This is a genomic window from Blautia sp. SF-50 (assembly GCF_900101315.1).
GTDB classification, from domain to species: Bacteria; Bacillota; Clostridia; order Lachnospirales; family Lachnospiraceae; genus Blautia_A; species Blautia_A fusiformis.
Genome location: NZ_FMUW01000024.1, coordinates 1 through 44324, shown reverse-complemented (window position 1 = coordinate 44324; position 44324 = coordinate 1). Strand labels below are relative to the sequence as shown.

At 43.5% G+C, this 44324-nt stretch carries 35 protein-coding genes, 1 tRNA gene and 2 pseudogenes; 26 read left to right on the top strand and 12 right to left on the bottom strand.

What is annotated here, in order from left to right:
* Nucleotides 1-619 precede the first annotated feature (619 nt).
* The 7 genes from BLP57_RS13460 to dnaA form a co-directional block, all read right to left on the bottom strand.
* Nucleotides 620-1087 (bottom strand): DUF1002 domain-containing protein, encoded by a 468-nt coding sequence (locus BLP57_RS13460; RefSeq protein WP_015526559.1) that lies wholly within the window; start codon nucleotides 1085-1087, stop codon nucleotides 620-622.
* Between the two features lie 425 nt (nucleotides 1088-1512).
* Complete coding sequence (gene rsmA, locus BLP57_RS13455; RefSeq protein ID WP_015526558.1) at nucleotides 1513-2388, bottom strand: 16S rRNA (adenine(1518)-N(6)/adenine(1519)-N(6))-dimethyltransferase RsmA; 876 nt, start codon at nucleotides 2386-2388, stop codon at nucleotides 1513-1515.
* Nucleotides 2389-2415: 27 nt separating this feature from the next.
* The gene (locus BLP57_RS13450; RefSeq protein WP_092072386.1) at nucleotides 2416-5325 is read right to left on the bottom strand and encodes a hypothetical protein; all 2910 of its coding nucleotides are present in this window, start codon (nucleotides 5323-5325) and stop codon (nucleotides 2416-2418) included.
* Nucleotides 5326-5371: 46 nt separating this feature from the next.
* Nucleotides 5372-6463, bottom strand: coding sequence for a DNA replication/repair protein RecF (gene recF / locus BLP57_RS13445; RefSeq protein WP_021650165.1), 1092 nt, complete (start codon nucleotides 6461-6463; stop codon nucleotides 5372-5374).
* A gap of 4 nt (nucleotides 6464-6467) precedes the next feature.
* Entirely contained in the window at nucleotides 6468-6674 is a 207-nt protein-coding gene (locus BLP57_RS13440; protein WP_021650164.1) for an RNA-binding S4 domain-containing protein, read from the bottom strand.
* A 210-nt stretch (nucleotides 6675-6884) separates the two neighbouring features.
* Nucleotides 6885-8000 (bottom strand): DNA polymerase III subunit beta, encoded by a 1116-nt coding sequence (gene dnaN / locus BLP57_RS13435; RefSeq protein WP_092072383.1) that lies wholly within the window; start codon nucleotides 7998-8000, stop codon nucleotides 6885-6887.
* Between the two features lie 277 nt (nucleotides 8001-8277).
* A complete protein-coding gene (gene dnaA / locus BLP57_RS13430) occupies nucleotides 8278-9645 on the bottom strand; it encodes a chromosomal replication initiator protein DnaA (RefSeq protein WP_015526555.1) in 1368 nt (455 codons plus the stop codon).
* Nucleotides 9646-9754: 109 nt separating this feature from the next.
* Between dnaA and BLP57_RS13425 the strand changes: the two genes are divergently transcribed.
* The 6 genes from BLP57_RS13425 (at nucleotide 9755) to jag (ending at nucleotide 13473) form a co-directional block, all read left to right on the top strand.
* Nucleotides 9755-10012, top strand: coding sequence for a hypothetical protein (locus BLP57_RS13425; RefSeq protein WP_173734299.1), 258 nt, complete (start codon nucleotides 9755-9757; stop codon nucleotides 10010-10012).
* 205 nt (nucleotides 10013-10217) lie between these two features.
* On the top strand, nucleotides 10218-10352 hold the full coding sequence (gene rpmH / locus BLP57_RS13420) for a 50S ribosomal protein L34 (RefSeq protein WP_005423866.1): 135 nt from the start codon (nucleotides 10218-10220) through the stop codon (nucleotides 10350-10352).
* A gap of 82 nt (nucleotides 10353-10434) precedes the next feature.
* The gene (rnpA, locus tag BLP57_RS13415; RefSeq protein WP_021650160.1) at nucleotides 10435-10797 is read left to right on the top strand and encodes a ribonuclease P protein component; all 363 of its coding nucleotides are present in this window, start codon (nucleotides 10435-10437) and stop codon (nucleotides 10795-10797) included.
* On the top strand, nucleotides 10775-10987 hold the full coding sequence (gene yidD / locus BLP57_RS13410; protein WP_092072376.1) for a membrane protein insertion efficiency factor YidD: 213 nt from the start codon (nucleotides 10775-10777) through the stop codon (nucleotides 10985-10987). Before rnpA ends, yidD begins: the two co-directional genes overlap by 23 nt.
* A 134-nt stretch (nucleotides 10988-11121) precedes the next feature.
* Nucleotides 11122-12444 (top strand): membrane protein insertase YidC, encoded by a 1323-nt coding sequence (gene yidC / locus BLP57_RS13405; protein ID WP_015526552.1) that lies wholly within the window; start codon nucleotides 11122-11124, stop codon nucleotides 12442-12444.
* Between the two features lie 21 nt (nucleotides 12445-12465).
* Nucleotides 12466-13473 (top strand): RNA-binding cell elongation regulator Jag/EloR, encoded by a 1008-nt coding sequence (gene jag, locus BLP57_RS13400; RefSeq protein ID WP_015526551.1) that lies wholly within the window; start codon nucleotides 12466-12468, stop codon nucleotides 13471-13473.
* An 88-nt stretch (nucleotides 13474-13561) separates the two neighbouring features.
* Here jag and BLP57_RS18765 read toward each other — a convergent pair.
* Nucleotides 13562-13783 (bottom strand): annotated as a pseudogene (locus tag BLP57_RS18765) (DUF6783 domain-containing protein).
* Between BLP57_RS18765 and BLP57_RS18760 the strand changes: the two are divergent.
* The 8 genes and pseudogenes from BLP57_RS18760 to BLP57_RS13360 form a co-directional block, all read left to right on the top strand.
* Nucleotides 13721-13858: pseudogene (locus BLP57_RS18760) on the top strand (DUF6783 domain-containing protein); the annotation flags it as partial. The pseudogenes BLP57_RS18765 and BLP57_RS18760 overlap by 63 nt on opposite strands.
* 117 nt (nucleotides 13859-13975) lie before the next feature.
* The gene (mnmE, locus tag BLP57_RS13390; RefSeq protein ID WP_022427294.1) at nucleotides 13976-15352 is read left to right on the top strand and encodes a tRNA uridine-5-carboxymethylaminomethyl(34) synthesis GTPase MnmE; all 1377 of its coding nucleotides are present in this window, start codon (nucleotides 13976-13978) and stop codon (nucleotides 15350-15352) included.
* A gap of 1110 nt (nucleotides 15353-16462) precedes the next feature.
* Complete coding sequence (gene mnmG / locus BLP57_RS13385; protein ID WP_092072373.1) at nucleotides 16463-18352, top strand: tRNA uridine-5-carboxymethylaminomethyl(34) synthesis enzyme MnmG; 1890 nt, start codon at nucleotides 16463-16465, stop codon at nucleotides 18350-18352.
* 45 nt (nucleotides 18353-18397) lie between these two features.
* On the top strand, nucleotides 18398-19117 hold the full coding sequence (rsmG, locus tag BLP57_RS13380; protein ID WP_092072370.1) for a 16S rRNA (guanine(527)-N(7))-methyltransferase RsmG: 720 nt from the start codon (nucleotides 18398-18400) through the stop codon (nucleotides 19115-19117).
* A gap of 302 nt (nucleotides 19118-19419) precedes the next feature.
* Nucleotides 19420-20490, top strand: a complete 1071-nt coding sequence (locus BLP57_RS13375; RefSeq protein ID WP_021651032.1) for an ABC transporter ATP-binding protein — start codon at nucleotides 19420-19422, stop codon at nucleotides 20488-20490.
* Nucleotides 20487-21350 carry an ABC transporter permease gene (locus BLP57_RS13370; protein ID WP_015526545.1) on the top strand — a complete coding sequence of 288 codons (864 nt, stop codon included), beginning with the start codon at nucleotides 20487-20489 and terminating at the stop codon, nucleotides 21348-21350. The genes BLP57_RS13375 and BLP57_RS13370 overlap by 4 nt, the downstream gene beginning before the upstream one ends.
* Nucleotides 21351-21363: 13 nt before the next feature.
* Nucleotides 21364-22893 carry a GldG family protein gene (locus tag BLP57_RS13365; protein ID WP_044961237.1) on the top strand — a complete coding sequence of 510 codons (1530 nt, stop codon included), beginning with the start codon at nucleotides 21364-21366 and terminating at the stop codon, nucleotides 22891-22893.
* Nucleotides 22893-24449 (top strand): DUF4340 domain-containing protein, encoded by a 1557-nt coding sequence (locus BLP57_RS13360; RefSeq protein ID WP_092072367.1) that lies wholly within the window; start codon nucleotides 22893-22895, stop codon nucleotides 24447-24449. The genes BLP57_RS13365 and BLP57_RS13360 overlap by 1 nt, the downstream gene beginning before the upstream one ends.
* Before the next feature lie 147 nt (nucleotides 24450-24596).
* On the opposite strand, the gene BLP57_RS13355 is transcribed toward BLP57_RS13360, so the two are convergent.
* Together BLP57_RS13355 and BLP57_RS13350 are read right to left on the bottom strand one after the other, a co-directional pair.
* Entirely contained in the window at nucleotides 24597-24884 is a 288-nt protein-coding gene (locus BLP57_RS13355; RefSeq protein WP_021651035.1) for a hypothetical protein, read from the bottom strand.
* 232 nt (nucleotides 24885-25116) lie between these two features.
* Nucleotides 25117-28782 carry a YhgE/Pip domain-containing protein gene (locus BLP57_RS13350; RefSeq protein WP_092072364.1) on the bottom strand — a complete coding sequence of 1222 codons (3666 nt, stop codon included), beginning with the start codon at nucleotides 28780-28782 and terminating at the stop codon, nucleotides 25117-25119.
* Nucleotides 28783-29364: 582 nt separating this feature from the next.
* Here BLP57_RS13350 and BLP57_RS13345 point away from each other — a divergent pair.
* Complete coding sequence (locus BLP57_RS13345) at nucleotides 29365-29955, top strand: TetR-like C-terminal domain-containing protein (protein WP_015526541.1); 591 nt, start codon at nucleotides 29365-29367, stop codon at nucleotides 29953-29955.
* Nucleotides 29956-30202: 247 nt separating this feature from the next.
* On the opposite strand, the gene BLP57_RS13340 is transcribed toward BLP57_RS13345, so the two are convergent.
* Together BLP57_RS13340 and BLP57_RS13335 are read right to left on the bottom strand one after the other, a co-directional pair.
* Nucleotides 30203-31156: an alpha/beta fold hydrolase gene (locus tag BLP57_RS13340; protein WP_015526540.1), complete on the bottom strand. Its 954-nt coding sequence runs from the start codon at nucleotides 31154-31156 to the stop codon at nucleotides 30203-30205.
* A gap of 613 nt (nucleotides 31157-31769) precedes the next feature.
* Entirely contained in the window at nucleotides 31770-32219 is a 450-nt protein-coding gene (locus tag BLP57_RS13335) for an SseB family protein (RefSeq protein ID WP_092072361.1), read from the bottom strand.
* Between the two features lie 1164 nt (nucleotides 32220-33383).
* Here BLP57_RS13335 and BLP57_RS17880 point away from each other — a divergent pair.
* The 11 genes from BLP57_RS17880 to BLP57_RS13280 form a co-directional block, all read left to right on the top strand.
* Nucleotides 33384-33557: a hypothetical protein gene (locus BLP57_RS17880; protein ID WP_207646713.1), complete on the top strand. Its 174-nt coding sequence runs from the start codon at nucleotides 33384-33386 to the stop codon at nucleotides 33555-33557.
* 2152 nt (nucleotides 33558-35709) lie between these two features.
* Complete coding sequence (locus BLP57_RS13330) at nucleotides 35710-36477, top strand: ParA family protein (protein WP_092072358.1); 768 nt, start codon at nucleotides 35710-35712, stop codon at nucleotides 36475-36477.
* Complete coding sequence (locus tag BLP57_RS13325) at nucleotides 36477-37409, top strand: ParB/RepB/Spo0J family partition protein (protein WP_092072353.1); 933 nt, start codon at nucleotides 36477-36479, stop codon at nucleotides 37407-37409. The genes BLP57_RS13330 and BLP57_RS13325 overlap by 1 nt, the downstream gene beginning before the upstream one ends.
* Nucleotides 37410-37417: 8 nt before the next feature.
* Nucleotides 37418-37939 (top strand): DUF4446 family protein, encoded by a 522-nt coding sequence (locus BLP57_RS13320; protein WP_015526535.1) that lies wholly within the window; start codon nucleotides 37418-37420, stop codon nucleotides 37937-37939.
* Between the two features lie 44 nt (nucleotides 37940-37983).
* Nucleotides 37984-39279 (top strand): serine--tRNA ligase, encoded by a 1296-nt coding sequence (serS, locus tag BLP57_RS13315; protein ID WP_015526534.1) that lies wholly within the window; start codon nucleotides 37984-37986, stop codon nucleotides 39277-39279.
* A gap of 33 nt (nucleotides 39280-39312) precedes the next feature.
* Complete coding sequence (locus BLP57_RS13310; protein ID WP_021650156.1) at nucleotides 39313-40188, top strand: DUF3881 family protein; 876 nt, start codon at nucleotides 39313-39315, stop codon at nucleotides 40186-40188.
* 374 nt (nucleotides 40189-40562) lie between these two features.
* Nucleotides 40563-40636: transfer RNA gene (locus tag BLP57_RS13305), tRNA-Arg, on the top strand.
* A gap of 326 nt (nucleotides 40637-40962) precedes the next feature.
* Nucleotides 40963-41928: a ParB/RepB/Spo0J family partition protein gene (locus BLP57_RS13295; protein ID WP_092072350.1), complete on the top strand. Its 966-nt coding sequence runs from the start codon at nucleotides 40963-40965 to the stop codon at nucleotides 41926-41928.
* 14 nt (nucleotides 41929-41942) lie between these two features.
* On the top strand, nucleotides 41943-42728 hold the full coding sequence (locus tag BLP57_RS13290; RefSeq protein WP_055171506.1) for a ParA family protein: 786 nt from the start codon (nucleotides 41943-41945) through the stop codon (nucleotides 42726-42728).
* Nucleotides 42718-43620, top strand: coding sequence for a ParB/RepB/Spo0J family partition protein (locus BLP57_RS13285; protein WP_005334867.1), 903 nt, complete (start codon nucleotides 42718-42720; stop codon nucleotides 43618-43620). Before BLP57_RS13290 ends, BLP57_RS13285 begins: the two co-directional genes overlap by 11 nt.
* A gap of 78 nt (nucleotides 43621-43698) precedes the next feature.
* Nucleotides 43699-44324, top strand: a 626-nt coding sequence (locus BLP57_RS13280) for a replication initiator protein A (protein ID WP_139148848.1), incomplete at its 3' end; no start/stop codon positions are given.

Genomic DNA, 44324 nt, shown 5'->3' with positions numbered 1-44324 from the left:
GGCTTCTGACGGGAAGGTACTCTGCGGCCACAAGCCGCAGAGTAAGCCCCATCTGTCTGAGCCAGGTACGCATCAGCGTACATGGCGAGTTATGGGGCGCCCTGCACGGCAGAAGACTCAGACGCTTAGTATGACCCGGCGAAACGACCGCACCAGGCACGACCATGCAGCCGCCCCTCCGGCAGTCCGTCCGTCCCTCCCTCCATCCCCCCACAAAAAAAAGAGCCCCAAAAAAGGCCCAAAAACGAGGAGTGCCCCGGTAGTGGCTTACCGGGGCGATTATTATGAAAAAAATTGTATGTGTAATGATACAGATACACACCATTACAGCGTCTTTCGTAACGTTCTTTCGAACTATCCCTATACTACCAGACAAATATGAACAAACAATGAACATCTCGTAAACAATTAGCGCATTTGCACAATTTTTTTCAAAACACCCTCCCCCAATTTATAAAAACACCACATTCACAAACAAAACCAAAACCCTAAACATTGTACATATTGTACATCTCAACCAAACAAACCAACAACAACCCCAACAAAAGAGCCACAACCCTCACCCTCTAACTCAAACTCCATCTAAAACATCATCAAAAACACCAGCCATCACAAACCATCACCGCCGTGAAAGCATCCCCTTAATAAACTCAATCGCCTTCTCAAAAATATTCTTCACATCAGACTTCGTAACACCCATATCCTTCAAAGTACTATAAGCATCACTCACATACCCCTTGATCTGATCATCACTCATCTCAATCCCACGGAACTTACTGATGATATTAACCAGCGAACTCTTATCATCCTCATTAAGACTCACCCCAAAATGATCCGCAGCCTCATCGATCCCCTGAGAAATCTCATCATCCGTGATCTGGTTAGAATCAAAAAGCCCCTTCACATAAACAATGATATCCCCAACCTTATCCGGATCAGAAGCAAGAGACCCAACCTCATTATCCTTCAGGATCTCCTCCGCCTGACTCATAACAGAACCGGAATCAGACGCCATAACCATCATCGGAGATGTACATGAAATAACACCCGCAATAACCAAAGCTGTAACCTTGTTCAATCTTCTCATAATATTCAACCTCCATACGGGCACCAGCCCTTATCAAAAATTGCCTTTTACTATTTTTAACTATCCTTTACTGCCTTTTTATTACCTCATCATTACCTTTTCGACGCCCCTCAGTATACCACACACCCCCACCCCTCTGTAAACCTCAATTTTCCCCATTCCCACCCACACCATTCAGACTTTATGTATATCGCCAAAAATATATTCACAATATTTTCATATTTTAAACAAACTTTCCTAACATCTCATCAGTAAAATAAAAAATGTAAATTTTTCATTACTTACTTATGTCTGACACCTCAGACATAACCTCCTTTCTATAACAAATATATAGGTCCGGACAGGAAACCTCTCCAACATTCCCGTCCGGAAACGCAAAAAGAACCCGGAACAGCTGCCCGGGCTCTTTTTGCGTTTATCATATATTAATTTTTCTCATCATAAATACAGTTGGCAAGCATCGCAAACTGCTCCAGTGTCAGCGCCTCACCCCTGATATTCAGCGGAAGATCACACCTGTTGAACACATCCTCGATCTCCTCCTTACTCAGGGAAAAATCTCCGGAATTTCTGATCCCGTTCACAAGTGTCTTTCTCCTCTGGTTAAAAGATGCACGGATCAGACGGAACATAAGCCCCTCATCCTTCACATCCACCGGCGGCTTCTCATAACGCGTCAGCTTGATCACCGCACTTCCAACCTTCGGCCGCGGCATAAAACAGTTCGGCGGTACATTCGCAACGATCTCCGGCTTCGCATAATACTGCACAGCCAGGGAAAGCGCACCGTAATCCTTGGTACCGGGACCAACCTGCATACGGTCTGCAACCTCCTTCTGCACCATGACAGTGATCGAATCCACAGGAACATTCTTCTCAAAAAGCCCCATGATGATCGGAGTCGTAATGTAATACGGCAGATTCGCAACCACCTTCACAGGCTTACCGCCGTTTTTCTCATCTGCGATCTTTTTGATATCCGTTTTCAGGATATCGTTATTGATCACGGAAACATTATCCCAGTCCTTCAACGTATCCTTAAGGATCGGGATCAGCGAACTGTCGATCTCCACAGCAGCCACCTCTCTGGCAGCCTCCGCAAGATACTGGGTCATAGTTCCGATCCCCGGACCGATCTCCAGTATAAAATCATCCTTCGTGATACCCGAAGACTCAATGATCTTTTCCAGAACATGCTCGTCGATCAGAAAATTCTGACCAAACCTTTTCTGGAAAACAAAATGATACTTTTGAAGGACTTCAATGGTATATTTCGGGTTACCAAGATAAGGTCTGGCCATATTTTTTACCTCTGCTTTTTCTTATTTTCAGCTGAAATCCTTTTCAAAAAGTACCGTGTAGCCATCACGGTCCACACGCTTCTTGGAACGCTTGAACAATCCGCTCTGAGCTCTCTCCATAGCCTTATCCAGCATGGTCTTCACAGTACCGATACACATCGGCTGATCCTCCTTCTGGTTGATCCCGATCAGATTATACAGAGCAAGCATGCCCATCTGGTCGATACGGAATCCATTCTCCATGGTATAGACCTTGGCGAAATTAACAAGTTCATCGTTTGTAAATACAGGAATGTTGATCATGGATGTAAACTTCTTCGCAAGCTTCGGATATCTTGCGATCAGCTTACGCATACCGATCTTTTCATCCTCCAGGATCACGATCATTCCCTTTGTGTTTCCGGTCATAGCTTCCTCAAGCTCATCTGCTGTTTCCTGGGAAAGCTGGTTTGCATCCTCGATAACAAGGAAACCGCCGGCAAGCTTGGATACGATCTCCGGAATATCCTTTCCGTTGAGATCATCCGCAAATATATAGGCAACCTTGGAAGCCTCGATATTCAGCTCTTTACAGATTGCCGGGATCAGACTTGAGATCAGTCTCGTCTTACCTGTTTCTCTGCCGCCCATAACGATCACATTTCCAGTCTGGGAGGTCTTGTCTGCTGCGCCCATCTGCACATCGCAGAGTACATCAAGCAGCTGTTCCTTCATTCCGGGAACTGTAACAAAATAGGTGAAAAGCTGTTTCTCTTCATCTGTGAGCTCTTTCTTTCTGGAAACGATCTTTGTAGGATCCTTTTCCGGATGGATCGTAGCGATAAATTTCTCAAGCTGCTCTTCCTCGCTAAGCTCCTCTTCCTCATCGTCCTCTTCCATGGCTTCATCAGAATCATCACCGATGAGACTGCTGATAAAGTCATCATCGTCGTCCTCCTCAGCCTGGAAGTCAAATGCGTCATCACTGTATTCTTCTTCCTCATCAAGAAGATTTTCCTCTTCCGCTGCAGCCACCGGTTCCTCATGATGAAGCTTCGTTGAAGGCTCTGCTGCCGCCTTCTGCATCTGCTCCTCAGATTCCAGTGAAGGAATCTCCGGAAGCACATCCTCTTCTTCCACCGGTTTCTGTACTCCTGACGGACCATTCAGAAACTCTGCTTCTGCAGCCTGAAGATCCTCCTCAGTAACCGGCTCCTCATCTTCATCAAATACGATATCCGGAAGTCTGGTATCGGAAGTCTCCGTTACCTCTTCCTCCTGCTGAGCGGAGATCTGCGCCATGATATCCTCGATATCTGCCGCATCCGGCTCCTCCGGAACAAATTCATCAGCCGCAATATCCAGATCCTCAATACCTGCCGGCTCTTCCGTTACATCGGACTGCTGGACATCCGGAGATTTCTCTTCCTCCGGGATATCGATTCCCTGCTGTGTAGCTGCTGCCAGAATAGTATCCTCCAGGTTGAAGTCCTTATCTTTATCCTTCTCGGACCTGTCACCTACAGATGCCGCAATATCCTCGATATTTCCGAAAATTCCGGACGCGTCCGGGATCTCTGCGGAACTGCTTGCATTCTCCGGGTCCACATTGATCATGGACTTCGGGATCTTCAGCTCCGGCATACGGATCGTTGCGGAAAAATCAGGCTTGCCTTCCTCATTGAGCGGAACCCCTGCAGGCTTCTCCTCACTTTCCTCATTTCCGGCAGCCTTCTCCTTCATGATCTCTGCAACACTCTGGGACAAAGACATCTCTGTAGCTTTCTCAGCCTCAGCTTCTTCCGCTTCCTGATAAGTCTCTTCTTCCTCTTTATCCTGCTGTTCCTGAGCCTGCAGCTTCATACTTCCGGATGACAGGTTCTCAACACCGGATGCCAGCGGGATCTCATCCGCTTCCTGTCCGGAAAACTCTTCCTGCTCTTCAGAAGGCTCATCCGAAGCTTCCTCACTTCCTTCTGCTGCTTCGATCTCCTCAGAATCTGTAAACTCCTCTGACGGTTCTGCTGCCGCAGCAGTCTCAGCCTCCGGCGCTTCCGCCTGTTCCGTCACATCCTCAGAGCCTGTGGAAACCTCATCCTGCTCTTCATCCTGCGCAGCTTCTTTTTCCTCCATATCCTCTTCCGCAGATTTCTTATGTCCGCCAAAGATATCACGGAATCCCTTGGAAAGCTTCTCCTGGAATGTCTCCGCACTGTTCAGATCCCGCTCATCATCTACCTGGATGGTATCTGTGACCGGTTTTGCCTCCTCATACTCGCCGGATGCTTCCTTGCTCTCCCTGATCTCCTGCGCCTTTTCCGGCGGGATCAGCTTCGGGATAAAACGCTGTTCGTATTTCTCTTTCTCTTCGCCAGTGAGAACACCCATCCGCTGTTTCAGGTCAAGGGCCTTCATCACATAAGTTCCGTCATTGAACCAAAGGATCATCTCATTGCAGAGATCCAGGCACTTCTGCTTGTCTCCTGCCTTGTAATAGAGCTTGGCCAGCTCATAGGACCAGCGCTCCGTAAATTCCTTCTCCTTATATTCCTCAAGAATACGGATCTGTTCATTCAGAGATGCATTCTTCGCTCTGGCGATCTTATATTTCAGTATATACTGGCTGTTATCATTACCTGCCACTTCTCTGTATTCATCAAAGAATTCTGTGGCTTCACTGATCTGTCCCATTTTCAGAGAAACCTCGATCAGACGGTAAAGTATGTTCTTGCCGATCGGCGCTCTGTGGTAGGCAAGAAGAAAAATTTCCTTGCTCTCTTCATAGCGCTTGTTGGCCGCGTAGATCTCGCCCACTACACAAAGGGTACGGACGTTTTTCACACGACGCCAGTCAATGCTGTCAACAATCTGCATGGCGCCTTTGTAATCCTGGGTCTCGACCAGCTTATTGATCTGTCCCAGCTTAACGCGAAACTCCTCTTTATCCAAAATATTCACCAACTTTCCATAATCAGAATCAGTTTACCATATGCATACGGGCTTGTCAAAACCCTTTAGGCATATAAACATGCCCCTTTACCACCTGAAAAACCCTGTTGATCTTGAACTGATGGCTGACAAAATCATCCAGTCCTGTACAGGTGATCAGAGTCTGTATATCGTGGATGCTTTCCAGCAGATATGTCTGCCTGCTGCTATCCAGCTCCGAAAGAACATCATCCAGCAGAAGAACCGGTGTATCCCGGATCTTTTTTTTCACCAGATAGATCTCCGAAAGCTTCAGGGAAAGGGCCGCAGTCCTCTGCTGCCCCTGGGAACCATACCTCCGGATGTCGATCCCGTTGACCTTTACGCAGAAATCATCTCTGTGCGGTCCCACGGAGGTCAGCTTCATCCGAAGATCCCGCTCCCGGTTCCTGGAAAGCTTATCCTCAAACTCCGCCGCCGTCACACTTGGCTCGTACAGGATCTCCAGCTCCTCGATCCCGCCGGTAAGGCCTTTATGAAGCCCCCTTGCGATCTCGTTAAGCTCCTCCACAAAGGCTTCCCGCTTCCCGATGATCTTCTTTCCGTAATCGACCATCTGCATATCCCAGACATCCAGGGTACTTTTCAGCCCGGGGTTCATATAACAGTCTTTGAGAAGACGGTTTCTCTGGTTCACGATGTGATTGTAGCCGGCCAGCTCCGTGATATAAACACCATCCAGCTGACAAAGCTCCGAATCCAGAAAACGTCTTCTCTCTCCCGGTCCATTCTTGATAATATTAAGATCCTCCGGAGAAAAAAACACCAGATTCACCACCCCCAGCAGCTCCCTTGCCTTGCGGATCGGCAGCCCGTTGATGGCAACTCCCTTTGCTTTGTTTTTCCGGAGGTGCATGTCTATTTTGTATGAAAGATCGCCCTTCTTCACCATCATTCGGATATGGGATTCCTCATTCTCAAAGCGGATCATCTCCCGGTCCTTGCTTCCCTTGTGGGATTTGCTAGTACCTGCCAGATAAACCGCCTCCAGGATATTGGTCTTTCCCTGGGCATTGTCACCGTAGAGAATATTGGTGCCCTGATCAAAATTCATCTCCAGCGACTCATAATTCCTGAAATTATTCAGTCTGATGGATTCAATGTACATTCCTTCACCCGATCACATAAATATCTTTTCCATCGTAGGAAATGGTATCTCCAGGATGGATCTTGCGGCCACGGCGGTTCTCCACCTCACCGTTCACCAGTACCAGACCATCATTGATGGCATATTTCGCCTCAACGCCGTCCTCCACAACACCGGCCAGCTTCAGCGCCTGACCAAGCTTGATAAATTCGTCTTTAATTCTGATCTCCAATTTTTTCTCCTCTTATCTCCGGGGTATTTTCTCCGTCAGATCAGTCTTTTCTGATCTCCTGGCGGTATTTAAAATCCCCCAAAATACAAATTTCACCGGAAGGCGGTAATTTAAATACCCCCTTCCAGCAGTTTACGCATGAAACAATTCTCAGAACACGATCGCATTCCCATGCACAATCGGTCAAAAACGGTCACATTACCCCAGGTCTTATCTGGCCTGATTCTGGTTGATGTTTACAGGAAGGATCAGGTAAGTATAGTTCTCCTCATCGTCACGGATAAAGCATGGTGCCTTCGGATTTACAAGATAGATCGTCACGGTTTCATCATCAATAACACGAAGCGCATCGATCAGGAATTTCGGGTTGAAGCCGATCATGATATCCTTACCCTCTTTTTCAATATCGATCTCTTCATTCATGGAACCCATTGCAGAATCAATGCGCAGCTCCATATCATCGTCTGTGATGTTGATGATGATCGGTTTTTTATCAACCTCACGTACCAGAAGTGTGGCACGGTCGATACAATCCAGGAACTCTTTTTTGTTGATCTTCAGTTTTGTCTCATAATCACTGGAAAGCATCTGGTCAATTCTGAAATATTCTCCCTCGATCAGTCTGGAAACTACCATAGTCTGATCAAATTCAAATAAAATATGGTTTTTTGTAAAGTAAATGCTGACCTGATCATCCACTTCTCCGGAAAGGATCTTGCTGACCTCGCTTAAAGTTTTGCCCGGAACTACCACCTTACGGTCAGAATAATCTTTCTTAAGGGGCATTTTTCGGATAGAGATACGATGTCCGTCCAGAGAAACTACCTTCAGACAGTTATTTTTGATCTCAAAAAGTTCACCGGTCATAAGCTTATTGTTTTCATTTACAGCAATCGAAAAAATAGTCTGGCGGATCATTTCTTTCAGTGTGTACTGAGAGATCGTCAGCGGTTCATCCTTCTCGATCATCGGTAAATAAGCAAAATCTTCTCCTGATTTTCCAGGGATATTGAATTTTGCTTTTTCACAGGTAATGGTTGCTGCATATTTATCATCGGTCTTAATGGTAACATCATTATCCGGAAGTCGTCTGATGATTTCATAGAAGATTTTTGCATCAAGAGCAACTTTACCTTTTTCTTCAATAGTACCCTCAACGATGGTTTCAATTCCCAGCTCCATATCGTTGGTGGTAAATTTGATCTGGTTTGTGGTTGCATCCATGAGAATACATTCCAGGATTGGCATTGTGGTTTTTGATGGAACTGCTTTGAGTGCGATACTTACACTTTTTAACAGACTTGATTTGGAGCAGATGATTTTCATAGTGTGTATAACTCCCTTTCTGAACAATTTGTGGTTTTTATAAATATATTTATAGAAAAAATCCGCAGTAACCGCCGTAGGGGGCCAGATTTTGTGAAAAACTCCCGCAGGCCTGATGTTTTCAGGGGTTTTCCGTTGGGATAACTTTGTGTAAAAGTGGTATTTTCGCATGTGAATAACCCGGGGATAAAATTACCGCCGCGTTTTGGCAAAAAAGTTGTACACATCTCTCCACATACAATCAACACGTTATACACCAGTAATGTGGAAAACTTCCCTAACCTTGTGGATTAATCTTCTTTTTCAATATATCAATGGTATTTTTTAAGTTATCGTCGTTCTGCAATTCGTTTTCGATCTTTTCAATACCGTGCATAACGGTGGTATGGTCACGGTTTCCGAGCGCTTTTCCGATATTTTTCAAAGGTGTGGATATGATCTCACGGCAGAGATACATGGAAACCTGGCGGGGCATGACGATCTTGGAGTTTCGTTTATTTCCGCTTAAGTCCGCAGGTGTGACTCCGTAATGCTCTGCAACAACGGAGATGATGTATTCCGGTGTGATCACTTTTTTCTCATCCGGAGAAATAATATCCTTCAGTGCCTGCTCTGCCAGCTCCAGAGTTACTTCCTTTTTCTCAAGCTTGGCTCCGGCCATGACCTTGTTGAAGGCACCTTCCAGCTCACGGATATTGGATTTGATATTGGTAGCGATATATTTGATAACATCTTCACTGATGTTGTAGCCGTTCATTTCTTCATTTTTATGAAGGATCGCCATTCGGGTTTCGTAATCAGGCAGCGTGATATCTGCGATCAGACCCCACTCGAACCGGGAACGGAAGCGCTCTTCCAGGATTTCCATATCCTTCGGTGGTTTATCAGAGGATATGATGATCTGCTTTTTGGCACTGTGAAGACTGTTAAATGTATGGAAAAATTCCTCCTGTGTGGATTCTTTTCCTATAATAAACTGAATATCATCGACAAGAAGAACGTCGATATTTCTGTATTTTTCACGGAATTTGCTCATTGCCGTGTTATTTCCGTTTCGGATGGTTTCGATCAGCTCGTTGGTAAATTCCTCACTGGTTACATACAAAACACGGCTGTTTTCGTCGTGTTCCAGAATGAAATGAGCGATGGAATGCATAAGATGCGTCTTACCAAGACCGGCTCCGCCATAGATAAACAGTGGATTGTAGGTATCTCCCGGTGATTCGGCAACTGCAAGAGCTGCGGCCTGGGCGAATTTGTTATTACTTCCTACAACGAAGGTGTCGAAGGTGTATTTTGGATTTAAATGCGCCTCTTCGTAACGTGTATCCTGAACCTGTTTATCATAAGAAGTGTTTTTTTCTGTTTTTTTGGGGAGATCTTTTTCCAGAACGAAGCGAACCTCGCATTCTTCCATGCCTGTCAGTACACAGATAGTAACCTGGAGGGGTATTTTGTAGCGTTTACTGATGTAATTGACTCCGATCGCTGCCTGTTCAGAGGGAACAACCACTGTTATCAGCTTTCCGTCAACCTCATAAACTTTCAGCGGCTTGAGCCAGGTATTAAAAGGGACATCAGTCACCTCATATTCAGATTTGACAGTTTGCAGGATCTCCTCCCATTTTTCAATAACAGCGTCCATTTTTTCCTCCCATGAGTATTATAATAACCCCAGTCTGCGACTGGAGATAGATATCCTTTTATATATTACAATGAAAATGGGGTTTTCGCAATGGAAAATCCTTGAGATTTTGGGGAAAAGAATGTGGATAATGTGGGGAAATTACTGTGGATTAGGGTGGATTATTGTGGATAAGAGTCCTGGAGGTTTCCATAAGTCGAGAATTGGTGGAAAATGTGGAAGAATTATGTGTATAAAAAAATCCACCTTAAAAATACCGCAAATAAAGGGTTTTTTTGAAAACGATGTGAACAAACCCTCCGAAAAAGTGGATAGATTTCCGGTCAATCCACAAGTTATCCACAAGTTATCCACAAAATGTGGATAATGTTACGTAAACCATAAGCGCTTTCCACATAAGAGAAAAAAATAAATACCGTAAGGTGGGGGTATTTTATAGAACCCTTGATTTTATCGGGTTTTTTGCAATTTTTACTTGACGAAAAGGAGGTTTATTTATATAATTGAAACGATGTTCTGAATGATAAGTTATTTCATAACAATTAAAAATAGATAAAGGAGGTGCTTTACCTATGAAGATGACATTTCAGCCAAAAAAGAGATCCAGAGCTAAAGTTCACGGCTTCAGAGCTCGCATGAGCACAAAGGGCGGACGTAAAGTATTAGCTGCAAGAAGATTAAAAGGAAGAAAACAGTTATCAGCATAAGCTGCAAGACCGCATTTATGTGGTCTTTTCTTCTATCCGGAGAAATATCCGCGCAGGCGGAATCTAATTAAGGAGGATTCGTTTGATCAGATCAGAGTCCTTAAAGAAAAACCAAGATTTTAAAGTTGTATATCAGAACGGAACATCGTACGCAAATCGGCTTCTGGTGATGTACGTGCTGAAGAATCAGCACATGAAGAATCGTCTGGGAATATCAGTAAGCAAAAAAGTAGGGAACAGTGTGGTTCGCCACAGACTCACCAGATTGATCAGAGAAAGCTATCGTCTCAACGAAACAGATTTTGACAGTAACCTTGATATTGTAGTAGTAGCGAGAGCCGCAGCCAAGGGCAAGAGCTTTCACGAGATCGAGAGTGCTTTTCTGCATCTTGCAAGAAAGCATCATATAACAGGGAATGAACATGATAAAGAAATTTCTGATTAAGATGATAAGGCTCTATCAAAAATATATATCGCCGATGAAGAGAACGAAATGTCCTTATATTCCCACATGTTCTCAATATGGTTTGGAAGCAATCGAAAAATATGGCGCATTTAAGGGCAGTCTTCTTGCGGTATGGAGGATATTGCGATGCAATCCTTTTTCCCACGGAGGCTATGACCCTGTGCCATGAATTATTTTGTGACTGTTCAGCCTTTTCCCGGGCAGAGCAGTTATCGGAATTTGTAACTGTTCAGTATCTCCGCAGTTAGTGGACGAATGAATAGTTACCGGACTTTTACAATTGAATAAGAAGTCTAGGAGGAAATGAATTTGGAACTGTTTTTAGCAACAAAAACCGGAACTCCTATTATCGGACAGATCGCGTCTGTGATGGGATGGATCATGGATGGCATATATAAGATGCTTGACGGCCTGTTCGGAATCCAGAACATTGGTCTTTGTATCATTATCTTCAGTATTCTTATCTTTGCCTTTATGACACCGCTGCAGATCAAGCAGCAGAAATTCTCCAAGTTAAGCGCGATCATGCAGCCTGAGATCCAGAAGATCCAGAAGAAATATCAGGGTAAAAAGGATCAGGCTTCCATGATGAAAATGAACGAAGAAACCCAGGCTGTTTATCAGAAATATGGTGTTTCTCCAACCGGTAGCTGTGTACAGTTAGCCATTCAGATGCCTATTCTGTTTGCTCTGTATCAGGTTATCTACCGGATTCCTGCTTACGTTGGAAGTGTAAAGAACATTTTTACTGGTGTAGTTGACAACCTGCTAGCTGTAAACGGATACACAGATATCCTGCAGCAGTTTATCACAGACCATTCCATGACACGAGTGCGCCTCGTTATGGACAGTGCCGGAAATGCTACAAGTAACTCTATTGTTGATTTTCTGTATGCACTTTCTCCTTCCCAGTGGAAAGAGCTGGCACAGATGAATCAGTTTTCAGGATTTTCTGATGCGATCACAAAAGCATCCGGCAATATTTCCAAGATGCAGGGCTTCTGTGGACTGAATATCGCAGACCAGCCGCTGTACTATATCATGGAATTCTTCAAAAATCATGGTTCTCTGTTACTTGCGATCGTAGCACTTCTGATCCCGGTTCTTGCATGGGCAACTCAGATGCTGAACCTGAAGCTTATGCCACAGGCTGCAACACAGCCGGCAGACGGAAATGATCAGGCCAGTGCAATGGCAAACTCCATGAAAACCATGAACATGGTCATGCCTCTGATGTCTGCATTCTTCTGTTTCACATTCCCGGTTGGTCTTGGTATCTACTGGATCGCCAGTGCTGTCGTTCGAAGTGCCCAGCAGTTTGCGATCAATCGTCATCTTGATAAGATGAACATTGATGATCTGGTTAATGAGAATATGAAGAAGATCGAAGCGAAGCGTGCGAAGGAAGGACTTCCGCCGCAGAAGATCACCAATCAGGCTCATCAGTCCGCCAAGAATATCAATAAACCTGTGATCAATAAGGGCAACAGCGGAAACAATGGTGCTTCAGACAGAGCACAGAAGGTTGATACTGCTTATGAGAAGGCAAGAAGTGCAAAACCGGGCAGCATCACAGCTAAAGCAAATCTCGTAAGAGACTTTGATGAGAGAAATAAGAAGAAATAATCAGGAACGGAGGGGTTCGTAATGGAGGATTACATTCAGTTTTCAGCAAAAACAAAGAATGAAGCTATCACAAAAGCGTGTCTTGAGCTTGGAACTTCCAGTGACCAGCTTGATATTCAGGTTATCAGTGAAGGCAGCTCCGGATTCTTCGGAATCGGCAGCAAACCTGCCGTGATCAAAGTTCGCAGAATCGAGCCAGTTTCTGATATGCAGGAGATCGATGAACTGGTAGAGTCCGTGAAACTGGACGCTATCAAAGAAGAGAAGAAATTAGAAAAGCCTTTTACTCCGGATGTAAAGAAAGAATCTGCACCGAAAGCAGCTCCTGCAGAGGAGAAGAAGCCGGTGAAGAAAGAAGCTGTACAGGTGGAGAAGGCATCCGAAGAAGCACCTGCAAAGGCAGCAGCGCCAAAGGAAAGACCTGCAAGGGATTTCCAAGGCAAAGCAAAGCCTGCACGTGAGAAACAGCCAAGAGCTCCAAAGGAGCGTCAGCCGAAGGAAACACGTGAGAGAGCTCCGAAGCAGGGCAGACCGATAGAGATCCTCAGCGATCCGGAGAAGATCAGAGAGGTTGAGGAGAGAGCAGTCGTATTTCTTCGTGACGTATTCGGCTCCATGGATCTTGGAGAAGTGGAGATCACATCGAAATACAACACTGCAGACGGCTCTCTGGATGTGGATTTTGAAGGTGAGGATATGGGTATCCTCATCGGAAAAAGAGGCCAGACACTGGATTCTCTTCAGTATCTGACAAGCCTTGTGGTAAACAAAGGCGAGTCTACCTACATTCGTGTAAAACTCGATACCGAGGACTACAGACGCCGTCGTAAGGAAACTCTGGAGAACCTTGCAAGAGGAATCGCCTTCAAGGTAAAGAAAACCAGAAAACCGGTAGTTCTGGAACCGATGAATCCGTACGAAAGAAGGATCATCCATGCATCTCTACAGGGCAACCGCTATGTAGAGACAGTCAGTGAGGGAGAAGAACCTTACAGACATGTAGTAGTAAAACTGAAACGCAATAATTGATGATCCACCGGTAAAGCCATAAGCCGTATCCCGGAGCGTAAGCTCCGTGGGTACGGCTTTTTTGTATGGAACTGAAAATTAAAAATTATCATTGCAATCTCCGCAACAATTCTTTATAATCATTGAAGAGCAAATAACAAAAGATATTTCTGCAGCGGACATCCGGAATGCAGAGATTAGAGCGTATTTGAAAAATCATTCCCGCAATCTGCACGCCCCACTTTGCGGTATATTTTGCCCGAATTCAGTTGCCGTAGCCCGCTACGGCGCCTTCATCCGGACAAAATCTCCCACAAATTGTGACGCACATCTTGCAGAAAGCCTTTTTCAAACACGCTCTAGCATTATAAATATGGAAACTGACAGAAGATGTTATTCTAGGTGAAAGCGTGAATAACACGTGTTTTTTGCGTGTAAAAAGCTTTTCCGGAGTAACATTTTTGCGTTTAACCGGATGCTTTTATCCGAATGCTTTTATCCGTTTGACAAAGGAGAGTGAAAAATGGAAGAGACAACGATTGCTGCGATTTCCACAGCCATGAGCGCATCGGGAATCGGGATCGTCAGGATCAGTGGCCCGGAGGCTTTTGAGATCGCATCCGGAGTATACCGTTCCAAGGGTGGAAAAAAATCTCTGAAAAACGTCCCAAGCCACACCATCCATTATGGATATATTTATGATAACGAAGAAATGGTAGACGAAGTGCTGGTCATGGCCATGCGCGGACCACGGACATACACAGGAGAAGATACCATAGAAATCGACTGCCACGGCGGCGTTTTAGCCATGAAAAAGGTACTGGAAACTGTGTTGAAAAACGGAGCCATTATTGCCGAGCCGGGAGAATTTACCAAGCGTGCATTCCTCAATGGAAGGATCGATCTTTCACAGGCGGAGGCCGTTATGGATGTGATACAGTCCAAAAATGAGTACTCATTAAAGAATTCTGTAGGACAATTAAAAGGCTCAGTCCGAAAAACTGTACAGCAGATCAGAGAAAAACTACTGTACCATATAGCGTACATTGAATCGGCATTAGACGATCCGGAGCACTATGATCTGACAGGATATTCGGAAGAATTAGAACAGATCGTAGCAGAAGAAAAAGAAAAGATACAGAACCTGTTAAAAACAGCCGGAGACGGAAAGATCATACAGGAAGGTATCCGGACCGTGATCCTGGGCAAGCCGAACGCAGGGAAATCTTCTCTGCTGAACCTGCTTCTGGGAGAGGACAGAGCCATCGTGACCGATATCGCAGGAACCACCAGAGACGTACTGGAAGAGTATATCAACCTGCATGGGATCACATTAAAGATCGCTGACACAGCCGGAATCCGCCAGACAGAAGACATCGTAGAGAAAATCGGTGTGTCCAAAGCCAAAGAAATGGCAGCAGACGCAGACCTGATCCTCTATGTCGTAGATTCCTCCGTACCGTTAGATGAAAACGACGAAGAAATCATAAAAATTTTGCAAGAGAAAAAGACAATTGTCCTCTACAGCAAGACAGACCTTGAATCTGCTATAGATATAGAAGATTTAAAGAGCAGAATAAACCAGCCGGTGATCCCAATCTCCGCAAAAGAAGAAACCGGGATCACAGACCTGGAAGAAAAAATCCGGGAAATGTTCTTCAGTGGGGAGATTGACTTCAATGATGAAGTCTACATCACCAATGAACGCCACAGACAGGAGCTTTTAAAAGCACAGGAAAGTCTTTCTCTGGTAGAAAATAGCATAGAAAGCGGAATGCCGGAGGATTTTTATTCCATAGACCTGACAGATGCATACGAAAGTCTGGGACGGATTCTGGGAGAATCACTTGGGGAAGACCTTGTTAATGAGATATTTTCTAAATTTTGTATGGGGAAATAATAACCGCATGGGCTGCGGAGGCCCCGGCCGAATGGCCGCATGGATTGCGGAACTCCGGTCGTATAACCGCATAGATTGCGGCTCCCTGCTGTATGCCACATGGACTGCGGAAGCCCGCAGAGGGTAGATCACATTGGAATGTGAGAAAACCGCAAAGGGGCACAAGGCCGCGCCCCTCTGCACACCCCTGGGCCTTTTTTATATAGTGCAGCGATTGTGGAATGCTGAAAGAAACTAACTTGTGTCTGTATGCTTCTGTATCGGCAATTCGACACTAAGCCGAAATATATCAAACGGAACTTTGTATATTTCTGTAGGATATATTGTTGCATAATATAGATTGCGGAGACCCCGCCGTATATACCGCATAGATTGCGGAACTCCGGCTGTATATGCCGCATGGGTTGTGGAACCTCGGCCGTATATGCCGCATAGGCTGCGGCCTCCGGCTGTATGGCACATAGGCTGCGGCCCCGCAGAGGGTAGATCACATTGAAATGTGAGAAAACCGCAAAGGGGCACAAGGCCGCGCCCCTCTGCACACCCCTGGGCCTTTTTTATATAGTGCGGCGATTGTGGAATGCTGAAAGATGCTAACTTGTACCTGTATGCTTCTGTACTGGCAATTCAACACTGAGCCGAAATATGGCAGACGGAAGCAGGAATAACCCCGCAGACGTGCACCGCACGTCGAGAACCTCGTTACAGTTCCATCACAACAATAGGCACAACGTTTCACATCCAATACCGAAGCATACAGACAAAAGTCAACACCGTACCCCACACCACAACCCAAGAACTCAAAACCCCCTCGGCACAACGTTTCACATCCAATACCGAAGCATACAGACAAAAGTCAGCACCGTATCACACACCACAACCCAAGAACTCCTAAAAAAAAGCCCGAGGGGTGTGCAGAGGGGCCGTGGCTTTACGGCCCCTTTGCGGTTTTCCACAGCTTCCCAAAGCAAAAAAACCAGGACCTCTGCCAAGAAATCAAAAATAAAACCAAAAACCAATCACACAATAAACAAAGAAAAAGAAAATCACAAAGAAAAATAAAGAAAAAGAATAAGAGAAAAAATAAGAGAAAAATAAAGGAGAAAAAGCATGAAAAATCTGGAACAGTTTTTCGACATCATAGTAGTAGGCGCCGGCCACGCAGGCTGCGAAGCATCACTGGCATGCGCCCGCTTAGGGCTCAACACAGTCATGTTCACAGTCAGCGTAGACAGCATCGCCCTTATGCCCTGCAACCCCAATGTAGGCGGCAGCTCCAAAGGCCATCTCGTCCGTGAGCTGGATGCTCTCGGTGGGGAAATGGGTAAAAACATAGACAAAACCTTCATCCAGTCCAAAATGCTCAACCAGTCCAAAGGCCCTGCAGTCCATTCCCTTCGTGCACAGGCCGATAAACAGGCCTACAGCACAGAAATGAGAAAGACACTGGAAAATACAGAGAACTTAACCATCCGCCAGGGTGAAGTGACCGAGCTTCTGGTAGAAGACGGGCACATCACCGGTGTAAAAACCTTCTCAGGAGCCACCTACCACGCAAAAGCTGTAGTCCTCTGTACAGGAACCTACCTCAAGGCACGCTGCATTTACGGCGACGTCAGCAACTATACAGGACCGAACGGCCTTCAGGCAGCCAATTACCTTACGGATTCCCTGAAAAAGCTGGGGATCGAAATGTTCCGCTTCAAAACAGGAACTCCGGCCAGAATCGCCGGAAACACCATTGATTATTCTAAGATGGAAGAGCAGTTCGGAGATGAAAGAGTCGTACCGTTCTCTTTTTCCACAGACCCGGAATCTGTACAGATCGAGCAGAAATCATGCTGGCTGACCTATACAAACGAAAAAACACACGAGATCATCCGTGCAAATCTGGACAGATCCCCCCTTTATTCCGGAATGATCGAAGGAACCGGACCACGTTACTGTCCGTCCATTGAGGATAAAGTAGTCCGTTTTGCAGACAAAAAACGCCATCAGGTATTTATTGAACCGGAAGGTCTTTACACAAATGAAATGTACATCGGCGGAATGTCCAGCTCCCTGCCGGAGGATGTTCAGTACGAAATGTACCATTCCGTACCGGGTCTGGAGAACGCCAGGATTGTAAAAAATGCTTACGCTATTGAGTATGACTGCATCAATCCGCGCCAGCTCTATCCCACACTGGAATTCAAAAAGATCAAGGGCCTTTTCAGCGGCGGACAGTTTAACGGAAGCTCCGGATATGAGGAAGCAGCCGCTCAGGGCCTCATAGCGGGAATTAATGCAGCTATGGAGGTAAAAGGCCGGGAACAGCTGATTTTGGACCGCTCAGAGGCATATATTGGCGTTCTCATCGATGATCTGGTAACAAAGGAGAACCATGAGCCGTACCGAATGATGACAAGCCGTGCTGAGTACCGTCTGCTCCTCCGCCAGGACAACGCAGATCTCCGTCTTCGCAAAAAAGGCTGGGAGGTCGGCCTGATCGATGATGAGACATACCATAAATTACAGGAAAAAGAGCACCGGATCCAGGAAGAGATCGAGAGAGTGGAACATGCAACCGTAGGTGGTTCTGCAGAGGTACAGAGCCTTCTGGAATCTCTGAACAGTACCCTTCTGAAATCCGGAACCACCATTGCAGAGCTGATCCGTCGGCCGGAGCTTAACTATAAGGTGCTTGCACCCATCGATAAAGAAAGACCGGAGCTTCCGGAAGATGTATGTGAGCAGGTAGAGATCAACATCAAATATGATGGTTACATCCGCCGCCAGATGAAGCAGGTAGAGCAATTTAAGAAACTGGAGCAGAAAAAGCTTCCGGAAGACATTGATTACGAAGATGTAGGAAGCCTCCGCATTGAGGCACGCCAGAAGCTGGAAGCCTACAGACCGGTGTCCATCGGCCAGGCGTCCCGTATCTCCGGTGTATCCCCGGCTGACATTTCCGTGCTTCTTGTATATCTGGAAAGCAGATCCGGACATAAACACGGATAATACAACGAATAACAATAAAACACAGAAAATAAGAGAGGAAGCTGCATGTACAATTTAGAAATCCTGGAAAAAGGCTGCGAGGAGCTTGGGATCACACTCAGTGACACGCAGAAAAACCAGTTTATTCGGTTCTACGAATATCTTGTAGAAAAAAACAAAGTCATGAACCTCACCGGTATCATAGAATTTGACGAGGTTCTCGTGAAACATTTCCTGGACAGCCTCTGCTGCGTCAAGGCTGTAGATATGGGTAAGATAAACACCGTTATGGACATCGGAACCGGCGCCGGATTCCCGGGCGTTCCCCTGAAGATTGCCTTCCCGGAGGTGGAAGCCTGCCTTCTGGACTCCCTCAATAAAAGAGTAAAATTCCTGGAAGAAACCTTTGCGCTCCTGGGCCTGGAGGGGATTTCCGCCATTCACGGAAGAGCTGAAGAATATGCAAAAAACAAAGCCTACAGAGAAAAATATGATCTCTGCGTATCCAGAGCAGTATCCGGACTGGCAACCCTGTCTGAATACTGTCTCCCGTATGTAAAAGTCGGAGGGCTTTTTGTCTCCTATAAATCCGGTTCTGTAAAGGAAGAAGCAGAAGCAGCAGAGAAAGCAGTAAAGATCCTTGGTGGAAAGATCAGGGATATTCAGTACTTTGACCTTCCGGGCTCCGAGATCGGCCGCTCCCTGGTCATTATCGAGAAGGTAAAGAACACCCCAGGCAAATATCCGAGAAAAGCCGGAACACCGCTCAGAGAGCCACTGGCATAAGATACCTCCTGTCGAACAAAGGCAAAATCTGTCCGACAGGAGATTTTTTTGTCCGGGAGTTTCACAAAATTATCACAAATTTATCCTACTTTTATCACAAATTACTTTTACACTATAATCCGATAGAGATGCCCCTGGATTCCCCCATTCTCTGTTTCATCCAGGGGCATTTTCTATTGGTATTGAAAAGACGCCAGAGTCAAGGGCTTCAGTTTCAGGACCTTTTGCCTCTGGCATCTTATAAAATGGGAAATCGATAATTAAAAAAAGTATTTCCCTGAGAATAAAAGGAGGAGAGTAAAGTGATCGAAGTAAGTAATCTGGTCAAAAAGTATGGCGATCATACTGCAGTTGACCATCTTTCCTTTCAGATCGAAAAGGGGAAAATTTACGGATTCCTGGGCCCCAACGGTGCAGGAAAATCAACAACTATGAACATGATCACAGGATACATTGCTTCCACAGAAGGAAAAGTGATGATCGATGGTCATGATATTCTGGAGGAACCGGAGGCAGCCAAGAAATGTATCGGCTATCTGCCGGAAATGCCGCCGCTCTATTTTGACATGACTGTTCTTGAGTACATGAAATTTGCGGCTGATCTGAAAAAAATCCCAAGAAACCAAAAAGACAAGCAGATAAAAGAAGTCATGGATATGGTAAAGATCACAGACATGAAAGACCGTCTGATCAAAAACCTTTCCAAAGGTTATCGCCAGAGAGTGGGCCTTGCACAGGCGATTCTGGGATATCCTGAAGTGATCATCCTGGATGAGCCGACAGTAGGACTTGACCCGAAGCAGATCATCGAGATCCGTGACCTGATCAAAGGCCTGAAGCAGAAGCACACGGTTATCCTAAGCTCCCATATCCTTTCCGAGGTAAGAGCAGTGTGTGATTATGTTCTGATCATTTCCCATGGAAAGCTGGTAGCCAGTGATACACCGGATAATCTGGAACGTCTGGCAGCAGGCTCCAACAGCCTCCTTATGAAGGTAAAAGGCGAGAAAGACACGATTCGAAAAGCTCTGGAAACGATCGAAGGCGTAACCGGAGTGGAAATGTCCTATGACAGCGATGAAAAATTGTGGAAAACAAAACTTTCCATTCAGGAAAATGTGGATATCCGTGAAAAAGTCTTCTACGCTATGGCAAAAGCGAACTGTCCGATCTACGAGATGCAGGTTAAGAGAGTTTCCCTTGAGGATGTATTCCTTGAGCTTACCGAAGGAGAGAAAAAATCCGCCGGAAAACCGGAAAGCTCACAGTGGAAACCGGTAGAAGACAGATCATCGGAAGAAGAAAAAACTCAGGAAGAAAAAAACGGGGAACCAGAGAAGGCTTCTGATGAGAAAGAGGGGGATCAGTCATGACAGCGATTTTTAAAAGAGAACTGAAAAGCTATCTGACCTCCATGGTTGGATATCTCTTCATATTTTTTGTCCTGGTGCTGACCGGAATTTATTTTTCCGCATATCAGCTTTCAGGCGGCTATTCAAAATTTGAAACTACCTTAAGCGCACTGACCTTTGTGTTCCTGATCGGTGTGCCGATCCTTTCCATGCGTGTACTTGCAGAAGAGCGCAAGCAGAAAACGGATCAGCTTCTTCTGACCGCACCGGTATCTGTATGGGATATCGTATTTGGAAAATATCTTGCACTGGTAGCTGTGTTTGCCATTCCGGTCGTGATCATGTGCGTTTATCCTCTGATCATGAGCAAGTTCGGAACGATTTCCTATGCTTCCGCATACACCGGGATCCTGGGATTTTTCCTTCTGGGATGCGCGAATCTGGCGATCGGTGTATTTATGTCAGCACTTACAGAAAGCCAGGTAATTGCAGCCGTACTTACGTTTGTATTCCTGTTCGCCTTCTATATGATGAACGGAATTTCCTCATTCTTTTCACAGACCTCCATGTCAACCGCAGTGGCATTCGGACTTCTGATCGTGGCGATCGCTATCATCATTTATACCATGATCAAAAATGTCCTGATCTCTGTAGTGATCGGAGCTGTGGGAGAGATTGCCCTTGTGATCGTATACGTTGTAAAATCCAGTATTTTCCAGGGTGGTATCCAGAAGGTACTGAACGTATTTAACCTGAGCGGACATTATGATAATTTTACAAAAGGCGTGTTTGACGTGACAGGAATCGTTTATTTTATTTCTGTTATTGCGATCTGCCTGTTCCTTACCATGCAGTCCATTCAGAAGAGACGCTGGAACTAGGGGGTGAAGGGAAATGAAATTCAGTGAGAAATTTAAGAAAAATAAAGGCGAGGCAGCCGTACCGGAGACAGCACAGGACTCCGGCAAAAAGAAACATAAACCGGATCCGAAAAAGCTGGTAGGCACCATCAGCAAAAAACATATCAAAAATGGTTCCTACAGCATGGCTATGGCAGCTGTCTTTATCGTGATCGTGGTTGTGATCAATATGATCGTCGGGGCGATCCCATCCAAATATTCACAGCTGGATGTAAGCTCATCCAAGCTTTACACCATCGGTGATGAAACAAAGAAGGTACTGAAGGCACTGGATAAGGATGTTACCATTTATCAGATCGCGGCAAGCGGTTCTGAGGACGACACGATCTCCAATCTGCTTTCACGTTATAAAGATGAGTCCAAGCATATTAAAGTTGAGGTGAAAGACCCTGTTGTAAATCCGAAATTTGCATCGGAATATACAACCGATGATCTTGCATCAAACAGCCTGATCGTAGTCTGCGGCGACAGAAACAAGGTTATCAATTACAACGATATGTATTCCTCTTCGGTAGACTATAATACCTGGCAGCAGACTACTACCGGATTTGATGGAGAAGGACAGATCACAAGTGCGATCGGCTATGTGACATCCGAGGATCTTCCGATCATGTACACCTTATCCGGACACGGAGAAAAAGATCTGGATTCCAGCTTTAAAGAAGATATCCAGAAAGCAAACATTGATATCAAGGAGCTGAACCTTCTCACAGAGGGAAAGGTTCCGGATGATGCAGACTGCCTGATGATCGTATCTCCGACCAGCGATATTTCCGAGGAAGAAAAAACAGAGCTCCTGGATTATCTGGAGGCAGGCGGAAAAGCTATGATCTTCTCGGATTATACACAGGATGATCTGCCGAACTTTGATGCGGTTCTTGAAAACTATGGTGTAAAGTGTGCAGAGGGAATTGTATTTGAGGGTGATAATCAGCATTATGGAATGCAGATGCCATATTATCTTGTACCAACAGTCAACAGCACAGATGCAAGCTCTGAGACAGCTTCTGCAGGCTCCTATGTACTGGCACCGTATGCGCAGGGCATTCAGAAAACAGATGATGTAAGAGATACCGTAACCATCGACAGTATCCTGACAACCTCTGACAAGGCTTACTCCAAAACAAATATGCAGAGCAGCAATATCGAAAAGGAAGACGGAGATGTAGACGGACCGTTTGATCTTGGTGTTGCTATCACTGAGAAACTGGATGATGATAAGGAAACACAGATCGTTTACTACTCCACAGCAAATCTGATGGAGAGCCAGATAAACCAGATGGTATCCGGCGGAAATGAAAAGCTCCTTTTGGAGTCCTTAAACTGGATGACCAGCACAGATGACAGTAATTCCGTTTCTATTCCATCCAAGAGCCTTGAGTCCACAAGCCTGACAGTAACCGATTATGATGCAGCCTTCTGGAAGATCTGTACCATTGGTCTGATCCCGGGAGTGTTCCTTGTTGCAGGATTCCTGATCTGGCTTAAGAGGAGAAAAGCATAATGAAAAAATCAACCAAACTTGTTTCAGCAGTTGTTGTTCTGGCAGTTCTCGGCGGCGTTTATGTGGGACTGAACACCTACGTATCCAAAGAAGAAAAGACAGAGAGCAGCGAAGAGGAAAGCAAAACAGAAGTGTTTTCCGTGAAAACGGATGACATTAAATCCCTGGAATTTATCGTAGACAAGAAGGAAGTGACCTTTGAGAAAAAAGATGATTCCTGGGTGAAAAAGGATGAGACTGCTTTTCCTGTAAATCAGACAACTCTGGATTCCGCAGCTTCCGCCATCGAAACGGTGGAAGCGGACAGAGTCCTGGAGGATGTGGAGGATCTTACGGAATACGGACTGGATTCTCCATCGAACACAGTAACCGTTGATACCGCTGATGGGATAACGAAGCTTAACATCGGAGATGAGAATACGTCTACGAATCAGTATTACATTTCCAAGGATGATGATGACAGCACGGTATATGTAGTGGCAGCGGACACTGTGTCTCCGTTTATGAATTCCCTTTACGATTATGCACAGGGAGAAGATTTCCCAACAATTGATTCTTCTACAGTGAAAAAGGTCCAGGTCAGTGAGAATAAAGATTCCTATGTCCTGGAAGAAAATTCCGACGGAGCTACCTGGAATGTTTCCGGTGACGGAAGCAGCGATAAAGAGTCTGCCGATACAACGGCAGCAGGAAATGTAACCTCCGGACTTGGAAGCTTTGCATTTGACCAGTTTGTAAACTACAATGCAGAGGATCTTTCCCAGTATGGCCTTGATAAGCCCTATGCGACGATTACAGTGAATTATCAGGAAGGGGTGAAGAATGACAGCACAGACAGTACAGAATCCGGAGAAAACGATTCTACGGCCTCTGAGAGCGATTCTGAGAGCAGTGACACTACTGACACGGACAGCAGCTCAGAAGATGCAGACAGCAAGACAACCACAGTGGATAAACAGCTTGTCATTTACGTTGGCGATGAGGCAGGAGATGGCAGCAGATATGTAACGGTAGATAACAAACAGATCTATACAATGTCAACAGATACATTGAGTGCAGTTATTGACAAGACGCCGTCAGATCTCTGGTCACTGATCGTCAATTATCTGTCTGTAAAAAATCTGGATCAGCTCCAGGTTACTTACGGTGAAACAACAAGTACTGTAAATGTTTCACGTGAAACATCCACAGATGATGACGGAAACGAAAAAGAAACAACAACCTATCAGCTGGATGGTAAGGAAATAGAAAGTACAACCTTTACCACCTTCTACAACAAGCTGATAAACATGGCAGGACAGAAGAGACTGACAGACGTTTATACACCAGCTGCAGACCCGGAGATGACCGCGGTATTCACAGACTCTGACAAGAACCAGACAACCGTTACCTTCTACACATATGACACAAACTATTATGCAGCTGTCGTTGGAGACAAGGTATTTCTTGTAAACAAAATGACAGTAAAAGAAATGTTCAATGCATATGAAACCATGGTAAACGGTGAAACAGAGACAGAAGCCACAGCAACACCAACAGCTGAGACGGAAAAATAAAATATTAAGAAAATAAATAAAAACACCTTGGAGATCCGTAAATAATAAGGTGATCTCCGAATATCCGCTTGATGATCAGATATTCGGAGACACCACACAGATCAGGATTTTCCGGGGTGTTTTTATGTTGCTATTATTTTACGGTCCTTACAGATGAATAAGGTCCGTATATTTTTTTACCGTTTGTGATGCGGTATGCACGGATACGGTATTTGGTTGCGGTGCCTGGCTTTTTATCGGTGTAGGTTGTATTTTTTGTATTGCCGATAGCTTTCCAGGTTTTACCATGAAGACGGTAAATGGTGTAGCATAGGTGATGATTCCGTCTGTTTTTGCGGTCAGTGGATTAGATGCATACCAGGTTGCTTTTCCATTGAAAACCGCAGGCTTGCAGTCAGAAAGAGCTCCGGTTTGTGAGTAGATCTGAGAAGTCATATTGCCGCTTCTTCTGAATCTGACAGGAGTGTTTCTGAACTGAAATCTGCTGCATAGGTCAGGCACGGTGTACTGGCGAGCTTGATTTTCTATAACTGCTATAATTATAGCGTGGAGAATTGACGAGGACAATATAAAAAAACTGTACAGAAGCTCATCTGAGCAACTGTACAGTTTTAATTTTTCTATATCTAACAGAAGGTTCGGGGGAGCTTCTGTCAGTAACTAAGTATTATGCAAGACCTCTTTCTTCCAGCCAGTCGAAGAGAACAACTTTTTCTGCTTTCTTTCTCTTGGTCATGTGATTGAACTGAAGGATCGTCAGGATCGTGAAGATCACTAACAGTGCAACCATTACAATGATGGAAGTGGTAATGCTTCGGCCACCGCTGATCGTTGCACGGAATGCGTCGACCGTATAAGTAAACGGAACGTATGCATGGATCTTTGCAACGAATGAAGGTGAAACCTCAACCGGATAAGTTCCGGCAGATCCTGCAAGCTGAACGACCATGAATACCAGCATCAGGAAGCTTCCTACTTTACCAAGAGTAATGTTGAAGAAGTACATGATAGAGGTAAAGGTCATTGATGTCAGGCAGGCGAAGAGTACGGTTTTGCCCATCTCTGCAGGTGTGAATCCGTTAAATGCACGTAACAGCAGGATCAGGCAGATTCCCTGAAGGATCGCTACCGGATAAAGGACGGAAGCCTTGCTTGCCCACCATGCGAAACCGGATTTCAGTTTGCCCTTATACTGAGCCAGAGGATACATCAGGCAGAATGCCAGTGCGCCGACCCAGAGGCCTACAGACATCATGTAAGGTGCCATTGCGTGTCCGTTATTCGGGACATCGGTAAGTTTTGTTTCATCGCTTACAACAGGAGTTGCGAACATTTTGATCGTTTCATCACTTGCTGAATTGTCTTTTACAGTGGTAGCTCCATCGCTGAGGCTTGTGGTCAGTGTCTTGGAACCGTCTTTCAGTTCTTTCATACCGCTTCCAAGCTTCTTGGATCCATCATACAACTGAGAGGAACCGCTCTGGATCTGGGCAGCGCCATCTGCAAGCTGTTTTGCACCATTGTTAAGTGTGCTGTTGTTGCTTACAAGCTTCTCGGTACCGCTGAGAAGCGTTGAGGTACCGTTTGCTAATGTCTTAGTTCCGTTTGCAAGAGTAGTAGCACCGCTGGAAAGGGTTTTGGCTCCTGTTGAGAGCTTTTTGGTACCGTCTGTAAGAGCGGAGCTGTTTTCGGAAAGCTTAGCAACACCATCGGTGTAGGTTGTGATTCCGGTTGTCAGTGTTCCGGAACCATCGGCTAATGCTTTTGTTCCATCTGCAAGAGTAGCAGCACCGCTGGAAAGAGCCTTGGCTCCTGTTGCCAGTTTCTTGGTGCCGTCTGTAAGAGCAGCACTGTTTTCGGAAAGCTTTGCAATACCATCGGTGTAAGTTGTGATTCCATCTGTCAGTGCCTTAGAACCATCTGCCAGCTGACCTGCACCGGATTTGATATCCGGAAGTGCGTTAGTGATCTGTTTGCCGGCTGTTTTCAGATTCTTTGCACCGTCATTGAGCTGCTTATCATAAGATGTCAGTTGGTCAAATCCATCGTTCAGAGCTTTGATTCCTGCTGCTGCAGCCGGGAAGGCTTCGACTGTGCCGTCTTCCAGAGACTGAAGTCCTGCGGAAACGTTCTTGGTTCCTGTGTTTACAGCCTGTGCACCCTGATACAGCTGGGTAACACCTGCAGAAAGCTGAGCGATCAGATCTGTAGGAAGCTGACTTGTAGCTGCAGATAACTGCTCTGCACCTGCGCTCATGGTTGTTGCACCTGCACTCATCTGGTTTGCACCATTTGTCATGGTTGTTGCACCCTCAGAAAGTGTGCCGGCACCCTGAGTCAGTCCTCCGGAGATCTGAGTCAGTCCGGAAGCTGCTTCGTTAAGCTTGGAAGCAACAGTATTCAGATTTTCCTGAGTAGAAGAGAGCTGACCGGATACACCAGCTGCAAGCTGTGAAACCTGATCAGAATAGCTGCTCATGTAAGAACCGTCCACGCCAGTCATTCCACCGGCTACGCTGTTTAAAGCGTTGATCACATCATTCAGAGCTGCTGCGGAAATGGTTCCGTCCTCAGAAGCGGTTGCCTGAATCGCCTGAAGCTGTGCTGCTAAATCGGTCATTGTCTGTCCGGCAGTACCAATCTTGGTATTTGCATCAGTAAGTGCCTCCGTTGTCTGCTGTCCGTATCCTGTAAGTATGCTGCTGACCTGATCACCTACCTGTGAGAACTGTGTGCCTGCATTCTGGAGAGCAGGGATCAGACTGTCTGTGATACTGCTGCTGGTCTGACTTGTGATGCCTGCGGCCTGAGTGATATATCCGGCTGCGTTGTTGATTCCGTCTGCGGCATTGTTCATACCAGCTGCAGCACTGTTCATACCAGCTGCGGCTGTGTCCATACCATCCTTTGCGGAAGTAAGGCCGGCTGCAAGCTTGTTGATGGATTCCTGTGTTGTTCCCTCTTTCAGAGCAGAAACCTTATCGTTCAGGGCTTTCAGTCCGTTTTCCAGCTGCTGTGTTCCGGATATCAGTGACTGTGAGTCATCGGTTCCTTTGGTAACACCGGTATTCAGCTGAGAGATACCATTGGAAACTGTTGTGAGTCCGTCTTCAAGTTTTGCAAGCTCTTTGGCACCGGCTGCGAGTTTGCCAGCACCAGCCACATAGGTGGTAGTTCCATCTGCAAGAGTGTCAGCACCAGCTACATACTGTGTTGCTCCGTCGGAAAGAGTATCAATACCTGCACTTAATGCATTTGCACCGGATTCCAGGCTACTTGCGCCGGATTTCAGTGTATCAGAATTTTTATTAAGCTCATCCACACCAGCGGTGTACTGCTGAACACCTTCATCCAGAGTATCTACACCGGTTGTCAGCTCAGGAACCTTTTCTGTCAGAGCTGCAACGCCGCTGTTCAGCTGGTTTGCACCGGATTCCAGGCTGCTTGCACCGGATTTCAGTGCATCAGAATTTTTATTAAGCTCATCCACACCAGCGGTGTATTGCTGAACACCTTTATCCAGAGTATCTACACCGGTTGTCAGCTCAGGAACCTTTTCTGTGAGAGTTGCAACGCCGCTGTTCAGCTGATCTGCACCATCGTCCAGGCTCTTTGCACCATCGTTAACCTTTGCAACACCATCGGTGTAGGTCTTAAGACCTTCGGTGAGACTATCAGCACCGCTTACGAAAGTAAGAGTACTGGTGGAAAGCTTCTTAAGGTTTTTGGTAATTGTTTTGTTACCATCAGCTGCTGTATTCAGTCCGTCTTCGATCTTTCCGGATCCGTCTGCAGCTTCCTGCATTCCGTCACCTGCTTCTGAGATAGAATCAAAAACGGTTTCTGTATAGGTTTCCGTAACCTTGGAAGCAATGTTATCACGAAGCTTCAGCATTGCTGTTTCACTGAGCTTGGAGGCGATATAGTTGGTTCCAGGGTTTGTCTCATAGGATAGCTCCATTTGCTTTGGATCGTTGTCCATTACAGTGGCTGCGTTTGCGGAGAAATTTTCCGGAATTTTGATAACCATGTAATAGGTTCCATTGGCCAGACCGTCCTCTGCTGTCTTGCTGTCTACAATGTTAAATGCCATTGAGTCGTTGTCTTTCAGCTCATCCGTCATGTCCTTACCTATGCTTAAGGTCTTGCCATTATACTCGACAGGTTTGTCTTCGTTTACCACGGCCACTGGCAGGCTGTCTACGTTTCCGTAAGGATCCCACATGGATTTCAGAAACAGACCTGCATAGATGATCGGGATTACGATAATGGCGATTACGACGATAAGCATGAGCTTGTTACGAAGTAAGCTTTTCCATTCGTTTTTGATCATATTACCTATCCCTTTCTTATTAAATTGTATTATCAAACATAGTTGATTAATCAAACTTTATTCCAGTAATGGCGACGAGATCTATTAATCATATTAAAATCTATTAATAGCTTTATATTCCATTATCAAACAAAGTGTTGATTTTCTTTACGTGATGTATTATACTAAACACATACCACAGATACAACCATTAAATCTTTACTGAATGTATATTAATAGACGGAAATAATGGAAGTGTCTATTACAAATAAAAAACTGCATAATAGACAAAAAGTACGTTATTTCCTTTGAATTTATGTGCAGTTGGTAATATTAAATGCAGACAGGATTCCTATGTTTCAACACAAATATGCAGCAGATATCTGGTATCGTGTAGGTCGGCGTCGTTAACAATTTTGATCTTGTCAATTCTTAACAACAGCAGATATCTGGTATCATGCAGATCGGCGTAGAGAAAGCGAATGCTTTTATTCGTTTGAAGGATGCATTATGCATTGTATGACAGTTGCAGAGTATCGTAGGTAACAGGTGATTGAGGCGGAGGAAACGTGCTTGCTTTTTTGAATTGCAGGGGGAATTAAGATGGCGGAAAAAGTTGACAGAAGAGTACGTAAGACCAAGGCACAGTTGCGAGCGGGGCTTGCCCGTCTTATGCAGAAGAAGAGTATTAAGGAAATTACGGTAAAGGAACTGGTGGAAGAAGTTGATATCAACCGCTCCACATTTTATCTTCACTATACAGATATCTATCAGATGCTGGAATCCATAGAGGCTGAATTGATGGAGGAAATCACGCATCTGGTGGCAGACTATCCTCTGGATCCTCTTAATAATAAGGAGAGCTCGTATCCTTTTATTGAGCAGATATTTACGATCCTGGATCATAATAAGGATATTTGTATCGCACTTCTTGGAAAGAATGGAGATATGGCTTTTGTGAATCGTATAGAAAAACTGATCGCAGATACAGTGCTGCATCGCTTGTCAATTCGTCTGCCGAAAGACAACCGTGATATTGAGTATGCGTATGCGTTTTGTCTGAATGGATGCGTGGGAATGATCAAGACATGGCTGTCTTCTGAGAATCAGGAGAGTACACAGCATATGGCAGAGCTGACACATAAGCTGATCGATAATACAACACACATGTATCTGGAGCAGGCACTTAGATAAGAGAAATGTCCGGATGCATGCTGTGAGTCTGGTAAAAAATAAAGAGTATTGTTTCACGTTTGTTTGAGGAAAAACTCATGTTTCACGTGAAACAGTACTCTTTTTTTATTGGCTTTTTGTTGGTTTATAGCATTTCCACAAATTACTGCATGAAGCTCAACGGCTCCGAACATGAACAATGCTCTTTTGATACGTTGATTTCCAAAATTACTATAGATAAATTTTGATGCCGGATCATAAGTTGTTTTTACAGGAAAATAGCTACCTGTTCCAGGAAATGTTCCGGATCTTCCAGATGAGGAAGATGTCTGGTTTCCGGGATCACAGCGGTTTCAATGGAAGAATTCAGCTTCTGATATTCCTCTGCAATAAGAGAAGCTGAAGCTTCTTTTTCTCCGGAAATAATATAGATGCATGCATCGGAAGATTCTACGGCATTATTAATGCTGATATTCAGGTATTTGCCAATGTAGCTGGAATACAGATATTTGGCGTTGGAACCGCCCTTGTGAGCGGATTCATAATAGGTGTCTACCAGTGTATCTGTTACATGGAAGGGATTGTAGAACAGCTTTTCCATAAACAGACTGCTGATGGATTCGCGGGAAGCTACCATATGATAGATCAGAGTTCCGAAAATCGGAAGCTCGATAAAATACTTAAAGAGCTTGTTGTCTTTACAAGGTGCCTGCTTCAGGGAACTGAAGCTTGGTGGATTGACCAGCATGATCTTGCGGAAATGGTCGGAATTGTTACGGTAAGCCATGATTGCAAAAGAACCTGAGAAACCACTGGCAATAACATCGGTTTCCTCACGAATCACATTCTTGGCAAAATCACAGAGTAACTGAGCAAATACAAAATTGGTATAAGTAATATCCGGTTTTTCGGAACGTCCACATCCAAGAAGATCAATGGTGTAAACTGTATGTTCGGTTGCGAGCTGCTTCTCTATGGCATTCCATTCATAACCGGAAGCGCCTGGCATGATATCATGAATAAGAAGAATAGGGGTGCCATGTCCCTGTTTTGTATAAAAAATCTTTCCAAAACGCCAGTCATAGGTTCTACTGTGTGGCTGTTCCAGCATATCTTTAAGCTGAGATGTGGCATCTATGAAACGGTTAGCAATATGAATAACACCTGCGGCAGTTCCGACTAAAGCTGCAAGAGTAAGTAGTCTGTGTCCATTTTTCTTCATTAAAAAGCCTCCTGGAATTCGTAAAAATAATCAGGACAGATGTAACGTAATTCAGGTATCTGATCTGATTTTTTCTGAATATTTCTTTGCTTTATTATACGACAGGAACGAAAAATTTACAATGCTTTTGTGGGAACCCTAACCTTGTTATTGTATGCTGACGCTACTGTCCATTCTGTTCTTGGCGATGATCGCTAAGTTGCTGTTCGTTCTGCTTTCAGTAAAGCGCTTCGCAATGCAAAGAATTTATGTTGATCGCATAAATTGGTGCGGTATGGTCTCGGGCTTTCTGCGGCCTTCGTTTATAAAAAAACTTACGGAATATTATCAGTGAACAGTAGCATCGCCAATATGCTTCATGATACATAGAAATCAGATTTGGAACCGAATCAAGTAAGTCCCCTGCTTTAATTGCGAAGAGCAATAAGCAGAGGGCGTGGACTTGCTTGTATCAGGAGGAGGAAAATCTCCTTCTGATAAACTGCAAAGCAGTTATTTTATTATGAGCAAGTAGCGAAGAGGATGCTGTTATCCGCTGGAATGCTTTTATACTTCAGTAAAATACCAAGTGTTTCACGTGAAACATTGGACTTGTTATCCGACAGAGCTGATGCTATACAGGATTGCCGAGGATGATGTTGATAAGAGTTTTGTTCAGCATCAGTGTGCGGTTCCATGGATTGAGAATTACTCCCTCAACAGACGGTTCTTGCAATGCAGAAGCAAAAATCTTATCAATATCTGCGGTAAATGTGGACATGATCTTATCACTGCCTTTTAACTCTTCGTCAAAGCTGGTAAATGCAGCCCACCATTGCTTTCCATCGTTGGTTTTGATCGCATGAAGAGAAATTTTTCCATCACCTTTTGGAGGTTCTACAGCAATGATCAGCTGTGCCTGCTCCTGCATTCTGTGACGGATCACGGTGAGAGTATGAGCAAGCATTTCTTCGGTTGCTTCTTTTTGGAGTGCTGCAATGGCAGTTTCGATCTTTTCATTGCCATTTAAAGTCTTGTCTAATTGTTTTTTATAGAAATCGTTGCGATTATTTGTGGTGTTCATGTATAAAATATTCCTTTCAATCAGATGATAAATGACTAGTACAGCGAATATTAAGTAACCGCCATATTGACTTGTCTGATTTTTCATATGCTGCGTTGTCGTCAATCGCCGTAGCCACCGCTACGCCTCATTCCTTCGCCTTGCATATGAGAAAATCATCCTACGTCAATATAGCAGAAACTTAATTTTCGCTGTACTAGTACATTGTTTTCGAAATAACTATACCAATTACTTATTGGTGAATCCGACTGCACAGATCTAAAAGCCTCAGCATAGCCAGCTACGCCTGCATTTTTATACCTGCACACTCGAATCCACATCCCACGCGATTGGTATAGTTATTTACGAAACAATGTATTAGCCGCAAACTGCAAGGCGTTTGCGAATGCTTTCTTTATGGATTATAGCATTTCAGGGGAAAATGAGGCAAGAGAAGAAGTGTTTTTAACTGAATCAAATAAGTCCCCTGGTTCGATTGCGAAAAGCAATAATCGGGGGAACTTGCTTGCATCAGGAGAAGTGCAGGCTCCTTCTGATAAACTGCGAAGCACTTATTCGGTTATGAGCAAGTAGTGAAGCGGATGCTTTTATCTGCTTGAATTAAATCAAAAAGTTTCCTGATTACTGATCACTTCGTTCTTGGTAATACACTTCGCGATGCACAGAAATTATGCTAATCACATAAATTTGCATGGTATGTCCAGGGCTTTCAGTGGTCTTTGCTCACAAAAAAACTCGGAGGATAATATTACCAGTTAACAGTAAGTCTCCTGCTTCAATTACGAAAAAGTAAAAAGTAATAAGTAATAAGCAGTGGGTGGCGTGTATTAGGAAGAATGCGACGGCGTTTAGAAACGGGGAAAGGAATAGTGGGCATGTCTGAAAACAAGGTACTGCACTAATTCATGTGGCCACTGTTATGGGTACATTGTAAGCAGGTCCTGATAAATTGCAAAGTAGCTATTGGGTGTAGAACTGCGTAGCGAATACGGGTATTTTTATTCGTTTGATCCCAAATTGGATAGATATGTTTGCACACTTGAAGGTGAGTTGCCAGATACTGTCATCAGTATTCCCCATGATTTCGGTCAGATGCTTTTGTGAACTGGATGGGGAATTAACAAGTTAAGTGAATGTAGTAAAAATGTGTATTTATATGAAAAAATGGAGGGTAAGGCGGAAAATATGGGGGATTTTATAGAAAAACGATATAAGAGTAAGGATGAAATAAAGAGAAATAAGAGATTATTTCTGCGAAGAGAACGCTATGATAATGATAATAACACAAACGTTAAGTACGATAAAAAGGACTTTATAAAAGAAAATACTGGCAAATAAAGAGAAATAATAGGATATTTACGAATAAAAAAGTATTAAAGTACAAATTATAGTACTTTAAATAAAAAAGTACGATAAAACGTACTTTACGCGCATGTACATATAAAAAAGCCTTAAAATATAAAATGTGCACCTGCACACATACGGCAAAAAGATAAAATATAGATCCGTTCCTGCTTTAAACATGTGAAATTTTGATTGATCGAATAAAAGAAAGTAGCTGCTTCGATTACAAAAAAACAATAAGCTGTGGGTGGGAAAATACTTGTACTCTTCCTGATAAACTGTAAAACAGCTATTTTGTGTAAAACTATGATCGAATGCAAAAATTTTTGTCCGCATGACTGGGATAAAGGGAAGGCAGGGAAGTGTTTTACGGCTTGATTTAGAAGAAAAAGCCTATTAAGTGAAATTTATTTTATGCTAGTTCTATGCCGGAACCTTATTCGGATACATTTTATATTGGATATTACAAAATGAAACTATGCTTGAAAAAGTCTTTAGTTAACATGTACATAACGAATATATAACAGGACTGAAAGAAAAATGAAATAAATACGCAAATCTTTCGTAAACATAATAAAATAAACAAAAATCGAAAATTCTAGTTTCATAATATTATATTTTTTTCACGAGAGATACATGTATTTCACACTATAAAAACACTCCGGGAAAAGAAGTTTCCATTTACTATATATAGATGCTTTTGGGGAATATAAAGATAACAGCCACATTATTTTGTGGATGGAGTTTCTTGTATTTTTTACATGCTTTCGTGATACAGATAATGCCAGAGAGAATATATCGGAGTATTTTTTTGATATTTCTCATTGATTTTATAATGTGTTCGTAACTGTTCAGTACCCTTGCAGTTACAAGTCAAACCGTGTCCTGGATCGATTTCGTTGATGGCATTTTTAACCGGATCGAGGAAGTCACTTGCTTCAATTATGAATATTGGTTTGATAATCTGTCTTCGGATGATGTTTCACGTGAAACATCATCCGAAGACAGATTAAGAATAAAGAGTTATAACCCCATCTTTGACAATTGCAGAAATAAAAAACAGCTGTAGTTCGTGTTTATTTGTTTTATGGTAGGTTTAATATAGATTTTAATCGAATCAAGTAATTCACCTGCTTCAATTGTGAACTACAATAAGCAGTGGTTGGGGACTTGCTTGTATCAGGAGAAGTACAGTCTCCTTCTGATAAACTGCGAAACATTTATTAAGCTATGAGCAGTAGTGAAGAGGATGTTTTTATCCGTTTGACTTAAAAAATGTTTCGCAACAACGACAACTCATATGCGCTTTACGGTAGCGTGATATAGTTTTTAATCGCGTCAGGAGGTCCCCTGCTTCAAGTGTAAGAAGCAATAAGCAGCGGTTGGTGACTTGCTTGTATCAGGAAGAGTACAAGCAAGTTTTGATAAACTGCGGAGCAGTTATTCGGTGTAAAGCTGCGTAGCAACTGCGGATGCTTTTGTTTGTATGACTCGAATCAGGAATTCCCCCCCCTGTTTTTGGCTTCAATTGCAAGAAACGATAAGCAGTGGTTGAAGAACTGCTTCTTATCAGGGAAGAGTAGTTTGTAGTCCTTTTGGTAAATCGCGAAGCAGTTATTCAGTGTAGAACTGCGAATGCGTTTACAGATACTTTTGTTCGCTTGATAATAATAGTAATGTTTTTAGTGTTCAGATAAAATTTGAAAATGCTATAAATGCTGTAAAAGAAAGGGATTTCGATGCCTATGTAGCAGTGTGCAAGGTTCCATAAAAGATAATATATCTATACCGAGAAAATCGAATTATTTTCGAGATTACGATAAATCAGAACAATTTCAGCAAAATATCTATAAATGGGAACTTCATTTCTGGTACGTTTTTATGGCGTAAAATATATAGTCTGATTGGTAACAAATAAAACTGGAAGTTTATGCGGAGTTGATGGACTTTATAATCGATGTACTGTTACTGTCAAACTTCTGTTTAGTCCGGAATGAGTTTGGGTATACTACACAATAAATAAAATAATTCAAAACCTATTTTCTATTGTTTCACGTGAAACATTATGTGGCAGTTTAAAAATAAAAGTGTTATAATGATATCCAATGAGTAAAAATCCCTTAAAAAAATAAAAAGGAGGGGTACAATGGGACGAATCATTGCAGTTGCCAATCAGAAAGGCGGGGTTGGAAAATCAACGACAGCCATCAATCTATCGGCCTGCCTTGCTGAAAAAGGGAAAAAGGTTCTTGCCATCGACATTGATCCGCAGGGAAATACGACCAGTGGACTTGGCGCAGACAAGAATGCAGTAGAAAACACCCTTTATGAGCTGCTGCTTGGAGAAGCAGAGACCAAGGATACCATTATAAAGAACGTTGTAGATAATGTTGACCTGATACCATCGAATATGAATCTTTCCGGTGCAGAAATTGAACTGGTTGATCTTGAGGATAAAGAATTTATTCTGAAAAAGATCACGGATAAACTTCGCCGGAAATATGATTACATAATCATGGATTGTCCGCCGTCACTGAGTATGCTTACAATTAATGCTTTGACAGCCGCAACCTCCGTTCTGGTGCCGATTCAGTGTGAGTATTATGCATTGGAAGGTTTATCACAGTTGATACATACCATCGAACTGGTAAGAGACCGATTGAATAAGAGGTTGAAGATCGAAGGCGTGGTCTTTACTATGTATGATGCCAGAACAAATCTGTCACTTCAGGTTGTAGAAAATGTAAAAGAAAACCTGGACCAGAATATATACAAAACGATCATACCGAGAAATGTACGACTTGCAGAGGCACCAAGCTATGGAAAACCGATCAATCTGTACGATTCACGATCTACAGGAGCAGAGAGTTATCGCCTCCTGGCAGAAGAAGTTATAGGCAGGGAGGGCGAGTGATGGCTGGAAGAAGAACAGGAGGCCTTGGAAAGGGTCTTGACGCACTGATCCCGAACAAAGCAGGCGGTCCGTCAAAGGAACCTGCAAAAAAGACAAGATCTGCAGTTGTAAAAAAAGACAAACCAACTGAAAAAGATAGTCCGGCCGCAGAGCGACTTGTGAAAATTTCCAGCGTAGAACCAAATCTGAATCAGCCCAGAAGACATTTTGATGAGGATGCGCTGCTGGAACTTTCGGAATCCATTAAACAGTACGGTGTTCTTCAGCCGTTGTTGGTATCCGATAAGAAGGATTATTTTGAGATCATTGCAGGTGAACGCCGCTGGAGAGCTGCCAAGATGGCAGGGCTCAAGGAAGTTCCTGTTGTTGTAAAAGAGTTTACAGACCAGGAAATCGTAGAAATTTCCTTGATCGAGAACATTCAGCGGGAAGACCTGAATCCTATAGAGGAAGCGATGGCATACAAACGTCTGATGGAAGAGTTTCACCTGAAACAGGATGAAATCGCAGACAGAGTTGCCAAAAGCAGAACTGCAGTAACTAATTCCATGCGTCTTCTGAAGCTTTCTTCAAAAGTTCAGGAAATGGTAATTGCAGATATGATCTCAGCTGGTCATGCGAGAGCACTTCTGGGAATTTCTGATGAAGCTCTTCAGGAAACAACAGCCATGAAGGTTTTTGATGAAAAACTCAGTGTTCGTGAGACGGAAAAACTTGTAAAGAATCTGGTTTCTCCTGCGAAAAAAGTAAAAACAGAGAGAAACACAGCAGAAGATGCCATTTATGAGAGCCTGGAAGAAAAAATGAAAGGTATCATGGGAACAAAGGTATCCATTCAGCGAAAGAAAAACAACAAAGGTAAAATTGAAATTGAATATTATTCCAGAGATGAACTGGAGAGGATCATTGATCTGTTCGAATCTATCAGATAGGAGGCAGAATGAGCGGGATTTTTGAAAGCATGGGAATTGATTCCGGGATTGTGATCATTGTTTTGCTGATCCTTACCATCATTCTTCTGATCAATGTGGTGAGTAGCAATATGCGTCTCAGCCGTTTGGAACGGAAGTACAAGATGTTTATGAGAGGCGGAGATGCACAGTCACTGGAAAAAGTTTTTGTAAGAAAATTTGCACAGATCGATCGGCTGTATGAAGCAAAGGAAGATCATGATCATGACATCAGCTTTATCAAAAAAAATATGAATGTAATGTTCAGCAAATATGGCGTTGAAAAGTATGATGCATTTGATGATGTAGGTGGAAAACTCAGCTTTGCACTGGCGCTTCTTGATAAAAACAATACGGGTCTGATCTTGAATGCGGTTCACAGCCGCGATAACTGTTTCCTTTATTTAAAGGAGATCGTAAAAGGTGAGTCCTATGTTGTACTTAGTCAGGAAGAAGTGGAAGCTTTGAGAAAAGCAGTAAACTTTGGCCTTGGTGAGATTGAGAAGGAATAAAAAACTGCAAAGAGTAAGAATATTTTTAATACAGGAGGAATATCATGTTAGACATTAAGTTTGTGAGAGAGAATCCGGAGGTTGTAAAGCAGAATATCCGCAATAAGTTCCAGGACAGCAAACTGGAGCTAGTTGACAAGGTTCTCGAACTTGATAAAGAAAACAGAGAGATTAAGCAGGAGGTTGAGGCTCTCCGTGCTGAGAGAAACAAGATCTCCAAACAGATCGGTGCTCTTATGGGCCAGGGAAAAAGAGAAGAGGCAGAAGAGGTTAAAAAACAGGTTGCTGCATCCGGAACTCGTATTGAGGAACTTTCTCAGAGAGAGAAAGAGGTTGAGGAAGAGCTTCTGAAAGATATGATGGTGATCCCGAACATCATCGATCCTTCTGTACCGATCGGTAAAGACGACAGCCAGAACGTAGAGATTGAGAAATTTGGTGAGCCGGTTGTTCCGGATTTTGAAGTTCCGTATCATACAGATATCATGGAGAATTTTGATGGAATCGATCTTGACAGCGCAAGACGTGTTGCCGGTAACGGATTCTATTATCTGATGGGTGATATCGCACGCCTTCATTCCGCAGTAATTTCCTATGCAAGAGATTTCATGATCAACCGGGGATTTACTTACTGCGTACCGCCTTTCATGATCAGAAGCAACGTTGTTACAGGCGTTATGAGCTTTGCGGAGATGGATGCTATGATGTACAAGATTGAGGGAGAGGATCTTTACCTGATCGGAACAAGTGAGCATTCCATGATCGGTAAATTCATTGACCAGATTATTCCGGAGGAAGAGCTTCCGAAGACACTTACAAGCTATTCTCCGTGCTTCCGTAAAGAGAAAGGTGCTCATGGACTTGAGGAGAGAGGTGTTTACCGTATCCATCAGTTCGAGAAACAGGAGATGATCGTTGTCTGCAAGCCAGAGGAGAGTAAGATGTGGTTCGACAAGCTGTGGCAGAATACAGTAGATCTGTTCCGTTCTCTTGATATTCCGGTTCGTACGCTTGAGTGCTGCTCCGGTGACCTTGCTGATCTTAAGGTAAAATCCCTCGATGTTGAGGCATGGTCTCCACGTCAGAAGAAATACTTTGAGGTAGGAAGCTGCTCCAACCTTGGAGATGCACAGGCACGTCGTCTGAAAATCCGTGTAAACGGCAAAGATGGCAAGAAATATCTTGCTCATACATTAAACAATACAGTAGTAGCACCTCCGAGAATGCTCATTGCTTTCCTGGAGAATAACCTGAATGCAGATGGATCTGTAAACATTCCAAAAGCTCTGCAGCCATATATGGGCGGTATGACAAAGATTGAGAAAAAGACACGCGCGTAAGAGAAACGCAGGCTTTTTCAGGGAGGTGTTCTTGTGCACAGTTATTTAAAGACCGTTGGTTTTTCACAGATTACCAGAAGAAGTGAAATAAAAGAGATCATCCGTGATGTGATCGCAAGCTACGATGAAAAGGTTTGCGTGGAAAATCATCCGGAAGGCGTATTTGTACAGTTTTCCAAGAATTATGGCTGTGACTGTGGAATCAGCGTTTGTGGTCAGTACGATGAGAACGGTGAGTTTCACGTGGAATATTATTTCCCATTTTTCAGGGGAACAGGAATCACATCCAAGGAAAAAGTGACTGTTGAACGTCATACAGATAAGGAATCTTATGCAGGAGCATGTGATGATTTGCGTATTGGCGTGACTATGATCTTTTATCTGCAGAATCTGGCAGAATATATGCAGGAGAAATACAAAGGCCTGAAAGACCCGGGGGACCGTCCGGTGACGGTTTCCGGTCTGGCTTCTGAGGGAAAGATCCTGTTTCCGCTGCAGAAGGATAAGGAAGCGGTAAAGGTGGAGAGAGAACTTTCCAAAAACAGGACTAATCTGATCGCAGCAGCGCGTAATGGTGATGAGGAAGCTATGGAGAGCCTTACAATGGAGGATATGGATACTTACTCCATGATTTCCCAGAGAATTGTTACAGATGATGTTCTCACGATCGTGGACTCTTATTTCATGCCTTATGGAATCGAATGTGATCAGTATAATGTTCTTGGTGAGATTCTGGATATCATGAAATTTAAGAATATCCTGACAGGTGAAGAAATCTGCCAGATGACTATAGAGAGCAATGATATACAGTTTGATATCTGCATCAACAGCAAAGATCTTCTCGGTGAACCGGCAGTTGGACGCCGCTTCAAAGGAACAATCTGGCTGCAGGGTCAGCTGCACTATTAAGTTTTCAAATTTAGAATTAATTCTTGTAATTTCAAAATAAATATAGTAAAATAATGGTTGTGAAACTTTTGGAAGTGTTCGAAATGTTTCACAACCATATATGTCCATATAGCTCAGCTGGATAGAGCACTCGCCTCCTAAGAGAAAGCCGAGGCATTCCCCAAAGGGAAAAAATGAAAAACAACTTTCAGTTCGAATCTATTCTGAAAAATGCCAAAGGTGACAACAAAGCATTCACCAAATTGGGGAACGTTCTAATGTTACCAACTCAAAAAAATCTGTAGATTGACAACTCAAAAAAGAGTTGATAATCTTATATATGGCCGAAGGGAAAAATCCCAGAAACCCAGTAAAATCAAGGGTTTGCGGCATGTGTCGTCATAGCTCAGCTGGATAGAGCACTCGCCTCCTAAGCGAGGGGTCGGAGGTTCAAATCCTCTTGGCGACGGGCTTCAAAGCGTTCGAAAATGTTAGCTGGATTAGCTGACAACGAACGCTTTTGTTATTTTCAAATCACGTTCGTGACACGAAATTCCATTCAAAATGATCAATTTCCAGCTAACGCAATCCGATTTTTGTTAGCTGACAGCTAATCAAAATTGCCGGTTTGCAAACATGGGTTTTAGGAAGTCCAGCTAACATTTGGGTTCCGCTCCGTTGTCACCCCTTATTCGGGGATGTAAATCAGAGAAAAGGCGGGAAAAGAAACAATCTCTCCCAAACCTGCAAACATAAATTAGCTGAAACAGTATTCAATTCTATTAGCTACAGCTAATGGTCAAACAGCAATGTCTGTTTGGAACTTTACTATCTATAAAAGTTCCAGGCAGGCATTTTTTAGTTCCTGAATCCTGGAGGAAAGGAGTCAAGATGACTGAGCCAAACAGACAATCAGGAGAAAAAGAAGAAAGAATCATAGAAATTGAGATTGAGCGTCTTCGTCCTTTTAAGGAACATCCCTTTCAAGTAAAAGATGATAAGGAAATGTTTCTTCTGCAGGAAAGCATTGAGAAGTATGGCATTTTAAATCCGCTGATCGTCAGACCAGTACCGGATGGCTACTATGAGATCATATCCGGCCACAGAAGAAAACATGCTGCGGAGAAACTGGGATATCGTAAAGTACCGGTGATTATCCGGGTATTAAGTGAAGATGATTCCATTTTAAGTATGGTGGATTCTAATCTTCACAGAGAACGGATCAGCTACAGCGAAAAAGCTTTTGCTTACAAACTGAAGAATGACGTACTAAAAAGAAAAAGTGGTCGAAAAAAGAGCCAAGTTGACCACAAAACACCAAGAAAACGATCGATAGATATTATCAGTGAGGATTGTGGTGATAGCCCAAAACAAGTGCAGCGTTATATATCACTGACAAAGCTTATACCGGAAATGTTGCAGAAACTGGATGATGAGATTATTTCTTTTTGTCCGGCAGTAGAGATTGCTGCATTGAAAGAAAATGAACAAAGAGAACTGCTTAAAGCAATGGATTATGCACAGGCGATTCCGTCACTCTCACAGGCTCAGCGGATAAAGCAGCTGAGTAAAGAAAAACAGTTATCGTTAGAAAAGATGGAAGAAATCATGAGTGAAGTTAAAAAAGGTGAGATCACCAGAGTAGCATTTACCAATGAGCAACTACACAAGTATTTTCCAAATTCTTATACACCGGCAATGATGAAACGGGAAATACTGGCACTGCTAAAATTATGGAAAAAAGAATCATGGGAAAGTTAAAGGAGGAAGAAATCATGTGTAAAGTTATATCCGTAGTAAACCAGAAAGGTGGAGTCGGCAAGACCACCACAACCGTAAATGTAGGTATTGGACTGGCAAGAGAAGGAAAGAAAGTGTTGCTGATCGACGCGGATCCACAGGGAAGTTTAACAGCAAGTCTTGGATATGAAGAACCGGATGATCTTCGAATTACACTGGCAACGATCATGATGGATGTTATCAATGAAGAAGAAATTAATCTAGAAGATGGTATCTTACATCATCAGGAAAATGTAGATCTGCTTCCAGCAAACATTGAACTTTCCGCACTGGAAGTAACGATGGGAAATGTTATGAGCAGAGAAATGATCATGAAAGAATATATCGATGCGATAAGATCCCGATACGATTATATCCTGATCGACTGTATGCCAAGCCTTGGTATGATGACGATCAATGCACTGGTTTCTTCCGATTCCGTGCTGATACCTGTACAGGCCGCATATCTGCCTGTTAAAGGACTTCAACAGCTGATTAAGACCATTCTTACAGTAAAGAAAAGATTGAACCGGAAACTGGCGATCGAGGGCATTCTCCTGACTATGGTAGATTTCAGAACCAATTACGCAAGGGACATTGCATCGAGAGTACATACAACATACGGAAGCCAGATAGAAGTATTTGAAAATGTGATTCCGATGTCTGTAAAAGCAGCTGAGACCAGTGCAGAGGGAAAAAGCATCTACATGCACTGCCCGAAAGGAAAAGTTGCCGAAGCATATAAGAACTTAACACAGGAGGTTTTGAAAAATGAAAAATAGAAGTGGCGAAAAGATAAAACTGGCAAGCATTGATGAACTGCTTGGTGTGGTAAATGAAGAATCTGCAATGGAGATAGAGATTAGTAAGATCCATCCGTTTAAAAATCATCCGTTCAAGGTGCTGGATGATGAAAAGATGCAGGATCTGGTTGAAAGTGTAAGGATCAATGGAGTACTGACACCGGTACTGCTTCGAATGGATGATAATGAAGAATATGAAATGGTATCCGGTCACAGAAGAATGCATGCAGCACAGCTTGCAGGACTTACAACTATTCCGGCAATCGTAAGAGAATTATCGGATGATGATGCCATTGTGGCTATGGTGGATGCTAACATTCAGCGAGAGGAATTGTTGCCGAGTGAGAAAGCATTTGCTTATAAGATGAAACTAGAGGCAATGAAAAGACAGGGAGTTAGAACAGATTTAACTTTGTCTCAAAATGAGACGAAGTTGAGATCTGATGAAGTCTTGAGCAAGCAAGTTGGGGAAAGTAGAGCTCAGGTTCAAAGATTTGTACGATTAACAGAACTTATTCCGGAACTTCTTGATCTGGTAGATAACAAGAAGCTTCAGTTTACGGTTGCTGTCAATATCTCCTACATCGATAAGGAAGTACAGGGATGGATCTACGAATATATCAGCGACACCGGATTCATCAAACCAAAACAGATTGCAGCACTCAGAAATCAGCTGAATGATGGACCAATCAATCAGATTCAGATGTTATCGATTTTCAATAACTGTGTGATGGCAAAGAAAGTATCCCGGTCTCTTACTTTCTCAGAAAAGAAACTGACAAAGTATTTTCCGGATGATTATACAGCCAAAGATATGGAGCAGGTGATTGAATCATTATTAGAAAAGTGGATGCAGGAACAGTCCTGTTAAGGAGAGAAAAAGCTAAGAAAACAATGTCAAAGAAGTTTAAAAAGAGGACTTCTTAGCAGAAAATGAAAGGAGGAAATTATGGAGAAAAAAATGACATTTAATTATTTTTACGGTACCGAAGCTGATCAGTTCAGCTTCTACCGCATACCAAAAGCATTATTTACAGACAGCTATTTTAAAGATTTATCAAGCGATGCTAAAATTTTATATGGACTGATGTTGGATCGAATGTCTCTTTCCATCAAAAATCAGTGGTTTGACGACAAAAACAGAGCATATATCTACTTTTCCATCGAAGATATCATGGAATTACTGAACTGTGGCAGAAATAAAGCCATCAAATCCATGAGAGAGCTGGATGACGAAACAGGAATTGGTCTGATTGAGAAACGCAGGCAGGGATTTGGAAAGGTGAATGTTATCTACGTAAAAACCTTTATGCCTGAGAAAACAGATGAGAAAAAATTTGGAGAGGAATTAGAGAAGTTTAAAAAACAAACTTCTGTGGAAAATGAAGAGCCTGTAGAAGTTTACAATTTAAACTTCATGAAGTCCCAAAATCAAACTTCTAGAAGTCCCGAAAACAAACTTCAAGAAGTTTACATTTCAAACCCTAATAATACTAATCTTAGTGATACTGAAATGAATGATAATAAATCTAATCCTATCATATCTGTGGATGAGAAAAGATTTGATAGCGATAA

What these genes read in the sequence shown, in the direction of transcription:
- BLP57_RS13370 (WP_015526545.1), top strand. Translation starts at nt 20,487, where the DNA reads ATGACAGCGATTTTTAAAAGAGAACTGAAAAGCTATCTGACCTCCATG.
- BLP57_RS13355 (WP_021651035.1), bottom strand. Translation starts at nt 24,884, where the DNA reads ATGACTTCTCAGATCTACTCACAAACCGGAGCTCTTTCTGACTGCAAG.
- BLP57_RS17880 (WP_207646713.1), top strand. Translation starts at nt 33,384, where the DNA reads ATGGAGGGTAAGGCGGAAAATATGGGGGATTTTATAGAAAAACGATAT.
- mnmE (WP_022427294.1), top strand. Translation starts at nt 13,976, where the DNA reads ATGGAAGAGACAACGATTGCTGCGATTTCCACAGCCATGAGCGCATCG.
- dnaN (WP_092072383.1), bottom strand. Translation starts at nt 8,000, where the DNA reads ATGAAAATCATCTGCTCCAAATCAAGTCTGTTAAAAAGTGTAAGTATC.
- jag (WP_015526551.1), top strand. Translation starts at nt 12,466, where the DNA reads ATGGAGGATTACATTCAGTTTTCAGCAAAAACAAAGAATGAAGCTATC.
- BLP57_RS13340 (WP_015526540.1), bottom strand. Translation starts at nt 31,156, where the DNA reads ATGAAGAAAAATGGACACAGACTACTTACTCTTGCAGCTTTAGTCGGA.
- mnmG (WP_092072373.1), top strand. Translation starts at nt 16,463, where the DNA reads ATGAAAAATCTGGAACAGTTTTTCGACATCATAGTAGTAGGCGCCGGC.
- BLP57_RS13345 (WP_015526541.1), top strand. Translation starts at nt 29,365, where the DNA reads ATGGCGGAAAAAGTTGACAGAAGAGTACGTAAGACCAAGGCACAGTTG.
- BLP57_RS13335 (WP_092072361.1), bottom strand. Translation starts at nt 32,219, where the DNA reads ATGAACACCACAAATAATCGCAACGATTTCTATAAAAAACAATTAGAC.
- yidD (WP_092072376.1), top strand. Translation starts at nt 10,775, where the DNA reads ATGATAAAGAAATTTCTGATTAAGATGATAAGGCTCTATCAAAAATAT.
- BLP57_RS13460 (WP_015526559.1), bottom strand. Translation starts at nt 1,087, where the DNA reads ATGAGAAGATTGAACAAGGTTACAGCTTTGGTTATTGCGGGTGTTATT.
- BLP57_RS13295 (WP_092072350.1), top strand. Translation starts at nt 40,963, where the DNA reads ATGGTCAAACAGCAATGTCTGTTTGGAACTTTACTATCTATAAAAGTT.
- BLP57_RS13350 (WP_092072364.1), bottom strand. Translation starts at nt 28,782, where the DNA reads ATGATCAAAAACGAATGGAAAAGCTTACTTCGTAACAAGCTCATGCTT.
- serS (WP_015526534.1), top strand. Translation starts at nt 37,984, where the DNA reads ATGTTAGACATTAAGTTTGTGAGAGAGAATCCGGAGGTTGTAAAGCAG.
- rpmH (WP_005423866.1), top strand. Translation starts at nt 10,218, where the DNA reads ATGAAGATGACATTTCAGCCAAAAAAGAGATCCAGAGCTAAAGTTCAC.
- rsmA (WP_015526558.1), bottom strand. Translation starts at nt 2,388, where the DNA reads ATGGCCAGACCTTATCTTGGTAACCCGAAATATACCATTGAAGTCCTT.
- BLP57_RS13325 (WP_092072353.1), top strand. Translation starts at nt 36,477, where the DNA reads ATGGCTGGAAGAAGAACAGGAGGCCTTGGAAAGGGTCTTGACGCACTG.
- BLP57_RS13285 (WP_005334867.1), top strand. Translation starts at nt 42,718, where the DNA reads ATGAAAAATAGAAGTGGCGAAAAGATAAAACTGGCAAGCATTGATGAA.
- rsmG (WP_092072370.1), top strand. Translation starts at nt 18,398, where the DNA reads ATGTACAATTTAGAAATCCTGGAAAAAGGCTGCGAGGAGCTTGGGATC.
- BLP57_RS13365 (WP_044961237.1), top strand. Translation starts at nt 21,364, where the DNA reads ATGAAATTCAGTGAGAAATTTAAGAAAAATAAAGGCGAGGCAGCCGTA.
- dnaA (WP_015526555.1), bottom strand. Translation starts at nt 9,645, where the DNA reads ATGGACGCTGTTATTGAAAAATGGGAGGAGATCCTGCAAACTGTCAAA.
- BLP57_RS13330 (WP_092072358.1), top strand. Translation starts at nt 35,710, where the DNA reads ATGGGACGAATCATTGCAGTTGCCAATCAGAAAGGCGGGGTTGGAAAA.
- yidC (WP_015526552.1), top strand. Translation starts at nt 11,122, where the DNA reads ATGAATTTGGAACTGTTTTTAGCAACAAAAACCGGAACTCCTATTATC.
- BLP57_RS13320 (WP_015526535.1), top strand. Translation starts at nt 37,418, where the DNA reads ATGAGCGGGATTTTTGAAAGCATGGGAATTGATTCCGGGATTGTGATC.
- recF (WP_021650165.1), bottom strand. Translation starts at nt 6,463, where the DNA reads ATGTACATTGAATCCATCAGACTGAATAATTTCAGGAATTATGAGTCG.
- BLP57_RS13290 (WP_055171506.1), top strand. Translation starts at nt 41,943, where the DNA reads ATGTGTAAAGTTATATCCGTAGTAAACCAGAAAGGTGGAGTCGGCAAG.
- BLP57_RS13360 (WP_092072367.1), top strand. Translation starts at nt 22,893, where the DNA reads ATGAAAAAATCAACCAAACTTGTTTCAGCAGTTGTTGTTCTGGCAGTT.